45 protein-coding genes and 1 tRNA gene are annotated in these 53,562 nt (G+C 53.7%); 34 read left to right on the top strand and 12 right to left on the bottom strand.

Translation table 11 applies throughout. The features are described from left to right. Positions 1-152: 152 nt before the first annotated feature. Both G497_RS0115260 and G497_RS18635 read right to left on the bottom strand, forming a co-directional pair. Entirely contained in the window at positions 153-1,052 is a 900-nt protein-coding gene (locus tag G497_RS0115260; RefSeq protein WP_027188791.1) for a 50S ribosomal protein L11 methyltransferase, read from the bottom strand. Between the two features lie 276 nt (positions 1,053-1,328). Continuing rightward, positions 1,329-1,658 carry an IscA/HesB family protein gene (locus tag G497_RS18635; RefSeq protein WP_084516358.1) on the bottom strand — a complete coding sequence of 110 codons (330 nt, stop codon included), beginning with the start codon at positions 1,656-1,658 and terminating at the stop codon, positions 1,329-1,331. A 507-nt stretch (positions 1,659-2,165) separates the two neighbouring features. On the opposite strand from G497_RS18635, the gene G497_RS0115240 reads away from it, so the two are divergent. From G497_RS0115240 to G497_RS18630, 6 genes are all read left to right on the top strand, one after another. Beyond that, complete coding sequence (locus G497_RS0115240; protein ID WP_027188789.1) at positions 2,166-2,909, top strand: basic amino acid ABC transporter substrate-binding protein; 744 nt, start codon at positions 2,166-2,168, stop codon at positions 2,907-2,909. Positions 2,910-3,309: 400 nt separating this feature from the next. Then, entirely contained in the window at positions 3,310-4,101 is a 792-nt protein-coding gene (locus G497_RS0115235) for an amino acid ABC transporter permease (RefSeq protein WP_027188788.1), read from the top strand. Next, positions 4,088-4,828: an amino acid ABC transporter ATP-binding protein gene (locus G497_RS0115230; protein ID WP_027188787.1), complete on the top strand. Its 741-nt coding sequence runs from the start codon at positions 4,088-4,090 to the stop codon at positions 4,826-4,828. Before G497_RS0115235 ends, G497_RS0115230 begins: the two co-directional genes overlap by 14 nt. 398 nt (positions 4,829-5,226) lie before the next feature. Continuing rightward, positions 5,227-5,733, top strand: a complete 507-nt coding sequence (locus G497_RS0115225) for a CvpA family protein (protein WP_034638246.1) — start codon at positions 5,227-5,229, stop codon at positions 5,731-5,733. Further along, the gene (gene mazG, locus G497_RS0115220) at positions 5,730-6,524 is read left to right on the top strand and encodes a nucleoside triphosphate pyrophosphohydrolase (RefSeq protein ID WP_027188785.1); all 795 of its coding nucleotides are present in this window, start codon (positions 5,730-5,732) and stop codon (positions 6,522-6,524) included. Before G497_RS0115225 ends, mazG begins: the two co-directional genes overlap by 4 nt. Before the next feature lie 123 nt (positions 6,525-6,647). After that, complete coding sequence (locus tag G497_RS18630; RefSeq protein ID WP_051258203.1) at positions 6,648-7,895, top strand: AI-2E family transporter; 1,248 nt, start codon at positions 6,648-6,650, stop codon at positions 7,893-7,895. Positions 7,896-8,182: 287 nt separating this feature from the next. On the opposite strand, the gene G497_RS0115210 is transcribed toward G497_RS18630, so the two are convergent. The 4 genes from G497_RS0115210 to G497_RS0115190 all read right to left on the bottom strand — a co-directional run bounded on the left by G497_RS0115210 (position 8,183) and on the right by G497_RS0115190 (position 11,998). Then, positions 8,183-8,608 carry a hypothetical protein gene (locus tag G497_RS0115210; protein WP_027188784.1) on the bottom strand — a complete coding sequence of 142 codons (426 nt, stop codon included), beginning with the start codon at positions 8,606-8,608 and terminating at the stop codon, positions 8,183-8,185. A gap of 67 nt (positions 8,609-8,675) precedes the next feature. Beyond that, positions 8,676-10,322, bottom strand: coding sequence for a gamma-glutamyltransferase family protein (locus G497_RS18625; protein WP_051258202.1), 1,647 nt, complete (start codon positions 10,320-10,322; stop codon positions 8,676-8,678). 219 nt (positions 10,323-10,541) lie between these two features. After that, positions 10,542-11,357, bottom strand: coding sequence for a purine nucleoside phosphorylase YfiH/LACC1 family protein (locus G497_RS0115195; RefSeq protein WP_051258201.1), 816 nt, complete (start codon positions 11,355-11,357; stop codon positions 10,542-10,544). Then, positions 11,342-11,998 carry a 5-formyltetrahydrofolate cyclo-ligase gene (locus G497_RS0115190; RefSeq protein ID WP_051258200.1) on the bottom strand — a complete coding sequence of 219 codons (657 nt, stop codon included), beginning with the start codon at positions 11,996-11,998 and terminating at the stop codon, positions 11,342-11,344. The genes G497_RS0115195 and G497_RS0115190 overlap by 16 nt, the downstream gene beginning before the upstream one ends. Positions 11,999-12,225: 227 nt before the next feature. Between G497_RS0115190 and G497_RS0115185 the strand changes: the two genes are divergently transcribed. From G497_RS0115185 to G497_RS0115150, 6 genes are all read left to right on the top strand, one after another. Further along, on the top strand, positions 12,226-13,263 hold the full coding sequence (locus tag G497_RS0115185; protein WP_027188781.1) for a glycosyltransferase family protein: 1,038 nt from the start codon (positions 12,226-12,228) through the stop codon (positions 13,261-13,263). Beyond that, on the top strand, positions 13,260-13,967 hold the full coding sequence (locus tag G497_RS18620) for a metallophosphoesterase (RefSeq protein ID WP_034638243.1): 708 nt from the start codon (positions 13,260-13,262) through the stop codon (positions 13,965-13,967). The genes G497_RS0115185 and G497_RS18620 overlap by 4 nt, the downstream gene beginning before the upstream one ends. A 466-nt stretch (positions 13,968-14,433) precedes the next feature. Beyond that, the gene (gene clpB / locus G497_RS18615) at positions 14,434-17,070 is read left to right on the top strand and encodes an ATP-dependent chaperone ClpB (RefSeq protein WP_034638241.1); all 2,637 of its coding nucleotides are present in this window, start codon (positions 14,434-14,436) and stop codon (positions 17,068-17,070) included. A 436-nt stretch (positions 17,071-17,506) separates the two neighbouring features. Beyond that, positions 17,507-18,466: a hydrogenase small subunit gene (locus tag G497_RS0115160; RefSeq protein WP_027188780.1), complete on the top strand. Its 960-nt coding sequence runs from the start codon at positions 17,507-17,509 to the stop codon at positions 18,464-18,466. 144 nt (positions 18,467-18,610) lie between these two features. Then, positions 18,611-20,308 (top strand): nickel-dependent hydrogenase large subunit, encoded by a 1,698-nt coding sequence (locus tag G497_RS0115155; protein WP_027188779.1) that lies wholly within the window; start codon positions 18,611-18,613, stop codon positions 20,306-20,308. A 166-nt stretch (positions 20,309-20,474) separates the two neighbouring features. Beyond that, a complete protein-coding gene (locus tag G497_RS0115150; protein ID WP_211228774.1) occupies positions 20,475-21,116 on the top strand; it encodes a LysE family translocator in 642 nt (213 codons plus the stop codon). 58 nt (positions 21,117-21,174) lie between these two features. Here G497_RS0115150 and G497_RS18610 read toward each other — a convergent pair whose 3' ends face one another. The 3 genes from G497_RS18610 to G497_RS0115135 all read right to left on the bottom strand — a co-directional run bounded on the left by G497_RS18610 (position 21,175) and on the right by G497_RS0115135 (position 23,476). Next, positions 21,175-21,594, bottom strand: a complete 420-nt coding sequence (locus G497_RS18610) for a hypothetical protein (protein WP_051258199.1) — start codon at positions 21,592-21,594, stop codon at positions 21,175-21,177. A gap of 171 nt (positions 21,595-21,765) precedes the next feature. Continuing rightward, positions 21,766-21,841 (bottom strand) — tRNA-Thr (locus tag G497_RS0115140). Positions 21,842-22,078: 237 nt separating this feature from the next. After that, a complete protein-coding gene (locus G497_RS0115135) occupies positions 22,079-23,476 on the bottom strand; it encodes an MATE family efflux transporter (protein WP_027188777.1) in 1,398 nt (465 codons plus the stop codon). A gap of 285 nt (positions 23,477-23,761) precedes the next feature. On the opposite strand from G497_RS0115135, the gene dnaE reads away from it, so the two are divergent. The 20 genes from dnaE (at position 23,762) to G497_RS0115030 (ending at position 44,499) form a co-directional block, all read left to right on the top strand. Continuing rightward, a complete protein-coding gene (gene dnaE, locus G497_RS0115130) occupies positions 23,762-27,259 on the top strand; it encodes a DNA polymerase III subunit alpha (protein ID WP_034638237.1) in 3,498 nt (1,165 codons plus the stop codon). A 133-nt stretch (positions 27,260-27,392) separates the two neighbouring features. Beyond that, positions 27,393-27,590 (top strand): hypothetical protein, encoded by a 198-nt coding sequence (locus G497_RS0115125; RefSeq protein WP_027188775.1) that lies wholly within the window; start codon positions 27,393-27,395, stop codon positions 27,588-27,590. A 50-nt stretch (positions 27,591-27,640) separates the two neighbouring features. Further along, positions 27,641-28,681, top strand: a complete 1,041-nt coding sequence (locus G497_RS0115120; protein WP_027188774.1) for a rod shape-determining protein — start codon at positions 27,641-27,643, stop codon at positions 28,679-28,681. Between the two features lie 148 nt (positions 28,682-28,829). After that, positions 28,830-29,765, top strand: coding sequence for a rod shape-determining protein MreC (mreC, locus tag G497_RS18605; RefSeq protein WP_051258198.1), 936 nt, complete (start codon positions 28,830-28,832; stop codon positions 29,763-29,765). Positions 29,766-30,047: 282 nt separating this feature from the next. Next, positions 30,048-30,512 (top strand): hypothetical protein, encoded by a 465-nt coding sequence (locus G497_RS0115105; RefSeq protein ID WP_027188772.1) that lies wholly within the window; start codon positions 30,048-30,050, stop codon positions 30,510-30,512. Continuing rightward, the gene (gene mrdA, locus G497_RS18600) at positions 30,502-32,412 is read left to right on the top strand and encodes a penicillin-binding protein 2 (protein WP_084516355.1); all 1,911 of its coding nucleotides are present in this window, start codon (positions 30,502-30,504) and stop codon (positions 32,410-32,412) included. The genes G497_RS0115105 and mrdA overlap by 11 nt, the downstream gene beginning before the upstream one ends. After that, a complete protein-coding gene (gene rodA, locus G497_RS0115095) occupies positions 32,409-33,524 on the top strand; it encodes a rod shape-determining protein RodA (protein ID WP_027188771.1) in 1,116 nt (371 codons plus the stop codon). The genes mrdA and rodA overlap by 4 nt, the downstream gene beginning before the upstream one ends. A gap of 95 nt (positions 33,525-33,619) precedes the next feature. Beyond that, positions 33,620-34,024 (top strand): bactofilin family protein, encoded by a 405-nt coding sequence (locus G497_RS18595; protein ID WP_051258222.1) that lies wholly within the window; start codon positions 33,620-33,622, stop codon positions 34,022-34,024. A gap of 108 nt (positions 34,025-34,132) precedes the next feature. After that, positions 34,133-34,549, top strand: coding sequence for a F0F1 ATP synthase subunit B (locus tag G497_RS0115085; protein ID WP_027188770.1), 417 nt, complete (start codon positions 34,133-34,135; stop codon positions 34,547-34,549). Positions 34,550-34,592: 43 nt separating this feature from the next. Next, a complete protein-coding gene (locus G497_RS0115080; protein WP_027188769.1) occupies positions 34,593-35,156 on the top strand; it encodes a F0F1 ATP synthase subunit B in 564 nt (187 codons plus the stop codon). Then, positions 35,153-35,704 carry an ATP synthase F1 subunit delta gene (gene atpH, locus G497_RS0115075; RefSeq protein ID WP_027188768.1) on the top strand — a complete coding sequence of 184 codons (552 nt, stop codon included), beginning with the start codon at positions 35,153-35,155 and terminating at the stop codon, positions 35,702-35,704. The genes G497_RS0115080 and atpH overlap by 4 nt, the downstream gene beginning before the upstream one ends. A 4-nt stretch (positions 35,705-35,708) precedes the next feature. After that, a complete protein-coding gene (gene atpA / locus G497_RS0115070) occupies positions 35,709-37,217 on the top strand; it encodes a F0F1 ATP synthase subunit alpha (protein ID WP_027188767.1) in 1,509 nt (502 codons plus the stop codon). Positions 37,218-37,230: 13 nt separating this feature from the next. Next, the gene (locus G497_RS0115065) at positions 37,231-38,106 is read left to right on the top strand and encodes a F0F1 ATP synthase subunit gamma (RefSeq protein WP_027188766.1); all 876 of its coding nucleotides are present in this window, start codon (positions 37,231-37,233) and stop codon (positions 38,104-38,106) included. A gap of 18 nt (positions 38,107-38,124) precedes the next feature. After that, positions 38,125-39,540, top strand: a complete 1,416-nt coding sequence (gene atpD / locus G497_RS0115060; RefSeq protein WP_027188765.1) for a F0F1 ATP synthase subunit beta — start codon at positions 38,125-38,127, stop codon at positions 39,538-39,540. Between the two features lie 8 nt (positions 39,541-39,548). Next, a complete protein-coding gene (locus G497_RS0115055; protein ID WP_027188764.1) occupies positions 39,549-39,950 on the top strand; it encodes a F0F1 ATP synthase subunit epsilon in 402 nt (133 codons plus the stop codon). Between the two features lie 167 nt (positions 39,951-40,117). Then, a complete protein-coding gene (pth, locus tag G497_RS0115050) occupies positions 40,118-40,717 on the top strand; it encodes an aminoacyl-tRNA hydrolase (protein ID WP_027188763.1) in 600 nt (199 codons plus the stop codon). A 291-nt stretch (positions 40,718-41,008) separates the two neighbouring features. Continuing rightward, positions 41,009-41,515, top strand: coding sequence for a CarD family transcriptional regulator (locus G497_RS0115045; protein WP_027188762.1), 507 nt, complete (start codon positions 41,009-41,011; stop codon positions 41,513-41,515). Between the two features lie 406 nt (positions 41,516-41,921). Beyond that, on the top strand, positions 41,922-43,223 hold the full coding sequence (rho, locus tag G497_RS0115040; protein ID WP_027188761.1) for a transcription termination factor Rho: 1,302 nt from the start codon (positions 41,922-41,924) through the stop codon (positions 43,221-43,223). A gap of 193 nt (positions 43,224-43,416) precedes the next feature. After that, positions 43,417-43,794 (top strand): hypothetical protein, encoded by a 378-nt coding sequence (locus G497_RS0115035; protein ID WP_034638233.1) that lies wholly within the window; start codon positions 43,417-43,419, stop codon positions 43,792-43,794. An 81-nt stretch (positions 43,795-43,875) separates the two neighbouring features. Beyond that, positions 43,876-44,499 (top strand): hypothetical protein, encoded by a 624-nt coding sequence (locus G497_RS0115030; RefSeq protein WP_027188759.1) that lies wholly within the window; start codon positions 43,876-43,878, stop codon positions 44,497-44,499. Positions 44,500-44,613: 114 nt separating this feature from the next. Here the strand turns inward: G497_RS0115030 and rbr are convergent, their stop codons facing one another. Both rbr and gluQRS read right to left on the bottom strand, forming a co-directional pair. Beyond that, positions 44,614-45,186 (bottom strand): rubrerythrin, encoded by a 573-nt coding sequence (gene rbr, locus G497_RS0115025; protein WP_027188758.1) that lies wholly within the window; start codon positions 45,184-45,186, stop codon positions 44,614-44,616. Between the two features lie 107 nt (positions 45,187-45,293). After that, positions 45,294-46,265, bottom strand: a complete 972-nt coding sequence (gene gluQRS, locus G497_RS18590; RefSeq protein ID WP_034638230.1) for a tRNA glutamyl-Q(34) synthetase GluQRS — start codon at positions 46,263-46,265, stop codon at positions 45,294-45,296. Between the two features lie 143 nt (positions 46,266-46,408). Between gluQRS and G497_RS0115015 the strand changes: the two genes are divergently transcribed. Both G497_RS0115015 and icd read left to right on the top strand, forming a co-directional pair. Beyond that, positions 46,409-48,235, top strand: coding sequence for a triose-phosphate isomerase (locus tag G497_RS0115015; protein ID WP_027188757.1), 1,827 nt, complete (start codon positions 46,409-46,411; stop codon positions 48,233-48,235). A gap of 15 nt (positions 48,236-48,250) precedes the next feature. Then, positions 48,251-49,393, top strand: a complete 1,143-nt coding sequence (icd, locus tag G497_RS0115010; RefSeq protein WP_027188756.1) for an NADP-dependent isocitrate dehydrogenase — start codon at positions 48,251-48,253, stop codon at positions 49,391-49,393. A 307-nt stretch (positions 49,394-49,700) separates the two neighbouring features. Here icd and G497_RS0115005 read toward each other — a convergent pair. Then, positions 49,701-53,562: beta strand repeat-containing protein (locus G497_RS0115005; RefSeq protein ID WP_027188755.1), on the bottom strand; the 3,862-nt coding region annotated here is incomplete at its 5' end.

The raw sequence follows: 53,562 nt of genomic DNA, 5'->3' as shown, positions 1-53,562 counted from the left end.
CCCGCACCCTCCGCCCTCGCTCCACGGCTCGCTACGCTCGCGACTGCCGTCGGCTTTAGTGAAGACTCTTGCATAAAGCTCGGTAAACCTTAATGTTAGCTCCCTTGAAAAAAAGCAAGCAACACCGCCAAGCGGAATAAATCAGCGTTTCCCTAGCTCATGAAAATAAGGGCAGCCCACTCCCCACCAACCAGACGCCGCGCAGGGGGTAGCCCAAGGCTGGTATAAGCAGCTTCCACAGCATCGGCCTGGGTCACCAGCAGGCCGGAAAGCACAAGGCAGCCGAACTGCCGTTCATGGGGCAACGGGGGAAGCAGGCCAAATGTTTCCTGGCGGGCGAGGCGGTTCACAATATTGGGTGCCATAAACTTTAAGGGTTCTGCAAGAATATTGGCCGTTATCAGGTGGTATGCACCGGAAGCCAGTTCAACACCCCCCTGGCGCAGTTGGAACTGCTGCTCAGTCAGGCCGTTAATTTCGCGGTTTTCCAGGGCGTTGATAATGGAAGGGCCGTCAATGTCTACCCCTTCCCCCACAAGGCCAAGCTTGGCAGCCCCAAGGCCCAGAATGCCAGAACCAGTGCCAAGGTCAAAAAAGCTCATACCTGGGGCAATGTGCCCTTCGGCAAACAGCAGGGAAATGGCGTCCAAACACAGGGCTGTGGTGGGGTGGTGGCCTGTGCCAAAAGCCATTTTTGGCTCAATGACAATGGGAATGCGGGTTGTTTCGGCCCGTTCTTTTTCCATCCATGGGGCCAGAACAAGAAAATGCTCTCCCCCCTGCACCGGGGTAAAAAATTCTTTCCATACTTCCACCCAGTTCAGTTCTTCCACTGTGTCTAACTGCACGAAAGCATCTGGCATTTGATGGCGCACGGTTTCTGCCAGTTCCGCACAAAACCCCTGATGGCCTGAATGCACAATGCAGCGGGCCCGGCCTTGTTCCCCCTGGCCTTCTTCCCAGCCATAGGGCACATACATGGCAAGAATGCCTTCCAGCACGTCCAGCGCTTCCGGGGCCACATCAATTCGTAACCGTGCCAATTCTGCCATCACTCTTTCTCCCAGAAAGTCATATAAAAAAAGCCCCGTGCAGGGACTATTCCATTTAAACGGTGCACAACAACACCCGTTACCAACAATGAGCAAAACAGGTGCAGGCACGCCAAAAAGCACACCTGCACCACTATAAACAGCAACATGTGCGCCAGCGTTATTCTTCCTTCATGCCATTACCCCATGGGATATTGGCCAGAACACACGCTGTTGCGCCACAAGGCACGGGGTGCCTCTTCAGATATTCTCAGCCTGAGCTTTTGTAAAAAAGCTCTAATGGGAACCGCAACCGCTGCACCCACCGCCACCAACAGAGCAACTGCTACCGCCGCCGCCAAGGGCGACTTGGGGTTCAACAGAAAAGCCCATGTAGGTAAAGTCGATGGTAACAGCTTCCACTTTTGCAAGCAGATCTTGTTCAATGCAAAACTTGTACGGTCCTTGGGTGAACACGGAATCAGCGTCGTTGGACTCATCCAGAGCCAACATCAGGCGTGGGCCGCTTCAGCCACCAGCAGAAAGATACACGCGAATGGCGCCTACCTCTTTGCCTTCAAAGTAGGCATCCAGCTCTTGCTGGGCCTTTTCAGTCAAGGTTATCATGTAAAGCCTCCAAAGTTGTTAACAGCTCAAGCAACTTCACGTTGAAATTGCTCTGGGGGTACCAAAGCACCCGCCCGTAGCACAGGGCATACAGTTGTTGCATGCGTTTACAGCACGCCACCAAACGTACCCTGAACCTTGAGAAGGTAATATCTCAAAGGTAATCTGGTTTAGGGGTAAACGCCCAAAGGGGGTTTGTCAATACATGAAGGGCGTCTTTCTCTTTTTCCCCCTCACCTTCTGGCTCTCTCTTTATTCCTGACAAATTTTTCATCAAAAGAAACATCATATAGAGGTAATTTTACCGGCAAACAACACGCTCTGTAGCGTTATTTTGCAAGCCAAACAGCCCCGGTGCCCCCCGGCTGATGAGCCGTACAACAGAGTTTTCCTCCATATGCTGCATTGACAAAGCCTGCGGCAATAGCGAAGATAGTTTTTTTCACACCTCTGCCGAACGCTATAACGTACCCGCCGGCACGGCGTAAACAAGCCAAGGAGTACTACATGACCAGAACACTGTTACTCGGCCTTACCCTTTTCATGGCACTCACTTCCAGCGCACTGGCTGCACCCCAAAAATTTGTGGTTGCCCACGACGCAACCTGGCCCCCCATGGAGTATATGGATGAAAATCGCAAAATTGTGGGGTATTCTGTTGATTATATTGATGCCGTAGCAAAAGAAGCCGGCTTTGAAGTTGAACATAAAAGCGTTGCCTGGGAAGGTATTTTTGCTGGCCTTGCCACAAAAAAATACGACATTATCTCTTCTTCCGTCACCATTACCGATGAACGCAAGAAAATTCTGGACTTCAGCAACCCGTACTATGAAGTGCGCCAGGCTCTTGTGGTGCCCAACACGATTGAAGCCAAAGGCCTTGAAGACATGAAAGGCAAGGAAGTGGGTTCCCAAATTGGCACCACAGGCTTTATGGCTGTAAAAGCAGCCCCTGGTGTGAAGTCCAAAAGCTACGATGAAATTGGCATGGCCATGGCTGCCATGGCAGCAGGCCGCATTCAGGGCGTTGTGGCAGACGATTCCACCGCAAAAAACTTTATTCTTGCCAACCCCGAATATGCCAAAAGCATGAAGCTTGCTGCCATTCTGCCCGCTGCAGAACCTGAATACTATGGCTTTGCTGTGGAAAAAGGCAACAAGCAACTGGTGGAACTGTTAAACAAAGGCATTGCTGCTGTGCAGGCAAAAGGCATTGAAGCTGAACTGCGTAAAAAGTGGATTGGCAAATAGCCAGCCCCCACCACGGGCGGTGCAGTTTACAATAGGCCAATTGAGGTTTATAGCCTTGGGGAAACGCTGATTTATTCCGTTTGGCGGCGTTACTTCACTTTTTTTGAAGCGGGGCAGGACCAAAGAGTCCAGCACCCGCCTCAAAAAAAGTTTGTGCCTTGCCAAACGAAATAACTGAGCGTTTCCCAAATGCCATTTAATCAGTGCTTTCTAACGCAGACAGTTGCCAAAAAGCACAACCCCGGTTGCTGAGGATTTTTGCCTTCTGCCAAGGCAGGCGAGTTCCGGGCGGGGCGCAGTGTATATAGACATACATAAGCGTCGCGCGGAGCGAGCCTAACGCAGGCAGAAGGCAAAAAGACCAGCAATCCAACTTTTAACGCAGCGCAAGAGCCACTACATGTCGCAGCCAGAACACCCACCGCGCATCGAAATTTCCGACGGAGCGTCCATTCCCGACCCATGGGACAAGCGCCTTATCAACGCCTGGTCCATAAGCCTGGTGGGTGCCGTTTCCTTGCTCACCTACCTGTGTGTCCGCTACCCGGACGTGTATGGCAAAATTCTTTCCCTGCTGCCGGAAGGTATTATTGTTACTTTCAAGGTAACAATCTACTCCTTTGCCGCCACAGTACCCATTGGCGTTCTTGTGGGCATCGGGCGGCTTTCCCGCAACAGGTTTATTAACCTTATTGCTTCCACTTATGTGGAAACAATTCGCGGCATTCCTTTGCTGGTGCAGCTTTTTTACATTTTCTTTTCCTTGAACCAACTGCTGCACGTTCCAGACTTTCTGGCGGCCATTATTGCCTTAAGCTTTTGCTACGGTGCCTACATGGGTGAAGTGTTCCGGGCAGGCATTAACGCCATTAACAAAGGGCAAACGGAAGCGGCCCGCTCCCTTGGGTTTACCCGCTTCCAAACCATGCGCTACATTATTCTGCCCCAGGCCTGGCGTACCATTTTGCCCCCCATTGGTAACGAATGCATTGCCATGCTCAAAGACACGTCCCTGCTTTCCGTTGTGGCCATTACAGACGTGTTTCGTATAGCCCGGGAATACGCTTCCGTATCCTACCAATATTTTGAAACGTACACAGTCATTGCCCTTGTGTATCTTATTATCACTCTCATCCTTTCCAAGTGCGTCAGCGTCATGGAAGCAAGGTTGTCCCACTATGACAAACGCTAATCCCATCATCAGCATCCGCAATGTCCACAAATTCTACGGGCAGGTGCCTGCCCTGAAAAATATCTCCATGGACATTAACCAGGGTGAAAAAGTAGTTATCATCGGGCCTTCCGGCTCTGGCAAAAGCACCTTGCTGCGCTCCATTAACCGCCTGGAAAAGGTTGACCTTGGCAGCATTATTGTAGACGGGCAAGACGTGCTCGCCCCCAAGGCAAACATTAACGCCATCCGCCAGGAACTAGGCATGGTGTTTCAAAGCTTCAACCTGTTCCCGCACATGACCGTTCTGGAAAACATTATTCTGGCCCCCACAAAACTGAAAAATGTGCCCAAGGCCGAAGCTGTGGAACATGCCATGCAACTGCTGGCCAAAGTTGACATTACGGATAAGGCCATGGTGTACCCGGTACAACTTTCCGGGGGGCAGCAGCAGCGTGTGGCCATTGCCCGCGCCCTGGCCATGAACCCCAAAATAATGCTGTTTGATGAACCCACTTCAGCCCTGGACCCGGAAACCACCGGGGAAGTGCTGGATGTTATGGTGACCCTTGCCAAAGAAGGCATGACCATGGTGGTGGTAACCCATGAAATGGGCTTTGCCCGTGAAGTGGCAGACCGCATTGCCTTTATGGACCACGGGGAACTGCTGGAAGAAGGCACCCCCAGCCACTTCTTCAACAACCCGGAACACCCTCGCTTGCAGCGCTTTTTGGAACAAATTCTGTAGGGAAATGCTGATTTATTCCGTTTGGCGACTTTTCTCCACTCGGGCTTAGTGGAGATGCACGGGCAGCAAAGCTACCCATGCCCGCAGCCCTCGCTCCACGGCTCGCTACGCTTGCGACTGCCGTCGGCTTTAGGGAATGCTCGCAACGCGCATAGGCTATTTTGAAACAGCAACGCGCATAGGCTATTTTGAAACAGCCTCGCGCGGCAGAGTTGACTCCTGCTTCAAAAAAAAGCTTGCGCACAGAGCCTGTGTCCCCAACCTTGCCAAACGAAATAACTGAGCGTTTCCCAAATACCAATTACCCAGTGCTTCCTTGGCATTTGTTGTATAACCCTTTCACTTCCCCCCCAAAAGCGCCGCGGCCTATTGGCTGTGCAGTGGGTACGGAGCATTACATGCCTGCGCAGTATAACTTGCTTGATATTGGATTTGCCGCGGCCATTGCCCTGTTCATTCTTCGTGGTGGGCTGCGCGGCATGGTAAACGAGCTTGCCGGGCTTATCGGCATTTTGCTTGGTTTTTGGGCTGCCCGCGACCACTACACCGTGGTGTTGCCTCATGTGAAAAAAGCCCTTGCCGTTTCTGAACTTGCTCAAAAAAGCATATCCTACGCCATTGTGTTTGCCCTGATACTGCTTGCGGTTTCCATTATGGCCCGCCTTGTGCGCACGTTCATGAGCATTACCTTTATTGGCTGGGCAGACCACCTGCTGGGGTGCGTTATTGGCGCGGCAAAAGGAATACTGCTGTGTTCCTTTGCCCTGGCCCTGCTCTTGTGGCTTGTGCCCACCTCCCCGTTTTTGACTGATTCGTTTTTTGCCGTGCACCTTGAAACTATCATCAAGCTGGCCAAAAACTTCCTTCCCAAATACCTCAACACCTCCGTGCAAGGAATGTTATGAGCCAAGAAACTGCTCTTGCTACCTTTCAAGAAGTTGTTCGCACCCTGCTTGGGCCGCAAGGCTGCCCGTGGGATAAAGAACAAACCCCTGCCACCCTGTGCCAGTATCTTATTGAAGAAAGCCACGAACTGGTGGCAGCCATTCGCCATGGTGGCCCGGCAGACGTGTGCGACGAACTGGGCGACGTGCTGTTCCTGCTTGTTTTTATTGCAGAACTGAGCTCTTCCAAGAACGAATTTACCCTGGATGACGCCATTCGCGGGGCTGCGGCAAAAATGATACGCCGCCACCCCCATGTGTTTGAAGGCACCACCTTTGCCACGCGCGACGAACAGCTCAAAGCCTGGGAAACCATCAAGCGGGCTGAAAAAAAGACTGAAGACGGCACCCCCACAGGGATTTTTGCCAGCCTGCCCGAAACACTGCCCAGTCTTATCAAGGCGTACAGAATCCATTCCAAAGCAGCCCGGGCCGGTTTTACGTGGGATAGCGATACCGACGTGGAACAGCAGGTGGAAGCAGAATGGCTGGAGCTTATTGAAGCGTTCCAGGGCGACGACAAAGACGCCCAGGAACATGAACTTGGCGACATTATGCTTACCCTGGTGGAACTTGGCAGACGCAAGGGCCTGAAGGCTGAAGAAGCCATGGACAAAGCAAACCAGCGCTTTTTAACCCGCTTCCAGAAAATGGAAACCCTGGCCGGGGCCAATAACCAGGAATTTACCGCCCTCAGCATGGAAGAAAAGAATGCCCTGTGGGACAAGATAAAAACCGAAGAAGCATCATAAGCCATTTCCTGCCTGCAACGACAGAACAGCACCACCAAATACGCTTATAGCAACCCTATGGGCCGTGACTTTTGCGCGGCCCATACTCCAATATGCAAGCGGCATGGAAAAAAGGAACACAGCATGAACCAAAACCCACCACAACCCCCACCAGCCCAGCCTTTACAAGGTGCCCCCCTGCTTGAAGCACTGCCCCCAAAGCAGGCCCCCCTGGCCCCCGCAGGTGGAGCACCAGCAAATACCCCGCCCCTGCCTAAACATGCACCTCCCCAGGCTGTATTTTTGTGGTTCTTTCTTGCTGTGCTGCTTTTTTCCCTTTACCTGCTGTTCACTATTTTTCAGCCGTTCCTGCACAGCATTATTCTTTCCTGCGTCTTTACCGGGCTCACCTACCCCCTGTACCTGCGCTTACTTAATATCACCAAAAAGCCCATGGTGGCTTCCCTTATTGTGCTCTTATGCCTTACCTTTCTGGTGGCTTTGCCCATAACCCTCATGATTATTGGGCTTATCCCCCAGGCAGCTTCCAGCTTTTCCGCCATTAACAACTGGTTGGCAGACAAGCACCTGGCAACCTTGTTGGACGCTTATGTGCAGCCATTGCTGCTGTGGGTGCATAACCTGTTCCCTGAACTGGACGTGCAATCACTGGATATTCAAGACAGTGTGGTGAGCGCTTCCCGCCAGACCGGGCAATTCATGCTCAATGCAGGCACGTACATTTTAAGCAACATTGCCCGCTTTCTCATTCATTTTATACTTATTCTGCTCATGATGTTTTTCCTGCTCATGGACGGTGCCGGACTGCTGAGCAAGCTGCAATACTATGCCCCGCTCAAACCCCAGCAAACAGAAGGCATTATGGACGGCATGCGCCGCATGGCAAAGGCTGTGCTGGCCGGGGGCCTTGCCATTGCCGTGTTGCAAGGTTTGGCGGGTGGCATTGCCTTTGCCATTGTGGGCTTGCCCGCCATGTTCTGGGGCTTTGTCATGGTCATTACCGCTTTTATTCCCGTGTTTGGCACAAGCCTTATCTGGATTCCAGCAGCCATTGGCCTGTATGCCACCGGGCAAACAGGCTCTGCCATTTTCATTACGGTGTGGGGCGTGGCTGTTATTGGCAGCATAGACAACTTCCTGCGGCCCGTGCTTATGCGGGGGGGGGCCAATGTGCCCCTGCTGTTTACCTTTTTGTCCATTCTTGGGGGCATCAACGTGTTCGGCATTGTGGGGCTGCTGTATGGCCCCATGATTCTTGGCCTTGCCGCCACCATGCTGGAAATATATGGGGAAGAATACCATAGTATTCTGCAAACACGCGAACACACACCAAGGGGCAAAAAGCAGCAAGCCCCACCCCCGGTGAAATAACGCCTCTAGGGAAACGCTGCTCTATTCCGTTTGGCGGCGAGCAAAGCTTACTTACGTCTCTTTCATGGCAAGAATTTTTTGTATAAATACTGACAGAGCAATTGTCCCATTTCATTCGCTCATTGCTCTCACTTCCCCAGCACCAGAGACAACGCAAAAGCGGACTTTCTTTGCAAGAGCATGCTCCCAAAGAAAATCCGCTTTTGTATTTCTACAACAATCACTGGCAGGAATGCAGAATTCTCTGCACCAACACCTACATACGCATCAACAACAGGCTTGTGAAATTATGGCCGCTTCAACTTGATAATACCACTGTTTTCCAGGGCCATGTCCATACCGGTTGGGGTCAGGGTCAGGCGGTGGCTTTCCCCGCCGCTGGCCACATCCACAGTCGTATCTGTTTCATTTAAGGCTTCAAAAGGCTGCACCGCAAGGGGCACATTATACCCTTCACTTGCCAGTGTTTTGGCAGCAACATCAAAGCTGAACTTGATGGCAGAAAGTTCCTGCACCAGCATGGCCTTGAACTCTTCCCCATTGTTGGCTTTAATCCCTTCTGCCATGTCAGGATTTGCCTGAATGGTTTCTTCCACAGCCACCACCCAGGGGCCTTGCAACTTTGCCAGGGCACCCGCCCCAAAACACACCGCAGGGAATACAAGCAGCATACACAGCGTTGTCCCCAGCAAAATTCGCATCATGTTTTTCATAGCACCATCCTTATGGTAAAACCGTATAGGTAGCCAACAGTACACCGCTTCCTCCATGCAGGAAAGCCTATTTTTCACCCCTCTTGCGCAAGGGAACAGGGGTGCAACCAGCCACGCACCCATCTCCCCGCGGGTCTGCCCCGCCCTGCAAGGTGCCATCAGGTTCACGTACAATAAGCCCGGCATGCCCCATCAGGGGGTTACAGGCCGGGGTCAGTTCCACCTCATGCCCCATTCCCCGCAGGCGCACAAGCACTTGCGGGGCAAAGTCGGCCTCCACCTTCAAAGAATCGCTCACGTCCCCCCAGGCACGCCCCAGCAGCCAGCGCGGGCGGGAAACAGCCGTTTGCGGGTTCAAGCCCCCCAGCAGCCAGCGTAACAGCACAGCGGCCTGAGTTTGCGGTTGCCCCTCCCCCCCCATGGTGCCATACACCGCCAGCCTGCCATCTGCCAGCCGGGCCATGGCAGGGTTCAGGGTGTGGAAGGGCTTTTTCCCCGGCCCAAGGGCATTGGGGTGTCCCCTGTACAAACCAAAGCCCAAGGCCCGGTTATGCCAGGTTACCCCGGTGCGTGGCAACACCACACCACTACCAAATTCATGGTAAATACTTTGAATGCAACTGGCGGCGTTGCCCCAGCGGTCTATGGCCCCAAGCCACACCGTGTCGCCCCCGGCAGGGCTTTGGCACGGCCAGGGCGCGGCCTGCGCCATGGAAATGCCTTTGGCAAGGCCTGCCATAAATTCTGGCTGCACCCAGTGCTGTACATTTTCCGCCATGTAGGCTGGGTCGCCCACACACCGGTTACGCAGAATAAACGCCGTCTTGGTGCTTTCCACAATGGCATGCACAAAGGCCGCTTCATCCTGCACATCCAGCCCTGCATGGTCCAGCAGCCACAACACCTGCCCAAGAATGAGCAGGGAAGACGTCCCCTGGGTAGGAGGCGGGCAGTTAAAAAAGGAGCCCAGCCGGTGGTTCATGCGCACAGCAGCCCCCACCGTAGCGGTGTGGCTTTGCAGGTCGTGCAGGGTCAGGGCATTTTCCGCTGCCCCAAGGTCTGCGGCAAGGTCTTCAGCCACTGCTCCGGTATAAAAGCTGGAAAGCCCTTCCAGGGCAAGGCGGTGCAGGGTGTTGCCCAGGGCTGGCAAGTGCATGCGCTGCCCAGGGGCCGGGGGGTGCCCCCCTGGCAAAAACACCTCGGCAAAGCCCGGCTGCAAGCAAAGCTGATCCTGCTTTGCCACTGTCATGGCAGCCTGGGATGCGGTTACGGTTATGCCTTGCTCCGCAAAGTCTGCCGCAGGGCCAAGCAAGCGGGCAAGGGGCTGCACCGCATGGCCTTTGTGCTGCCAGCTATGGGCAACAGCAAGGGCTGCTTCCCAGCCGGAAACCGCCCCAGCCACCGTCAGGGCCGCGTGCGGGCCACGCATAGGCAGGCTACCAAGGCCGTTGCGTGCGCAATAATCTGCCTCCACCGCATGGCCTGAACGCCCGCAGGCATCAATAAACACCGGGTCACTTGCCCCGCCTTCCAGCACAAGCCAAAAGCCGTCGCCCCCAAGGCCAGTCATATGGGGGTACAAAGCACACAGGGCAGCCGCGGCAGCCACAGTGGCTTCCACCGCGTTGCCGCCTTCCTGCAACACAGCCTGCCCCACCTGCGAAGCCTGCCAGTGCGGCGTTACCACCATGCCGGATGTTGTTTCCTGATTCATCCCCCCCCCTTAATTCCTTACTAGAAATTATTGCACTTTACTTGGGGAGGCTCTGCCTCCCCATCCCCCTCCGCCAAGGGCATAATGCCCTTGGAACCCGCATCAGCGTTCACTTTCCCGCTTTGCGGGAACGTGAACGAAAATGGGGGGTCAAGGGGAATCATTCCCCTTGCAGGGGGTTGGGGGACAGCGTCCCCCAATAAAAGTCAATAAAATTAATCATACAATGGTCTCTACTAAAGATATAAGTGCAACCTGCCTGCCCGCATCGCCGCGGCGGTGAGAATAGAAACTGGGGTGCAGGGCATAGGTGCACATATCCAGGGCGTAAATATTCTCTTCCAGCAACCCGGCCTGCACCAGTTGTGCCTTGCTCAGCGCCCACAAGTTCATGGTTTTGGTGTCACTGGCAAACCAGGGGGCAAACCTTTGGGGCCATTCTTTGGCAAAATGAACAAACTCCGCATGCCCCGGCCCAAGGCTTGGCCCGCGCACCGCCAGCAAGTCTTGCGGCTGGCAGCCATAACAAGTGCATAACCGGGCCACAGCACTTTCCATAAACCCTGCCGCATTGCCCCGCCACCCCACATGCAGGGCAGCCACAAAACGCCCGTGCCGCTCTGCCAGCAGCACAGGCTGGCAGTCTGCCGTTTTTATACACAGGGCCACCCCCCGTTCTGCCGTGGCGTGGCCATCTGCCCTGGGCAGGGGGGCAGCAAAAATTCCGTGCTGGGCTAGGTCCATGCTATGGGCAGGAAGGCACAACTCTGTGCCATGTACCTGATACAATTCTGCCCAGCGTGTTGCCCCGGCACAGGCCATAAGAGTACGCCGCCGGGCCACTGCCGCTTCCTGCAATGCGCCTGCCGCATTGTGCAATACCATGTCGCCAAACACCGCTCCGGTGAACAAACAGCGCACCCCGCCAACATGCGGGAAGCGAAACGGCAACACCCCTGTGGGAAGAGCTTTTTCGGAAGTTCCACAGGCCTGGATTTGTGCTTGCGTATGGGGGGAAATTATTGTGGTATCCATAAAAGCTCCTCTTCAGTGCATACAGCATGCATGGGCACATCCCACGCGTCATGGGGCAACTGCGGTACAAGCTGCTGGTGGAAGGCAAAACCAACGCACTGCACGCCCTGCCCCACTGCCCAGGGCAAAAACCTGTCGTAATACCCGCCGCCCATACCAAGGCGTACCCCAAGCCTGTCAAAGGCCACCCCAGGTACCACAAGGCATGTGGGCCGTAGCAGGCATGTGTTGCTATACGGGGAAAACATTGCAGGGCAATGCTCCGGCTTTGGTTCCAGCACACCAAAAGCCCCGCGTTGCAAGTCTTCCCAGCCTGCACACAAGGCAAACTCCATGTGCCCTTCTTCTTGCGGCACACAGCGGGGCAACAACACCTTGCGCCCTGCGCCCCAGGCTTCTTCCAAAAGGGCCACTGTTTCCGCTTCCCCGCGCACAGCAACGTACACGCCCACAACCTCTGCCCTGCGCCACAGGGCAGATTCCAGCAACAGGCCAGCGGCCCGCAGGGAAAGCGCGGCGCATTGTTCCGGTGCCAACATGCGGCGGCGGCGCAACATTTCCTGGCGCAGGGCAGCCTTGTGGGCAGCGTGCCGGGTTGCGTCTGGCGCAGCTATTGATACTTCTTTATTCTGCCAAGCCATAGGCACAAACTCTCCTGCCTTTATGCTTAAAAAAAACGCCAAAAGACTATTTTGGAATAGTCATCAAATATATATAGGCGAATACAAAATTCAGGATGCTCTCGCCAACAGGTCGTTATTATGGAACAAACCAATTGATGAAATTTTGTATAGCCTGTGTGTGCCGCCCCAGGCAACAATTGCATTTCCTCATATTTATGCTATGATATGTTATTCAAGGAGCATGCATGCGTACCGTTCTTTTTATTCCTTCTCTTACATGGCTAAGTGGCGGGCTGGCAACCCTGTATCGCCTGGCAGCCACACTTGCCGGGTTGGGGCACTCTGTTGCCACTACCGCCATGCGGCCCAATATACCCGGCCTGGAAGAACTGACAGCGCAAGGCATACCCTTTATGGATTTTGCCTCCTTGCAGCTTTCCCCAAACGATATTTGGCTTGTGCCGGAAAGCCACCCAAATGCCATTGCCAAAGGCGTGGAAGGGGGCGCACGCACTGTGGTGTACGTGCAAAACTGGTACTATATGTTAACAGGTCTGCCCCAAGGAGTACAGTGGGGCAACCTGCCTGTTTCCTTCCTTTCCGTTTCCCGCCCGGTAAGCTGGTTTATGCAAAAAACATTGGGCGTTAGGCCCATTGCAGAACTACCCCCCGTAATTGCCCCCTGCTTTTTTGCTGCCCCGGCGGCCCGGCCAGGGCACATTCGCATAGCCACCATGCCCCGCAAAAACCCAGCCATGGCCCGCCAAATGCGCGACGTGGCAGAAGCCTGCCTTGCCCGGCATGGGCGCATTCCTCTGGAATGGGTTACCCTGCATAACATGCCACAAGAAGCCGTAGCAACCACCCTTGCCAGTTGCCACATCTACCTTTCCACAGGATTTCCCGAAGGGTTTGGCCTGCCCCCGGCGGAAGCCATGGCCTGTGGCTGTGTGCCTGTAGGCTGCACGGGCTTTGGCGGCTGGGAATTTATGCGGCCTGTGCAGCCCGGCACCTTCACGGTTCCCTTTTTGGAAGACGTGTGCCCGGCGGTGCCCCCCTACCCCCTGCCCCTGGAACCTGCCAACGGCTTCTTTACGGCAGATGGCGACACCCTTGCCGGGGGCATGGCCCTTGCGGCGGCGGTACTTCTTGCCATGCGCCAACCCGCAGCCCACCAGGCCCTTGCCCAGGCGGGGCAGCACACCGCGTTGCGCTACACAGAACAGACACAAAAGCAGACGGTTGCCCACATTTGGGACATGCTCAAGGAGACTTCCATATGACTACCCCTTACTGGATTGGGGTCACCGATATTCACGACAAACCGGGTGCCTTCCTCTCGCTTCCTGCGCTGGTGGGGGCAACGGGCGTACTGGTGAGTGGCGACATTACCATGTTGGGCGGCAAAATGCAGGCAGAACAAGTGCTTGCCCCACTCACGGCAGGGGGCAAGCAACTTGCGGCCCTGCCGGGCAACATGGATAAAATAGTGGTGGGCCAATGGCTGGAAGAAAAAGGCTGGAGCCTGCATGGCTGCGCCCGCGAGCTGTTCCCCGGTGTTGTGGCCCTGGGGCTGGGGTATTCCCCGCCAACGCCTTTTGCCACACCGGGTGAACTGCCGGAAGACACCCTGACCACCATTTTGGAACGCGCCATGAAGCATGCCTGCACCCTGCTGGAGCAAAGCGGCGCAACTGGCCCTGTGGGGCCGCATCTGGTGCTTGTTTCCCATGCGCCACCTTTTGGAACAGCGTGCGACAGGCTGAACAACGGCACCCCTGTGGGCAGCCATGCGGTGCGGGCTTTTATTGAACGCCACCAGCCGGCCCTGTGCCTGTGCGGGCATATTCATGAAGCACGCGGGCAGGACTACCTGGGCACCACCCATGTGCTGAACCCTGGCCCCCTGGACGGGGGAGGCTATGTGCTGATACAGCAGAATGCAAGCACGGGCTTGCCCCAGGGCAGTTTGCACCGTTTTTCCTAGGGGAACAGCATAAATCAGCGTTTCCTTAGCACAGCAACAATGCATACCCCGCTGCAACGGGAAAGCATTGTCCCTTCTGGGCCAGGCGGTAACACCTGGCCCTTTTTTATACAGAAACAGCTAACACCCCTTGCAAGCATAAAAAACATGCCTACCTTTATTCATGACCACTGAATAAATGGCATTTTGGGAAACGCTCAGTTTTTCGTTTGGCAAGGCACGAGTTTTTTTGAGGCGGGCGCTGGACTCTTCGGTCCTGCCCCGCCTCAAAAAAAACGAGTAACGCTGCCAGACGGAATAAATCAGCGTTTCCCTAGTGAATACGTTACATGACTGCCATGCGCCCCCCTGCCACCCACCGGAGCGCAACGGCACCGCCTGCACAGCGCAAACGCACTTCCCATTAACCAATGGGCGTATGCCAATAGCCAGGCGGCATAGAAAAATATGAAGGGGAAATACCATTATGGACTTGCGTAAATTTACAGAAAAATCACAACAGGCTGTGGTAGACGCCCAAAGCCTTGCCGCTGATATGGGCCATCAAAGTGTTGACGTGGAACACCTGACCCTGGCCCTGCTCCGTCAGGAAGGGGGCCTTGCCCCGCGCCTGCTGGAAAAAATGGGGGTCTCCCCCAAGGCATATGATGAAGCCATTACCACAGAACTGAAAAAGCGCCCTTCCGTAAGCGGGCCGGGGGTAGATTCCAGTCAAATGGGCATTACCCAGCGCCTGAACCGCTTGCTGATGAATGCCCATGAAAGCGCCGTGCGCATGCGCGACGAATATGTGAGCGTGGAGCATATTCTGTGTGAAGTGGCAAACGAACCCGCCAGCACCGAAGTGGGCCGGGTAAACAAGGCCATGAACATTACCAAAAACCGCATGCTGGAAGCCATGAACGCAGTGCGCGGTTCCCAGCGCGTTACCAGCCAGAACCCGGAAGACACCTATGAAGCCCTGTCCAAATTTGGGCGCGACTTGGTGGAAGAAGCCCGCAAAGGCAAACTGGACCCCGTTATTGGGCGCGATGCGGAAATTCGCCGCACCGTGCGTATTCTTTCCCGCCGCACCAAGAACAACCCCGTGCTCATTGGGGAAGCGGGCGTTGGCAAAACTGCCATTGTGGAAGGGCTGGCCCACCGCATTCTCAAAGGTGACGTGCCTGAAGGGTTAAAAGACAAAATGCTCTATTCCCTGGACCTTGGCGCCCTTATTGCCGGGGCCAAATACCGCGGGGAATTTGAGGAACGCTTAAAGGCTGTGCTCAAAGAAGTTGAATCTTCCGAAGGGCGCATTATTCTGTTTATTGACGAACTGCACACCATTGTAGGGGCGGGCAAAACAGACGGGGCCATGGACGCGGGCAACCTGCTTAAACCCATGCTGGCAAGGGGTGAACTGCACTGCATTGGGGCCACCACCCTGGATGAATACCGCAAGTATATTGAAAAAGACCCGGCCCTGGAGCGCCGCTTCCAGCCATTACTGGTGGAAGAACCCAGCAAGGAAGATGCCATTTCCATTTTGCGCGGCTTAAAATCCCGGTTCGAGGTGCACCACGGCGTGCGCATTGCCGATGCCGCCATTGTGGAAGCCGTAGTACTTTCCACCCGGTATATCAGCGACAGGCAACTGCCCGATAAGGCCATTGACCTTATTGACGAAGCTGCCGCCATGATTCGTACGGAAATTGACACCCAGCCTGCCGACCTGGACGAAGCCAGCCGCAAAATCATGCAGTTGGAAATTGAACGGGAAGCCCTGCGCCGTGAAACCGATACCGCATCCAAGGAGCGCCTGGCCCGCCTGGAAAAAGAACTGGCAGACCTCAAGGAAAAAGAACATGCCCTGCGCGCCCAGTGGCAGCGGGAAAAGGGTGGCATTAACCGCCTGCGTACCCTGAAAGAGGAAATTGAAAATACGCACCGGCAAATGGAAGAAGCGGAACGCACCTACGACCTGAACAAGGCCGCAGAGCTGAAATATGGCACCCTGCAACGCCTGGAAAAAGAACTGGCAGAAGCAGAAGCCCAGGCCCAACAGGCCCAGGATGGGCCAGAGAGCGCCCGCTTGCTGAAAGAAGAAGTACAGCCGGAAGACGTGGCGGAAGTTGTGGCCCGCTGGACAGGCATTCCTGTCACCCGCATGCTGGAATCGGAACGGGAAAAACTGCTCCGCCTGCCGGAAGAATTACACCGCCGGGTTATTGGGCAAGATGAAGCGGTTGAAGCCGTTGCCGAAGCGGTGCTGCGTTCCCGCGCTGGCCTTTCAGATGAAGGCAGGCCCATTGGCTCCTTCATTTTCCTGGGCCCCACAGGCGTAGGGAAAACAGAGTTGTGCAAAACGCTGGCCGCCGCCCTGTTCGATTCGCAAGACAACATGGTGCGCCTGGACATGAGCGAGTATATGGAAAAGCATGCGGTGGCGCGCCTTATTGGGGCGCCTCCCGGCTATGTGGGCTATGATGAAGGCGGGCAACTGACTGAAGCTGTGCGCCGCAAGCCCTATTGCGTGGTGCTGTTTGATGAAATCGAAAAGGCCCACCCGGATGTGTTCAACACCCTGCTGCAAATTCTGGACGATGGCAGGCTGACAGACAACCAGGGCCGCACGGTGGATTTTCGTAACACCATCATCATTATGACGTCCAACATTGGCTCGGCCCACATGCTGGAAGGCATTACCCCGGAAGGGGAATTCAGCGAAGGCGTGCATGAAGCCGTGTTTGCCGACCTGCGCCGCCATTTCCGCCCGGAATTTTTGAACCGGGTTGATGAAACGGTACTGTTTAAACCGCTTATGCAAAAACAGATTGAGGGCATTGTAACCCTGCTTATGCAGCGCCTGGAAAAGCGCCTGGCAGAACGCAACATTACCCTGCAATTGGAAGATTCCGGCAAGGCCTTTATTGCCAATGCCGCATACGACCCCGTGTATGGTGCCCGCCCCCTGCGCCGCTACTTGCAACAGCATGTGGAAACACCCCTGGCCCGCAAACTTATTGCAGGCGAAGTGCTGGAAGGCACCACCATTGTGGTGAAGGAAGAGGAAGGCAAGCTTGTTTTGCAGTGCATTCCCAAAGCAAAAGAAGCAGAATAACGTAAAGTTCCCTTAACACACCAAAGGCCCTGCCCCGTGCAGGGCCTTTGCTTTTTTGCATAGATAAACACACTAATTTCCCACCTTTTGTATTGATATTTTGAATTAGGCAATAGTCTCCTTATTATAATATAAAAAGTAACTGTGTGAATTTCATCTGCATACGAGCATAAATTTACTTGCCCAGCCCTTTTTGGGAAAATTTGTTTTAACCAACCATGAAAATTTACTATATTTTTGTGGCTTGATTTGCTATATTTCATGCACAATATTTCAACGTGCAAGCAAAATGGTTGCCTGTGCGGTTGTGCCACTTATGCCCTGAAGGCGTGTACTGCCACGCTTCAGGAAATACTGCGGGAAATATCATGGGGTATTTCCTGGCTGCCTGGCGCAAACACGCGCGTTACGCACACAGAGACAAGGAGGCTAGAAGATGCGATTTGCCGTAGGTCTCGCAAAGGACAATGTGGAAGAACGCCTGGAAGCGCACGGGTTAAGCCGCCGCGACTTCCTGAAATACTGCGGTGTGGTTGCCGCAGCCATGGGGCTTGGCCCTTCCTTTGCCCCTGAAATCGCCCGTGCCCTCACAACGGGCAGGCGCACTACTGTTGTGTATTTGCATAATGCTGAATGTACTGGCTGTACGGAAGCTTTGCTGCGTACCTCCGACCCGTTCCTTGATGTTCTTCTGTTTGATGCCATTTCTCTGGAATACCAGGAAACCATCATGGCTGCCGCAGGCCACGCCGCTGAAGAAGTACTGCACAAGGCCATTGCAGACCCCAACGGGTTTGTATGCATTGTGGAAGGGGCCATTCCCACCGCCCAAAAAGGCATTTTTGGTAAAGTGGGCAACCGCACCATGCTGGAAATTAACAACGAAGTGCTGAACCACGCCAACTGTAAGGCTGTTATTTCCTACGGAACATGCGCCGCTTTTGGTGGCGTGCAGGCTGCAAAGCCAAACCCCACGGAAGCGAAAGGCATTTTACAGGTATTCCCCAAGCTTGCCCCCAAAACCATCAACATTCCTGGCTGCCCCCCCAACCCCATCAACCTTGTGGGCACCATTGTTTACTACCTGCAAAACAACGGCGCAATTCCCAAGCTGGACGACAAGAACCGACCAGAACTGTTTTATGGACAATCGGTACATGAACTGTGCGAACGGTTGCCCCACTTTGAGGCGGGTGAATTCGCGGAATCCTTTAATTCCGAAGAAGCCCGCAAAGGCTGGTGCCTGTATAACCTTGGTTGCAAAGGCCCCATGACCTACAACAACTGCCCCAAAGTGAAGTTTAACGGCACAAGCTGGCCTGTGGCTGCCGGGCACCCCTGCATTGGTTGCAGTGAACCCGACTTCTGGGACCAAATGTCCCCGTTCTACGGCTAAGGTGTTGCACCCCTGAAATGCTCTGTAAAGAGCATGCAGCAACCCCTGCCATGAAGCAGGGCAAGCAGTAACTACTGCCGCCTGCTTCAAGCGTTCACTGTGCCACGTTCCGTTTGCACATTATACTACCAGGAGGAAAGCCCTATGGCAGCGTCCAATACGCCGGCGATGAGCAATTTCACCGGCCCCATAGTAATAGATCCCCTCACCCGGCTTGAAGGCCACTTGCGCATTGAAGTTGAGGTGGAAAACGGCAAGGTAAAAAATGCCTATAGCTGCGGCACCCTGTTCCGTGGTCTTGAAAATATTCTTGTGGGCCGCGACCCGCGCGACGCCCAGCACATTACCCAGCGTGCCTGCGGCGTGTGTACCTACACCCACGCCCTGGCTTCGACCCGTGCAGTAGATAATGCCGTGAAAGTGCAACTGCCCCCCCTGGCTGTGAGCATTCGCAACCTGGTGCTGGCCGCCCACTTCATGCACGACCACATGGTGCACTTTTACCACCTGCACGCCCTTGATTTTGTAAACGTGGCCAATGCCCTGAATGCCAAGCCTGCTGCGGCAGCCAAGCTTTTGGCCATGCGCCCCAACAACACCACTTCCGAAGCCGAAATTACCAAAAAAATGGAAGCGGTGCAGGCCCGCCTGAAAAAGTTTATAGGAAGCGGGCAAATTGGCCCCTTCACCAACGCCATGTTCCTGGGCGAACCGCACCCTGCCTACCGCCTCACCCCAGAGCTTGACCTTATTGGTACTGCCCACTACCTGGACGCACTGCACATGCAGGTAAAAGCTTCCCGCGCTGTGGCAGCCTTTGGCGGCAAGCACCCGCACCCGCAATTCACCATTGTAGGGGGCGTAACCAGCTATGAATCCCTTACCCCAGCTCGTATCAAGGAATTCACCGACCTGGTAACGGAAACAATAGCGTTTATTAACAACGTCTACATTCCCGACCTGCTGACCTTTGCAGGAGAATATAAAGATGTAGCTACCTACGGTGGCACCACTAACTTTCTTGCCGCCGGTGAATTCTGCAAAGACCCCAACGACATGACCACAGGCTTTTACAAGCCCGGTGTTATTCGTAACCGCGACCTGAAAAAAGTGGAACCCTACGACCAGAAGAAAGTGGCAGAACACGTGCGCCATAGCTGGTATAAAGGGGCAGAGGCATTGCACCCCTCCGTGGGTGTTACAGACCCAGCCTTTACCGACCTGCACGGCGACGACCGCTACTCCTGGTCCAAGGCCCCCCGCTACGATACCCTTTCCATGGAAACAGGCCCCCTGGCCACCGTGCTGGTAAACTATGCACAGGGGCACAAGGAAATCGTGAGCAACGTCAATGCCGTACTCAAAACACTGGGCGTTGGGCCAGAGGCGTTGTTCTCTACCCTTGGGCGCACAGCAGCACGCGGTATTGAAACCATGACCATTGCCAACCAGCTGCTTGGCTGGATTGATGAATACAAAGGGGCCATTGCTAAAGAAGGCAGCAAGGCTGTTATTAACGTACCCTGGGAAATGCCCAATGAAGCTGAAGGCGTTGGCTACGTGAATGCCCCCCGTGGTATGCTGAGCCACTGGATTCGTATTGAAAACAAAAAGATTGCCAACTTCCAGCTTGTGGTGCCCACCACCTGGAACATTGCCCCCCGGTGTGCCAATGGCTACCTTGGGCCAGTGGAAGAAGCGCTTATTGGCACACCCGTTGCCGACCCCAAGCGCCCCGTGGAAATCTTGCGTACAGTACACTCCTTTGACCCATGCCTTGCCTGTGCCATTCACGTTATCGACCCGGTAACCAACGAACGCCGCGAGTTCAAGGTACTGTAGCAAGCACTCTCTCTGTTTATGTAACAACAAAAGCCGCCCCATGGGGCGGCTTTTGTTGTATACGGTCACATTCATTCAATACACCACCTGGCTTTTCAGGATACTCCTTGAGGATTACGCAGGGTTGCTCCTGTGCTCTTTGCAAACACTCCCTCAAGGTGCCGTTATGACCCAATGGTTGCACACGTTCATGGCCCCGGCCTTTCCAGCCCTGGCCCTGGCTCATTTTTTGGCCCTTCTCAGCCCTGGGCCAGACTTTTTCCTTATCGTGGGGCACGCAGTGCGCAACCGCTTGCCCGGTGCCCTGTTAATTTGCCTGGGCATAGCTCTTGGCAATGCCCTCTATATTGTCCTGGCTATTGCTGGGTGGTCTGCCATAAAAGAACACCCAGCCATATACCTGGGCTTTGAACTGGCAGGCGTTGTTTACCTGCTGTGGGTTGGGGGGCGGCTTTTACGCGCGGCCAAAGCCCCTTTTAATTTGCAAACAGAATCAGCCAGGGCGTTGCCCCCCCTGCCCCAACTGGGCCTTGGGCTGGCTTCTGCCTTACTGAACCCCAAAAATGCGGTATTTTATCTCAGCCTCATGGCAGTGATTATGGGCCCGGAAACTACCATTACCCAACACGTGTTTGCCGGGGTGTGGATGGCAACTGTTGTGTTTGTGTGGGATGCAGGCGTTGCCGCATGCATTGCCCTGCCCCGCGTGCAACGGCTTGTGTGCCGGTTCATTCCCGCCATTGAAGGGCTGGCAGGCCTAATGCTGCTCGCCATTGCCTTGGCCCTGCTGTGGCGCAGGGTGGGGTAGCGAAAGGGTACGGAGGAATGTTGTTTGGCAGCGGGAACCCGCTTCATTCACTCGCATGTTAATGCGTTGAGCCAGCACATGGTGGTGCCGCATGACTTGTACATACCCACACCAGCCACGGGGCAACCCCCATTGCCAGCACGATGAATGCCCATAAATTGCCTGTTGTTATATCATATTGCTTCAAAAGCGTCAGCATGCTTTGCCCCATAAACCAGCCAAACACGCATTCAAAGGTAATGGTTAACCCCACCCACAACAAACCTATTCCCACGGCATGCCACCTGCTGCGCAAAGTAAGCCTGGGGAGGAACACGAAAGTCACGGCAAAAATATACACAATAAAAAACACCCCGCTTACAGGCAAAGCATATACGCCCAAGCGGGGCAACAAAACTAATTCCCGAAACATACCATTACCAATGGCAAAGGGAATGAATGACAACCAGAAGAGAATAGCAGACACGATTTGTTTCATAGCAGCGCTGTTGTTTCCTTTATTAAAAAATGATTGTCCTTGAAGGTTTCTATTACAAGAACCACACTGTGCAATGGTCTCAAGTTAATCGAAAAATAAGGCCTTACACAGAAGGTTACCCCAAAAAATAGGCACTTACAGGTTATTCCTGTAAGTGCCTTCAAATTTTCATGGAGCCAACTGGGAGAATTGAACTCCCGACCTACTGATTACGAATCAGTTGCTCTACCATCTGAGCTAAGTTGGCCCACACGTTTACAACGTGTTCCATGCGTTTACTGGAATCTGCAAAAGTTGGCAAGTGCAAAAATGCGTTGAGTGAGGCAAGTGCATGAGTAATAGCGCACACAAAACGCCCTTGACTCAGCCTGCCCCCAACGGAGAGGTAAACAAAACAAGAAACCACAAGTTCAGGCGGCGGAACGCCGCAAAACCCGCAATGTTCCTACTTCTTCTCAATCATCTGCACAACACTCAGCCCCCCCTACTCCACTGTTTCCACAACCTTTATGCTGTGCCAGCCCCGCCGCTTAAAGCGCAGGTAAGCCCCGCCTGAAAAGAACATGACGTAGGCAGTAAAGCACACCCAATAGCCGTGCAGGGTTATCACCTCAAAATATTTCATGGTATACACGGGCACCAGCAGAACTCCCACCATACCTCCAATAATCAGCATCATCAGGCCAAAGGTGTCGCCAGCGCCTTTCAGCGCCCCGGAAAAAATAATGCCGCTGGCATCCACAAGGCTGTACAGGGCAATGTAATACAACAGCACCGTGCCCACATCAGTGAGGGCAGCAACTTCTTCCGGCTGCATATCCCCCGGAATGAACAGGCCAATAAGCCAACCGGGAAACAGTACAAACAGCACACACCAGGGAATCATGTAGGCAAAGCCAAGGTGCAGGGTGTTGTAGGTATAGCGTTCCGCCTGCAACGGCTTGCCACTTCCCATGCTTTGCCCCACCAGGGCGGAAATAGCCATGTTCAACCCCAGCATGGGGGTAAACACCAAGCTGTTAATGGAAAAAGCAATATTACTTGCGGCCAGGGGGGTGCGCCCAAGGTTGCCAATTTCAAACACAAACCAGGTAACAGCCATAAGCTCAATAAACAGGTTCACCCCGCTGGGCAGGCCGTAACGGAGCAGCCGCCGGAACATAGGCCATTCCAGCCGCCAGGAAGAAAGCACGGCGTATTCCTGCTCATGCTCTTTGGTAAACACAAAAACCGCAAGAATGGCGGTACATAAAAACCAGCCAAAGGAAGTGGCCAGCCCTGCCCCCACCACACCCATGGCAGGCAAACCAAGCCCGCCAAAAATAAGCAGGTAGTCCAGGGGCACGTTCACCACCGCAGCCACCACGTTGGCCAGCATCACAATGCGGTTTTGCCCGCGCCCGGAAAAAAAGGCCCCCACGGCGCTATTCAGCAAGGCAAACCCGGAACCCACTGTGAGAACGCGAAAATAATCCACTTCCAGGACCTGAATGGCCGGGTCGTGCCCGCCAAGGGCAAACAGGGGTTCTGCCACCCACCACATGGCCGCTGAAATAAGGGCCCCGGCAACGGCGCTCCAAATGCCTTGCCATAAGGCACACCCTACCCGGTGTGGGGCGGAAGAGCCCACGTACTGGGCAATAAGCACCGTGGCATAGCCACAAATGCCCATAAGGAACAGCATAAGGGTAAGGGATACCAAGGCAGCAGGCAGGGCCGCGGCAATGGCATCAACAGAGTAATGGGCCAGGAACAGCCTGTCGGTAAATTGCATTACGGTGGAAGAACCCATGCTGGCAACCAGCGGCAACCCTACCCGTAATATTTCGGCATAGCCCTGTGGGCCGTAGTACCGTTTCTTGAATGAAGCAAGGAAAGACATACAAAAACCTTGGTAATTGGTTCCAGAACCTGACTGTGAGCCAGGCGGTGAACCAGGCAAAGCAGGAAAATGATATTGCATCATACTCCAGGGGCCAGCCAAGGTCAAACCCGGCAGAAAAATAAAATCAGTTCAGGGGGGTAGGCTACAATCGTCGGCTACCGTGCTCTTGTGCGTTGTGCCCTGCTTCCCTTTCTGCTATGCTTTGGCTCCACGTTTTTACCGTACCCTGCCGCCTGTTCCGTTGCTCTCCCTGCATACCTCTTACCCCCCAGAAGAATCCCCATGGCCTCTGATTTTGTTCACCTCCATTGTCATACCGAATACAGCCTGCTTGACGGGGCCATCCGCATTAGTGATTTGTGCACCAAAGCCAAAGATTTTGGTATGCCTGCCGTTGCCATTACCGACCACGGCAACCTTTACGGTGCCCTTACCTTTTATCTTGCCGCCAAAAAGGTAGGCATTAAGCCCATTATTGGGTGTGAAGTGTACGTGTGCCCGGACCACAGGGAAAAAACCGCGGAACGGGGCAAGGAACGTTACCACCTTGTGCTGCTGGCCCAAAACCTTGCGGGCTACCACAACCTGTGCAAGCTTGTTTCCCACGGGGCGCTGCACGGTTTTTACACCCGCCCACGGGTAGACAAAGAACTGCTGCGCCAGCATTCCGAAGGGATTATTGCCCTTTCCGCCTGCCTTGCCGGGGAAGTGCCCCGCAAAGCCCTGCGTGAAGGGTTTGAGGCTGGCCTGGCCGTGGCCAAAGAATATGCTGAAATTTTCCCGGACCGCTTTTTTCTGGAAATACAGGAAAACGGCCTGCACGAACAAACCCTTGCCAACGGGCACCTGCTGGAAATTGCCAAGCAGGCAAACCTGCCCCTGGTGGCCACCAACGACTGCCACTACCTGAACAAAACCGACGTGGAAGCCCACGACGTGCTGCTGTGCATTCAAACCCAGGCCAAAGTAACAGACGAAAAGCGTATGCGCTTTGAAACCAAAGAGCTGTACTACAAAAGCCCGGAAGAAATGCAGGCAGACTTTGCCCATGTGCCGGAAGCCCTGGAAAATGCCGGGCGCATTGCAGACATGTGCGAAGACTACAACTTCGACTTTAAAACCTACCACTTCCCTATTTATGAACTGCCAGAAGGCATGACCCTGGAAACAGAGTTCCGCTCCCTTGCCGAAAAAGGGCTGGAACGCCGCCTGGAAACGTTGCCTTACAAGGTAGACAGCGAACTGTACCGCAAGCGGTTGCAATATGAACTGGACGTTATTTGCGAAATGCAGTTCCCCGGCTACTTCCTTATTGTGCAGGACTTCATCAACTGGGCCAAGAACAACGGCGTACCTGTGGGGCCGGGGCGTGGTTCTGCCGCGGGTTCCCTTGTGGCCTACGCCTTACGCATTACCAACCTCGACCCCATTCCTTACAACCTGCTGTTTGAACGCTTCCTGAACAATGAGCGCGTCAGCATGCCCGACATTGACGTGGACTTTTGCGAAGACAACCGCCAGCGCGTTATTGAATATGTGGGGCAAAAATACGGGGCCGATTCTGTAGCCCAAATCACCACCTTTGGTAAGATGATGGCCAAAGGCGTGGTGCGTGACGTGGGCCGCACCCTGGGCATGAGTTTTCAGGAAACAGACCGCATTGCCAAGCTTATTCCGGCAGACGTGAAAATGACCATCCGCAAGGCCATGGACATGGAACCGGACCTCATGGCCCTGTATACCGCCGACCCCCTCATTCGCAAGCTGCTGGATACGTCCATGCGCCTGGAAGGGCTTTCACGCCACGCTTCCATTCACGCCGCAGGGCTGGTTATTTCCGACAAGCCCATGATGGAGTACCTGCCGCTGTACCGGGGCAAACGGGAAAACGATATTGTTACCCAGTTTGATATGAAAATGGTGGAAAAGGTCGGGCTGGTAAAGTTCGACTTTTTGGGCCTGCGTAACATGACAGTTATTAGCGATGCCTTAAACAACATTGCCTTGCAAGGCAAAACCCCGCCAGACCTGGACCGCCTGCCCCTGGACGATGTAGACACCTACAAGCTGTACTCCAGCGGGGAAACAGACGGCATTTTCCAGGTGGAAAGTTCCGGTATGCGCCAGTATTTACGCATGCTGCGCCCCACCGTGTTTGAAGACATCATCGCCATGCTGGCCCTGTACCGCCCGGGGCCGCTGAAATCGGGCATGGTGCTGGAATTCATCAAGCGCAAGCACGGGCAAATTGAGGTAAGCTACCCCCTGCCCAGCCTGGAAAACTGCCTGAAGGATACCTACGGCGTTATTGTGTACCAGGAACAGGTTATGCAAATTGCCCAGATTGTAGCAGGCTATACCCTGGGCGGGGCCGACCTGTTGCGCCGGGCCATGGGGAAAAAAGACCCCGAAGCCATGGCCAAGGAGCGTTCCAAGTTTGTAGAAGGCGCGGTGGAGCGCAACGTAGACCTGGATAAGGCCAATGAAATTTTTGACCTTATGGAAAAATTTGCGGAGTACGGGTTCAACAAATCCCACTCCGCAGCCTATGCCCTTATTTCCTACCAAACGGCCTTTCTCAAAACCCACTTCAAAACCGAATTCATGGCCGCCCTGCTTTCTTCTGAAATGGGCGACCACGACAAGCTGCTGAAGTACATTGCTGCCTGCAAAGATATGGACATTCCTGTAGAAGCTCCTACGGTGCAAAAAAGCCACTGGAAGTTCACCGTGCAGAATGGCGCCATTATTTACGGCCTGGGCGGCGTGAAAAACGTAGGATTTGAAGGTGTGCGCGACATTATGAACGCCGTGGAAGAAGGGGGCCCCTTTACTTCCCTGCTGGATTTGTGCTGCCGGGTGAACCTGCGCAAGGTGACCAAGCGGGTGCTGGAAAGCCTTATCAAGGCGGGGGCATGCGACTGCTTTGGCGTGAGCCGCGCAGGGCTGTTAGCTGCCTTGGAAACAGTGGTCTTAAAAGCGCAGAAAAAAGCCAAGGACAAAGACTCCAACCAGATTTCCCTGTTCAGCATGGTGCCGGAACAGGAAATGCCCTGCAACCCCGGCATTGGGTTTGACTGCCCGGAGCAGACCATGCCGGAATGGGGAAGCGAGCTTATTTCCCGGTTTGAAAAAGAAGCCCTTGGATTCTTTTTCCGCAACCACCCCCTGCTGCCCTTCCGCCGGGAAATGCGCCGCATTGGCCTTAGCCCGCTGGAAGACTGCCGGGAAATGAACCCGGAGCAGGAATTCAAAAGCGCCATACTCATTACCGGAAAGCGCTATTTTATGGACAAACGCAACCGCAAGTGGGCGCTGTTGCAGGTGGAAGACCTCACGGCCTCGGGCACGCTGTTCTGCTTTAGCGACGCCTATGAAAAATACGCTGAACTCATTGAATCTGACTTTCCCTTGTATATTGAAGGAAAACTCAGCCGGGCGCGTGAAGACGAGCAAATGGACACCCCGGAAGGAGAAGACCCACCGCCCAGGGAAATAAAGCTGACGTGCGACAAGCTGACACCGCTGAGCGAAGCCTGCGCTGCCAACGCTTCCCCCCTGTGTGTTTCCCTTGCGGCACAAGAAGCCAGCCCGGAAGAGCTGGAAGAGCAGATTGCTGAACTACAAGAAGTGCTGCAACAGTTCAAGGGCAACGTGCCTGTGCAGCTTATGCTGCAACTGCCGCAAGCATGGTGCCTGATGGAGCTTTCCCCGCGCTACACCGTTACCCCTGGCCCAGACCTGGACCAGGCCCTTGCCAAGGTGTGTGGCAGGGCATAGGGGTGCCCTGCCAGGGGGTGGCACACTTGCAGTATAAGAAAAATACAAGTTTTTTTACCCCTCGTCTTTTTATGGAAATGTTTTGAAAAATGAGATAAGGTCACCTGCTTGGTAGGGCACAGGAGCAGATCTAATGAGCACAGGCTTTCCATGCATGCTGTACCCCAAAACAAATGCACCAGCCCTTTCGCTGGCACACAGTGCCATGAGCCAAGTTCCTTTTGGGGCAGGGCACAAAGCGAAAGTAGAACAAAAAATTACATACGGACACACGTCCAACGCTGCCCAGGAACGCAAAACACGCCGTGTTTTGCCACGGGTACACAGTTAGCCGTCTGCACAGGCGCGCGGGCGTAACTTCAGGATGAGGCGCAAGACACCATGTCGAAAATAATGGATTCGTTATTAGGAATGTTCTCCAGCGATCTGGCCATTGACCTTGGCACCGCCAACACATGCGTTTATGTTAAGGGACAGGGCATTGTGTTGCGCGAACCTTCCGTGGTCGCTGTTAAAAAAGATTCACGTGGCAACACCCAGGTGCTTGCCGTTGGGCATGACGCCAAGCGCATGCTGGGGCGTACGCCCGGCAACATTCAGGCCATTCGCCCCATGAAAGATGGGGTTATTGCCGACTTTGAAGTAACTGAGGCCATGCTGCGCCACTTTATTTCCAAGGTACACAATTCGCGGCGGCTTGTGCGCCCGCGCATCATGATTTGCGTGCCCACCGGCATTACCCAGGTGGAAAAGCGCGCAGTCAAAGAATCTGCCCAAAGCGCAGGTGCGCGTGAAGTGTACCTGATTGAAGAACCCATGGCCGCGGCCATTGGGGCCAACCTGCCCATTCAGGAACCTACTTCCAACATGGTGGTAGACATTGGCGGCGGCACCACAGAAGTGGCTGTTATCTCCCTTTCGGGTATTGTATACTCCAAGTCTGTGCGCGTTGGTGGCGACAAAATGGATGAAGCCATTATGACGCACGTAAAACGCAAGTATAACATGCTCATTGGTGAATCTTCCGCTGAAGAAATCAAAATGACCATTGCTTCGGCCTACCCCATGCAGCCAGAGCAGGAAATGGAAGTAAAAGGGCGCGACCTGGTAACAGGCATTCCCCAAAATATTATCATTACCTCTGAAGAAGTGCGCAAAGCCATTTCCGAGCAGGTAGACGCCATTGTGCTGGCGGTGCGCGTAGCGCTGGAACAAACTCCGCCTGAACTGGCGGCTGATATTGTGGACCGCGGCATTGTACTGACAGGCGGCGGTGCCCTGCTCAAAGGGCTGGACCAGCTCCTGCGCGAGGAAACTTCACTTCCCATTACCGTGGTGGAAGACCCGCTTTCCACAGTGGTTGTTGGTACTGGCAGAGCGCTGGACAACATCCATATTTTGAAGGAGGTGTGCGTAGATTAACACGCCCACTGCCAACCGCTTTACTGCGGTTCTCATCTTTACATTTTTCTGCTACCTCGGCCTTTTCGCCTGGAACGCACGCACAGGATACCTGGATACCCTGGCGGAGCGTTCCGGGCTTGAAATCGTTTCCCTGGCCCTTTCCCCTGTGGTTTTTACCAAAGATCTGGTGAAAGGCTGGTGGACACGCTACCTGGCCCTTGTGGATATTGCCGAAGAAAATAATCGCCTGCGAGATGAATTGAAAAAAGCAGAGCGGCTCATTACCCTTACCCTGGAAGAACGCACAGAACTGGCCCGGCTGCAAAAATTGTTGCAAATGGACGCCCTGCATGAAGTGAACGGTTCCGGGGCGCGGGTAATTGCCATGCGCTTTGGCCCCCAGGCCGTGCTCAACACCATCACTATTAACAAAGGCCTGGCCGATGGAGCCATTGCAGGCACCCCTGTTATTGCCCCTGGCGGCGTGGTAGGGCGCATACACCGTGCCGCACCCCATGCTGCTACGGTACTGCTGCTTAATGACCCCGGCTTCCGCCTTGGGGTACTTAGCCAGGAAACACGCACCCCAGGCATTGTGCGCGGCGTGGCTGGCAACCCGGACCTTTTGGAAGTGACCTATGTGGCCCAGAATGCTAAAATAGTAGAAGGTGAACTGCTCATAACCGCTGGCCTTGACGGTGGCTTCCCCAAAGGCATTCCTGTGGGGGTGGTTACCGCCGTACAGCCGGGGCATGAAACGCTATTTTTGCAGGTGCATGCAAAGCCCGTTGTTTCCTTTGACCACCTAGAAGAGGTGGTGGTGCTGCACCCAGGTGATGGCCTGCCGCCCCTTGTGGCACCTGCCAACCCCACAAATGCATTGGGCGCTACCAATGCCACTGCCACAGCTCCAATGGCAGGCACTTTCAATGCCACAAGCACAAAGCCAGGCACAGCCAATGCTGTGGTTGCCAATGGCACGGGGCAAGACTCCCGCATGGAAAGGCCAAGGCGTGAAAACCAAAACGCCACCACGGGTTCTGCAAGAACACCGCGTCGCACCCAGTCCCCCCCTGCCCCCCAGGGCAGAGTTACCCCATAAGGCACCCTGGCAACACCCTTCCCGAGAGCCTGAACCGGACTTTTCCCTGCGACTTCCTGGCCACAAGCATTGTTTTTCCATAAAAAAACCATTGCAAAATAGTCGTTACGCGACTTGCCACAAGCAAGACGCTCCCAAAGGCACGAATAAGAACAATCCATTTTTTCTGTACAATGAGTGTTTTTTGTGACTTAGCCATGTTCTCCACTGCCCAGGGAGAGAGGGAACATGACGGAAAAAGCACGCAAAGCGCAGTTTTGCAATGGTCATTAAAGGGCTGGCATGAATATTTGGCTTTTCATCTGGTGGTGCCTGTATGTGCTGTGCGCCATGGTGTTACAGCAACAAGTGCCTGGGCTGGACGCTCTGGCGCCTGGCTTTTTACTGGCCTTGCAGCAGGGCAAGCCGTGGCAAACGGCCTGGCTGTTCCTTGTGTTTTGCATCATTCAGGAAGGGGCAGGAAGCCTTATGTTTGGCACTGCCATGCTGTGGTATGGCGGCACCATATTGCTGTTTCACCTTAGTGCCAAGCTGTTCGTAGCAGATAACCTACTGTTTGTTATGATGCTTTCCGCAAGCATGGGGCTGTACCATATTTTTCTCACCTGGCTTATGTGTAGCGTGCAAGACATTGCCATAAGCTACATGGAACTTGTCGAACAAGGCATCCAACATTCCGTGACTATCCCTCTCATCTGGGGCCTGGCCTACCTGCTGCGCCCCGCCGCCATGCGCCATGTCAATTGAAGTAAAAACCGAAGTTTCCCCCACTCCGCGAAGCGGCCTGTATATTCTGTATGGGCTAGTGGTATTCCTGTTCCTGCTTTTTGTGCTGCGTTTTTGGTACCTGCAACTGCTCAAGGGTGAAGAATTTTCCCGCCAGGCATTTGCCAACCGTACCCGCACCCAGCAGATATACGCCACCAGAGGTATCATTCTGGATTTGCACGGCAAATTGCTGGCGGAAAACCGCGCCGCCTACTGCATTGCCATAACGCGCGAAGACTGCCCAGACATTCCCGCCACCCTGGCCCAGGTAAGCCAATGGACAAACGTTCCCCTGGAAGCCTTGCAGGCCAAGTTCCAGCAAGATAAAAAAGACGTGCAGCCCTTTGAACCGCAACTGCTCACCACCGATATTCCCTTTGAGCAGGTTATTGCCATTGAAAAGGAACTGTACCACTGGCCGGGGCTTTCCATTGTTACCCGCCAGCGTCGCTTTTACCCGGACGGTCCCCTGTTTGCCCACATTCTTGGCTATGTGGCTGAGGCAAACTCTTCGGAAATTAACGCCGACAAGCACATTGCCCTGGGCGACCGCATAGGCAAGCTGGGGCTGGAGCTGACCCTGGAAGACCGCCTGCGCGGCACCAAAGGCAAAAATATCATCGAGGTGGACGCCCTGGGCAGGCAACTTGGCAAAATCCAGGAAGAGCCTCCCATAGCGGGGGAAAACATTACCCTTTCCCTGGATGCGGAACTGCAAAAAGCCGCCACGGAAGCGCTGGGCAATGAAGCCGGAGCCGTTATCATTATGGAGCCAGCAACTGGCAAACTTCGTGCCCTGGTAAGCCAGCCTGCCTTTGACAACAACCTGTTTACAGCCAAGCTTTCGGCCAAAGACTGGGCAACCCTGCGCGAAGACCCCCGCCACCCCATGCAGAACCGCTCCATTCAAAGCGTCTACCCCCCCGGCTCTGTATGGAAGCTCATGATGGCAGGCCTTTTTCTGGAGCAAAAAATCAACCCCAGCACCACAGTATTCTGCTCTGGCAGCGTCTCCCTGGGCAACCGCGTGTTCCGCTGCTGGAAGCAGGGGGGGCACGGCACGGTGGACATGCTGCGCTCCCTGGTGGAATCGTGCGACGTGTATTATTACGAAATGGGCCTGAAGATAGGCATTGATAATATTGAACGTTTTGCCAAGGCCTGTGGCTTTGGCAGCCCCACAGGGGTTGATTTGCCCCATGAACGCTCCGGCCTTGTGCCCGGCAAAGCCTGGAAACTGGCCAGCCGCCTGAAAGAAGCTTGGCAACGCGGGGAAACCCTCAACGTTTCCATTGGCCAGGGGTTTACCCTGGTTACTCCCATTCAAATGGCTTCCTTCATGAGCGCTTTGCTCAATGAAGGAAAACTGGTCAAACCCAGCCTGCTGGAAGATGAGGCAATGGACGTGCGCGGGGTTATCCCCATTCCCCAGGCACACCGCGACCTGATTTTGGAAGGCATGCGCATTACGGCGGAAACTGGCACTGCACGGGTTATTCGGCGTACGGATGCTGTAATGGGCGGCAAAACAGGAACCGCACAGGTTGTGCGCATTGGCGACCGGCGGCTGAAGAAAGAAGAGATGGCCTACTACCACCGCGACCATGCCTGGCTTGCTTCTTACGGAAAGAAAGATGGAAAAACCTATGTGGTGGTGGTCATGGTGGAACACGGCGGTGGGGGCAGCTCCACGGCTGGCCCGGTGGCTGCCACAGTGTACCGTGCCTTGTTTGGTCCGCCCCCAGGCTACGTGGCCCCATCCAAAAAAGAAGAGACTCCCGAAGGGGCACAACAACCTGCCCCACCTGCCCAGCGTGATGCCAGCCTGAAAAAACAAAGGCCATTGCCTGGCAACCAGGATGCAGGTGAACACTTATGAGCGCTATGGACAGACGCCTTATTGCCCATGCAAACTGGGGGCTTGTAGGGTGTACCCTATTGCTGTTCACCGTGGGCATTGTGAACCTTTATTCCGCCAGTAGCGTGCGCACCGAAGACGGCTACCAAATTCTTCCTTTTTTTGAAAAGCAGATTATTTGGGCTTTTGCCGGGCTTACCTGCATGCTGGTGTGCGCGAGTTTTGACTACCGTCATATTAAAACGCTTGCTTTGCCCTTTTTCCTTATTTCCGTTGTGTTGCTTGCCCTGGTTCCCCCGTTTGGCGTTGTGGTAAACAATGCCAAGCGCTGGCTTTCCTTTGGTTTTTTCAACCTGCAACCCAGTGAAATTGCCAAAATCAGCGTTTTGCTGATGGCTGCGGTAATGCTTTCTAAGCATTCCAAACCACTGGGGTGGGGCTCTTTTATTAGCATTTTACTTATTTGCAGCGTTCCTTGCATGCTCATTCTTAGCCAGCCCGACCTTGGCACAACGCTGAACCTGCTCCTGCTGGTGGGGGGTATGATTTTGTTTACAGGCATCCGCATGTCTGTGTTCATTCCCTGCCTCATAGGGTTTCCAATTCTTGCTTACATCGGGTGGTTTACCCTGCTGGACTACCAGAAGGAACGGGTATATTCTTTCATTAATCCGGCCAAAGCTTCGGCAAAGGCCATTTACCACATCAGCCAGTCTAAAATCACCATTGGCTCTGGTCGCATGTGGGGCAACTCTTTCCTTGAAGGCACCCAAAGCAAGCTGCGCTTTCTGCCGGAAAAACACACAGACTTTGCCATTGCCGTGTTTGGGGAAGAATGGGGCTTTGTAGGCACAATTACCTTAATGACCCTGTTTTGCCTTTTTCTGCTTTCCATTATAGTAACAACAAGAGATGCCAAAGACCGCCTTGGCAGCACCTTATGTGCAGGGGTTTTCTTTTACTTTTTCTGGCAAATTCTTATTAATATTGGCATGGTTGTGGGCCTTATGCCCGTGGTGGGCATTCCACTGCCTTTTATCAGCTATGGCGGCACAGCCATGATCGTGAACGGCATTTTGCTGGGCTTAGTACTCAATGTTTCCATGCGCCGCTTCATGTTTAAATCACAATAACGTTATACACAGCCCTTTATTGTTTGCCATACCAGAATTCTGCACACCGAATGATTTTGGGCTTTACTGTGAACGAAGAAACAAAGGATACACATATGGGAAAAGATGGATTTACCGCCCTGTTGGGCGCAGGCACAGAATATAACGGAAAGCTGAGCTTCATGGGCACCGTGCGTATTGATGGCGTGTTTATAGGAGAAATTATCTCGGAAGGCCGCTTGATTGTGGGCAAGGGAGCCACCATTCATGGCAAAGTACAGGTGGGGGAACTCATGGTGAACGGTTCCATACATGCCCAGGTTGTCGCCACAAAAATTATCATTCTGCATAAAGAAGCAGAGGTATTTGGCTCGGTTACCACACCACGCCTGGAAATGGAGGAAGGTGCCATTTTGCAAGGCACACTGGACATGCACAAAGACAGTACAACCAGCGTAACTGCCACGCTCCCTCTTGAGCAAGAATCACAAGACTTTACCGCCAAAAGCATTGAGCAGTAATACTCGGAGAAGAAAAAACGCTTTACATAAGTCCTCTTATCCGTTAACCTTTCTTAGTCGCGTTTTTTTTCACAACCTTCTGACAAGCGAGACTCTGTAATGGAAGATATGATTAAGATCGACAGTACAATAGTTATTCAGTTCATTAACTTTGTTGTCACCATTGTCTTTCTTAACTACTTGCTTATTAAGCCGGTGCGTGAACAAATTGGAACTCGAAATAAACTTATTACAGGCTACGCCAACGAAATTGCTACTTTCACCGAAAGTGCCAACCAAAAAATTGCCTCCTATGAAGCTGCCCTTACCCAAGCGCGCAGCAATGCTATTCAAGCCCGTGAAGCCGTGAAGGCAGAAGCCATTACCGAAGAACACAAAATTATTGCCCAAGCCCAGGCTGAAGCACAGGCCTTTGTTGCACAATCGCGCCAGCGTGTTGCAAAAGAATCGCAGCAGGCAACACAGGTTCTGCTTTCCCGTGTGGATGATTTTGCGGCCAAGGCAATGAACAAAATTTTTGGCTAACAGTCTTTTAAGCTACGCCGTGAGTGCGTTGAGGAGGTTTTGCGTGCGCTCGCTCAAACTTACCTTGTTTTCCATCGCCATTCTGCTCATGTCCACCCAGGTTGCTTTTGCTTCCGCTGAACAGCACGCCCTGCCCTGGGGCAACTTCCTTTACCGCATCATTACCGCTGCTGGTTTTGTAGGTATTCTTACCTATTTTTTTGGTGCCAAAATCAAAGCCTTTTTCAAAGCCAGAACAGACAGCATTGCGGCTGAAATAAGCTCCCTTGAAAACCGCAAGGTTGTAGCACAGCAAAACCTGGCTGATGTGGAAAAGCGCATAGCCAACCTTGAAGCTGAGCGCCAGACCATTCTGCGCGACTACCGCGCACAGGGCGAAGCCATTAAAGCAGAAATTGTTGCCCAGGCTGAAAAAACAGCCCGGCAAATGGCTGAACAGGCCCAAAAAACTGCCAACTATGAAATTGATACTGCTATTACAGCCATGCGCGCTGAAATGGCAGAAAAAATTGTGGAGGCCACGGAAAAGCTCCTGCAAGAGAAGCTTTCCGCAGAAGAGCATAGCAAGCTCATCGATAAATATCTAACAAAGGTGGTGCTCAATTGACCAGCAACATTGTAGCGCGCAGGTACGCCAGAGCGCTTTTTACACTGGGCAAAAGAACAAGCCTGCAAGAGCTTGAAAATAATGCCGCAGCGCTGGAGTCCATCAGGACTGCTGTTGCCGCATCACCTGACCTTGCCCAGGTATTTCGCAGCCCTATTTTTTCGGTGGGGGATAAAACCGCCATCATCAAAGCGCTTGCGAAAAAGCTCAAGTTTGGGGGCACCATTCTCAACTTTTGCCTGCTGCTAGCAGAAAAAAAGCGACTTTCCAGCATTGAAGGCATTGCAGAAGAATACAATGGCCTGCTTGACGCTGAAAAAGGCGTTATGCGTGGCCAGCTTCTTACAGCAGTAACCCTTGATGAGGAACACAAGAAAGCTCTTGTGGCAAAGCTGGAAAAACAGGCAAAACGGACATTACTTCTCAATTTCGGCGTTTCCCCGGAAATTCTTGGGGGCGTTGTGCTTAAGGTAGGCGACCAAGTTATGGACGCAAGCCTGCGTGCACAACTTTCCATCCTCAAAGACACCATCAAGAGGGGTGAGTAGGGCCATGCAGATTAAAGTGGAAGAAATCAGTAAAATCATCGAAGGGCAAATCCAAAACTTCGATCAGCGCGTGGAAATGAGCGAAACAGGCATCGTATTGTCTGTGGGCGATGGTATTGCCCGCGTGTACGGTGTGAGTAACGCCATGGCCATGGAGCTGCTGGAGTTCCCAGGTGGTCTCATGGGGATGGTGCTAAACCTCGAAGCAGACAACGTAGGGGTAGCGCTACTGGGTGAAGACACCTCCATTAAAGAAGGCGACATCGTCAAACGTACGGGGAAAATCTTTTCCGTGCCAGTGGGCGACGCCGTTATGGGCCGTGTACTCAACCCGCTTGGGGAACCTATTGACGGGCTTGGACCTGTGGCTGCCACAGAATTTCGCCCGGTGGAACTAAAAGCACCTGGTATTATTGCACGTAAATCAGTGCATCAACCCATGCCCACCGGTATTAAGGCCATCGACGCCATGACCCCCATTGGTCGTGGGCAGCGCGAACTTATTATTGGTGACCGCCAAACCGGAAAAACTGCCGTTTGTATTGATGCCATTCTGGCACAAAAAGAAACCGGCATTCACTGCTTCTACGTTGCCATTGGGCAAAAGAAGTCCACTGTGGCCCTGGTGGCAGACACCTTGCGCAAATACGGCGCCTTGGAATACACCACCATCATTTGCTCCACCGCTTCTGAACCCGCACCATTGCAGTTCATTTCCGCTTACTCTGGCACAGCTATGGCAGAGTTTTACCGGGATAATGGCAAACACGCCCTTATCATTTACGATGACCTTTCCAAGCAGGCTGTTGCCTACCGGCAAATGTCCCTGTTGCTGCGCCGCCCCCCAGGCCGCGAAGCATTCCCCGGCGACGTTTTCTACTTGCACTCACGCCTTCTGGAGCGTTCTGCCAAAATGTCAGACGCCCAGGGTGCAGGTTCCCTTACAGCCCTGCCCATTATTGAAACACAGGCTGGCGACGTTTCCGCTTACATCCCCACCAACGTAATTTCCATTACCGATGGGCAGGTGTACCTGGAGCCGAACCTCTTTAACTCGGGCATTCGTCCTGCCGTAAACGTGGGGCTTTCCGTTTCCCGCGTGGGTGGTGCAGCCCAAATTAAAGCTATGAAGCAAGTGGCAGGCACTCTGCGCCTTGACCTTGCCCAGTACCGTGAACTGGCAGCATTTGCCCAGTTCGGTTCTGACCTTGACAAAGGCACACAGCAAAAGCTGAACCGTGGTGCCCGCCTTGTGGAACTGTTAAAGCAGCCACAATACGAACCCATGCCAGCCCACGAACAGGTTATTTCCATTTATGCAGCCACCAAAGGCTTTATGGATGATATTCCTGTGAGTGATGTGAGAGCCTTTGAAAAAGGGTTGCTTGATGACCTGCGTAGCAGCAAGGCTGCTCTTGTTGAAGAGATCAAAACAAAACAAGCGCTGGACAAAGAGATTGAAGCAAAGCTCGGGGCAGCGATAGATGAATTCAAAAAGGGCTTCAAGGCATAATTCGGAGGCATAAATGGCTTCTCTAAAGGATGTCAAAAGTAAGATCGGCGGGGTTAAAAAAACCAAGCAGATCACCAAGGCCATGAACATGGTCGCCTCTGCTAAATTACGTGGAGCCCAAACGCGAATTGAGCGGTTTCGTCCCTACGCGGAAAAGTTTTACGGCATGCTCACAGACCTTGCCGGAAAAACCGACGAAACAGCCCACCCGCTGCTTGCGGCCCGTGATGACGTGAAAAAGACAGGAATTATCATTGCAACCTCAGACCGAGGCCTGTGTGGTAGCTTTAACGTCAACATCATCAACGCGGCCCTCAAGCTTGCTGCCACGAAAAAAGCAGAAGGCAAACAAGTGGCATTTTACTGTGTGGGCAAAAAAGCCCGCGATGCCGTTTCAAAAACAGGGTACGAACTACCCATGCAGCTTACAGGCCAAATGAACCAGTTCGACTTTACCCTGGCTAACAAGGTGGGGCTACAGGTAATTGACCATTTCCTTTCCGCGGATTTGGATGAAGTATTCCTGATTTATGGCCAGTTTGTCAGCCTTGCCCGGCAAACACCCACCACGTTGCAACTGTTGCCCATTGCCCCAGCAGAAAGCATTGAAGAAAAAACCGGGGTAACCAAAGAGTATATCTACGAACCCGAGGTGAACGGGTTGTTGGCGGAACTTCTGCCCCGCTTTATTAAGGTGCAGATTTACAGGGGACTACTGGACACCTCTGCCAGCGAGCATGCCGCAAGAATGGCTGCCATGGATAATGCAACACGTAGTTGTGACGACATGACAGCTGCTCTCACGCTTTTGTTTAACAAAACAAGGCAGGCTGCCATTACCAGAGACCTTATGGATATCGTGGGCGGCGCTGAGGCGCTCAACGGCTAACAAGGGAGCGTAACAGATATGAGTGCTAATATCGGCAAAATCGTGCAGGTTATTGGCGCGGTTGTGGACGTTGAGTTTTCCGCTGGAAAACTGCCCAACATCTTCACTGCGCTTGAAATCAAAAACCAAAACAACCCCAACGCACCAGACCTTATTTGCGAAGTGGCACAACACTTGGGCGACAATATTGTTCGTACCATTGCCATGGACGCAACAGAAGGCCTTGTACGTGGCATGCCCGTTACCGACACAGGCAAGCCCATTATGGCCCCTGTGGGCAAAGCGCCTCTCGGCCGCATCATTAACGTTGTGGGCCGTCCTGTGGACGAAATGGGCCCAGTTGAAGCAACGCAGTACATGCCCATTCACCGTTCTGCTCCAGCATTCGTTGAACAGAACACCAAGGTGGAACTGCTGGAAACCGGCATTAAAGTGGTTGACTTGCTTATTCCCTTCCCCAAGGGTGGCAAAATCGGTCTCTTTGGTGGTGCAGGCGTTGGCAAAACCGTTATTCTCATGGAAATGATCAACAACATTGCCAAGCAACACGGCGGTCTTTCCGTGTTTGCAGGTGTTGGTGAGCGTACCCGTGAAGGGAACGATTTGTACCACGAATTCAAGGATGCTGGCATTCTTGAAAAAGCTGCCCTGGTGTATGGCCAGATGAATGAACCTCCAGGAGCACGCGCACGCGTGGCCCTGACTGCCCTTACCGTTGCGGAATACTTCCGTGATGAAGAAGGTCAGGACGTGCTGTTGTTCATTGACAACATCTTCCGCTTTACTCAGGCTGGTTCTGAAGTATCTGCTCTGCTCGGGCGCATGCCTTCTGCCGTGGGTTACCAACCTACCCTTGGCACCGACCTTGGCGGCCTGGAAGAACGCATTACCTCCACCAACAAAGGGTCCATCACTTCCGTGCAGGCCGTTTACGTACCTGCTGACGACTTGACAGACCCTGCCCCTGCCACCACCTTCTCGCACCTTGACGGAACACTCGTGCTTTCACGTCAAATTGCAGAATTGGGCATTTATCCGGCTGTGGATCCGCTGGACTCCACCTCACGTATTCTTGACCCCCAGGTTGTAGGAGCTGAACACTACGCAGTGGCTCGCTCTGTACAGCAAATTCTGCAAAAGTATAAAGATTTGCAGGACATCATTGCTATTCTTGGTATGGATGAACTTTCCGACGAAGATAAGCTTGTGGTGGCACGCGCACGCCGCATTCAGCGTTTCCTCTCTCAGCCATTCCACGTGGCGGAAGTGTTTACAGGCACTCCAGGGGAATACGTTAAGATTGATGATACCATTAAAGCCTTCAAAGCCATTCTTGAAGGAACGTACGACCACCTTGGTGAAGCAGACTTCTACATGGTAGGCGGCATTGAGATGGCTGAAGAAAAGTATAAGAAGCGCACGGCGGAACAATAGGAGGGGTCATGGCATCACTCCAGCTTGAAATAGTCACCCCAGACCACCTTGTGCTGAGCAAGGAAGTGGACTATGTGGGTGCGCCAGGCGTGGAAGGTGAATTTGGCATTATGGCCAGTCACATTCCCTTCCTTAGCGCTCTGGCCATTGGCGGTTTGCATTACAAAGCTGAAGGCAAAACCCGTTTTGTCTTCATTTCCGGTGGCTTTGCCGAGGTTTCCGATAACAAGGTAACCATCTTGGCAGAATCAGCAGAAGAAGCAGAATGCATTGACACCGCCCGCGCCGATGAAGCCAGAAAGCGTGCGGAAGCACGCCTTACGGCAAAAAACGAGAACACTAACAACCTGCGTGCGGAAGCAGCCCTGACCCGCGCAGTTACCCGGTTGAACCTGGCAAACAGGGGGTAACGCGCAGCCACGTCTGCACCTTCCAGGTGTATGCACTTTGCCGCCACAGCGCTTTTGCACTGTGGCGGCAACTGTTTTTTCCCTTCGCGTACTCACTTCCGCCTTTACCGCTTGCAGCTAATACGCTATATTGCTGCCTTGCTGCAAACCTTTACCCCTACAATTATATGGAAATTTCCGGACTCATCGTTGGGCTTGGCAACCCAGGCAAAGAATACGAGCTAACGCGCCACAACTTTGGTTTTATGGTTGTGGATGCTTTTTTGGCAGGTCTTGCCAACAGCGCAGACACCATTGCTGCCAAAAAAGCCCCGTATGAGCTCTGGCGAACCAAAGTGGCTAGCGGTGTATGGCTTTTTGCCAAGCCACTAACCTATATGAATAAAAGTGGTGAAGCCGTTGCCCACATACTGCATTATTATAAAGTGCAGCCCGAAACCGTTGTGGCCCTTCACGACGAGGTTGACATTCCCTTTGGCCGCATGAAAATGAAATGCGGCGGCGGCAATGCAGGCCATAACGGGCTCAAATCGCTCCAGCAGCACCTGGGCACCCCCAACTTTCACCGCATTCGCCTGGGTGTTGGCAAGCCGCTGGGCTTTGATACCTCTTCCTACGTGCTGGGGCGCTTTAGTGCAGAAGAACGTGCCCACCTGCCCACACTTATGACAGAGGCGTGTGATGTGCTGTATTTGCACATGCAAGGGAAAGAACGCGAAGCCCAAACCCGCTGTAATTCCTTTGCCCTGCCTGCTGTGACTCCATAGACTATTGCACACTTAACTCATTTCATTCAGTATCGCTCTCGCCATGGGCGCTCCGCTTCCGGGTTTCGCGCTGGCAAGTTCAAATCCTGCGGGCTCCTGCCACGGAAATGTTTATTCCCGCCCTTGCCCCTAGACGAAACCTGGTTCGTAGCGTATGTTCTAAAAAAGAGCGTACTCATCTTTTCCCTCCCCCATGTATAGCCAACGCCCTTCCTTCTCTTTTTGGCCATTTTGCCAAACCGGGCATTCCCGCGCACAGTGAAGCACGGGATTTATGACCAGGAGCCTTTCGTGTTTACCCCTGAACAGCTTATAGTATACCCAACCCAAGGGGTGGGTAAAGTGCTTCGAATTGAACACAAAAATGTTGGCGGGCAAGAAGTTGCCTTCTACATTATTGAAATAATTACTAACAACGTAACCGCCATGGTGCCTGTGGCTAATGCAACTGCCGTAGGCCTGCGTACTTTATGCTCTCCCACTGAAGCAGCCGCCGTGTTGACCTCATTTGAAAACCGCACCGGCTTCACCGGCTACACCGGGCAAAACTGGAACCGCCGCTACCGTGAATATACCGAACGGCTGAAAAGTGCTGCTCTGGTGGATGTATGCTATGTAGTTAAAGACCTGTTGCTCATTAGTGGGGAAAAAGATCTTTCCTTCGGAGAACGCCGCCTGCTGGAACAAGCCATGGGGCTTGTGGTTTCAGAGCTCAGCATGGTGCTTGAGCGCTCTGTTGAGACAATAAAAGCCGATATCGAAGCGTATTTTGCAGATATTCTGGAAAAAAAAGAATAAGTCCTTGCCAACAGGAAGAAGTTACGTTAGGTAGCGAGAAATCGTTTCTGCATTATTGCTGCCACAATGATAGCAGGTATACGCATCCATCTTATTCAATTCGTCTGTTTTACTCCATAGTGCAGCTCGGCATAACACATTGGTGTTACGTTTTGCCATGGGTATAAGTTTCCCCTTGGGGAAAGGACCATTCTATTCACACTTCTGACACTGTTTTGAACCGTATGCCTTACCTAATGACACAACCCTTTTCCGGATAAAGCAACTGCAAGTTCACGCATGTTTGCCCATGCTTATTATATAACTATGCAACAATCATGTGTGTCTTTACCCGTTTTCCCCATTTGTGGAATGCGGCCCCGTCTGGCTTCTCCTTTCGCCGAACAAACTAACCCTTATATCCATTATGCGTAAAAAGAAAAGCGCCACACCCGCCATGGAAACAGATGAACAAGGCATGAATCTTTCTGAACTGAAAACAAAGAGCATGATAGACCTCATGGCCCTAGCCGAGGCCTATAATGTAGAAAATGCCAGCAGCATGCGTAAGCAGGAGCTTATTTTTGCCCTGCTGCAAAATTGCGCCTCACAAAACGGGGCTATTTTTGGCGATGGCGTGTTGGAAATCTTACCTGACGGTTTTGGCTTTTTGCGCTCCCCTTTGTGCAGCTATATGCCTGGGCCTGACGATATCTATGTTTCCCCCTCCCAAATTCGGCGTTTCAGCCTGCGCAAAGGCGACATTGTTTCCGGACAAATTCGCCCCCCCAAAGAAGGCGAACGCTACTTTGCCCTGCTCAAGGTCAACGAAATCAGCTTTGAACCACCTGCCAACGCCAAAAACCTTGTCCTTTTCGATAACCTCACGCCCATTTACCCTGAGCGTCGCATTCCCATTGAAAATGGCAATTCTTCCAATGCTGGCAGGGTTATTGACCTTATGGCCCCCATTGGCTGCGGGCAGCGCGGTATTATTGTTGCCCCCCCCCGCACAGGCAAAACCATTCTGCTGCAAAACATGGCGAATGCCATTAATGCCAACCGCCCAGACATTTACCTTATTGTACTGCTTATTGACGAACGCCCCGAAGAAGTAACCGACATGGAACGCACCGTAAAAAATGCCGAGGTTATTTCTTCCACCTTTGACGAACCACCTCAGCGCCACGTACAAGTGTGTGAAATGGTTCTGGAAAAAGCAAAACGCCTGGTGGAACGCAAACGCGACGTAGTTATACTGCTGGACTCCATTACCCGCCTTGGTCGTGCGTACAACGCCGTAACGCCCTCTTCCGGCCGGGTGCTTACAGGTGGCCTAGACGCCAACGCCCTGCAACGCCCCAAGCGCTTTTTTGGTGCCGCCAGAAATATTGAGGAAGGTGGCAGCCTGACCATTATTGCCACAGCCCTTATTGACACAGGTTCACGCATGGACGAAGTGATTTTTGAAGAATTCAAGGGCACCGGGAACATGGAAATTTACCTGGACCGCCACCTTTCCGAAAAACGTGTCTTCCCTGCCATGGACATTAACAAGAGCGGTACACGCAAAGAAGAGTTACTCCTTTCCGAAGATATTCTGAAACGGGTGTGGATTTTACGTAAAATTCTTTCTCCCATGAACCCCATAGACAGTATGGAGTTTTTGCTGGAAAAAATGAAATCCACAAAAAACAACAACGACTTCTTGAACTCCATGAATAAATAGTCCACAATACCGGGGTACGGGGCAACGCCTTGTACCCCGGTTTATTTTATGTGTGGACTGGTGTGGAGTATTCACGGCAGCCGCAACTTTTCGTTGAGAATTGTAATTTTCCGCGTATACTGCACTCTTGTGTAGGCATTTACTGCGGCAACATGCCACACGCCTGTGCAACCCGTTTATGTCTGGAGGAACCATGTCCACCCCCGCCCTGAGTGCGCTTATTCAACTGCTGCGAAACACGGCCGCCAGCATACGCTCCATTGAAGCAAAGGCAGAAGTTGCCTTGCAGGCGCATAGCAGCACCACCTTCCGCGACCTGATGGAAGAAAAAGCCACAATGCTGGCAGAACTGGCAGACAACGCTTGCCCCCTTGGGCAGGCCCTTGCCCCGGAAGAATCGGTTATTGCCATGAATGCCATCAAGCAGTTTTCTACTTCAGCAGAAGCAGCCCTGGGCCTTGGCTCACACTTTTATATGTTTGCCCTGCTCTACCCAGACACCCACGTTAAAGGCACCCCCAACAACCTGGACCTTCTCATTGAACGGCTCTGTGCATTGCAGTCGGAATAACCACGCACGGCAGAGTGCCGCTTTCTTCTGCTGGCATTTTCCACATCATTTTTTGCAACCGCTTACCCTGCACCATCTTATATGAAACAACGCTCCATTCTGCTTACCCTTCTCTTGTGCCTGGCAATTGCCAGCGGCTGCGCCGAAAAGAAAAAGCCAACCCCGGTGGTGCCAAGCTTTCCTGAAAAGCCCCATGCCACCATGCAAAAAAGCAAAGGCCCACAAGCTTCTTCCGTACCAGGGGGCACCGGCTATGCCATTGCTGGCGGCTGGGGCTACGGGCAGTCAACTGCCATTGTTCTTGCAGTACCCCGCGGGAAGCCAAAACAGCAGTACCACAACACTATTCCTCTTGAAAGCAAGCTGGTACGCCTGCGCAATGAAGTGGAGTTTTCCCAAACTCCGGCCAAAGGAGAACGCCTGCTGGTGGTTGACCACGGCAGGGTTGCCCGCACGGTGTGTACCCGTAATGGGAAAATGTACGCTGTATGGCGCGCGCACATGCACGTTATTGCAGAACGCACCGCCCCGGCCCTATATGCAGAGCTTTCCAAGAAAAACCTGCACGAAAGAGCCACCTCTGCTTCCCGCGCCATTTCCCGCCAGGTGCACCGTGAATATTGGTTTGACGTAACAGACACGTTTAACGCCAAGCACACCAAAAAGAAGCCAGAAGACTGTGACTTTTCCGGGGCAAAGCTATAGCGGGACTATTGAGACAACACTGTTTTGCCGTACAACACAGAGTACGGCCTCAAAAAGAAGCAGGCGGGTGCAACCCGCCTGCTTCTTTTTGAGATCTGTTCCGCTACTCTTTGCTTACTTGGAGCAGGTAACAGTGAAATAGGCTTTGGCATGGGCGCATGCAGGGCACTTTTCCGGGGCGCTCTTGCCATCCACCACATAGCCGCAGTTAATGCAGTACCATGTAACCGGTGCTTCGCGTACAAATACCCGGCCTTCTTTAATGTTCTTGGCAAAATCAAGAAAACGCTTTTCATGCATGGCTTCTGCCACAGCAATGGAACGCATGGTAGCAGCCACTTCCCCAAAGCCTTCTTTTTCAGCCACAGCGGCAAAAGAGGGGTACATTTCAGTATGTTCGTGATTCTCACCAGCGGCAGCAGCCACAAGGTTATTTTCTGTGCAGCTAATAATACCCGCTGGGTAGGCGGCTACAATTTCAACATCGCCCCCTTCCAAAAATTTGAACAAGCGCTTGGCATGTTCCTTTTCCTGAGCAGCGGTAATGGTAAAAATTTCAGCCGCTTTCACAAAGCCTTCATTCTTGGCCGCACTGCTAAAAAAGTCGTAGCGGTTACGAGCCTGAGATTCCCCGGCAAAAGCGGTGAGGATATTTTTTTCGGTTTGGGTACCTTTCAAAGACTTCATATGAAACTCCTTTCGGTATAATAGAATTGTGAATTATTGCCAATTGCTGGTTCTACACTACACAACCCATAGAAAAAAGCAAGGCGTGGCGAGGAAAAAACCAGCGGCTATTTTCCTGAAAGTAAACTGCCACAATCATATGGCAGGCGCACCACTTGGCGTTGCAAGGCCGCCATGTGGGCCGTGCCCACCAGTTCCTGCGGTGCCATGGGGGTTGGGCGCTCCACCAGTCCACCCCAAAAAGCCAGCCACCCCACTACAGCACGGGGGCAAGCCCCGGCCTCCCGCAAGGCACACAGGGCAAGGGAATCATGCCTTTTAGCAAGGCGCTCTCCTGCCTCATTCACCAACAGGGGCACATGCAAGTAAGCCGGGGGGTGCCCCCCCAATAAATGGGCCAGCAACATCTGCCGGGGAGTGCTGGAAAGCAGGTCGCTGCCCCGCACCACCTGGGTAATATTCATGGCAAGGTCGTCCACCACCACCGCAAGCTGGTAGGCATATACCCCGTCGGAACGGCGCACGGCGAAGTCGCCTCCCTCTTCATGCAAGGAAAACTCCTGCGGCCCAAGAATGCCGTCTTCAAACGCCATGGTGGCATACTGGGGGGGAATGGCAACGCGCACAGCAGCCCGCCTGCCTGCCGCTTCATGGGCAAGGCACGCAGCCGGGGAAAGCCCCCGGCATAGCCCGGGGTATGGCGGCCCCAGTTCCCCGGCATGGGGTGCCCCGGCAAGGCTGCGCAATTCTTTGCGCGTGCAGTAACATGGGTAGGTGTGCCCTTGGGCTGCCAAGGCTTCCAGGGCTGCCGCATAACGGGCAAGGCGCTGGCTTTGCGTGTAGGGGGCATAGGGGCCACCGTTATCCGGGCCTTCATCCCAGTCCAGCCCAAGCCAGGCAAGGTCGTGCAAAATGCCTTGCACAAATTCCGGGCGGGACCGTGCAGGGTCAATATCTTCCATACGCAACACAAGGGTGCCCCCTGCCTGCCGGGCAAAAAGCCAGGCCAGCAAAAAGGCCCAGGCGTTGCCAAGGTGCAGGTTTCCGGTGGGGCTTGGGGCAAGGCGGGCGCGTATCATAACAAGAAGAGTATAGCCGTATATTGCCGGGAAATAAAGGGGGAGAGAAGCCCTAACTTCTTGACACTCACCACCGAGCCTTCTATCATCTTTCCTGTTCACAGCAACGCAGAAACCCTTTAACACCCCGCTTTGGAGCCGTCATGCCCATTCTGCCTCATACCAGAGCATTGAAAAAGTTTTCGCTGGAAACACCGGACACGCCTGAACTGTACCGCGACCTGTTCCCCTACTCCAGCATTTGCCGAAGCAACTTTGACAACGTGATTCTGGCCCCAAGCCCGGCAGAAGAACTTCATATTACCGACACCACCTTCCGTGACGGTCAACAGGCCCGCCCCCCCTATTCAGTAAAGCAAATTGCCAGAATTTTTGACCTGATGCACAAACTTGGGGGCAAAACCGGGCTGATTCATGCCACGGAATTTTTCATGTATTCGGAAAAAGACCGCAAGGCCATTGAGGTATGCCGCTCCCGTGGGTACCGCTTCCCGCGCATTACCGGGTGGATTCGGGCCCACATAGACGACCTGCAACTTGCCCGTTCCATGGAATTTGATGAAGTGGGCATGCTCACCAGCGTTTCCGACTACCACATCTTCCTGAAGCTGGGCAAAACACGCGAACAGGCAGCGGATGAATATTTCCGCCTTGCCGCCCAAGCCCTGGAATGGGGTATTGTGCCGCGCTGCCACTTTGAAGATATCACACGGGCCGACATTTACGGCTTTTGCATTCCCCTTGCCCAGCGCCTTATGGAACTGGCCAAGCAAAGCGCCATGCCCGTTAAAATTCGCCTGTGCGACACCATGGGCTACGGCATGCCCTACCCTGGTGCCGCGCTGCCACGCTCGGTGCAGCGCATTGTTAATGCCTTCACTGCCGACGCAGGTGTACCCGGTGCATGGCTTGAATGGCACGGGCACAACGACTTCCACAAAGCCCTGGTAAACGGGGTCACGGCCTGGCTTTCCGGCTGCGGCGCAGTAAACGGCACCCTGCTTGGCTTTGGGGAACGCACGGGGAACACCCCCCTGGAAGCCCTTGTGGTGGAATACATTTCCCTTACCGGGGACGACAGCGCGGCAGACACCACGGTTATCAACCAGATCGGGGAATATTTTGAAACCGAACTGGACTACCGCATTCCCGACAACTACCCCTTTGTGGGCAAAGACTTTAACGCCACCAGCGCTGGCGTGCATGTGGATGGCCTTTCCAAGAACGAGGAAATCTACAACATTTTCGACACCACCGCCTTGCTCGGCCGCCCTGTGCCCATTATTATTACAGACAAATCCGGCCGTTCCGGCGTTGCTTACTGGGTGAACAACACCCTGCGCCTGGAAGGGGACAAGGCTGTTTCCAAAAAGCACCCTGCTGTGGGCAAAATTTATGACGAAATTATGGAAGCCTACGCCAAGGGGCGCAACACGTCTTTCTCCAACAAGGAAATGACAACCCTTGTGCGCCGCGCCATGCCCGAACTGTTCACCACCGAATTTGAACGCATGAAGGCATTTGCCGGGCAGCTTTCCGCCAGCGTGCTGCGCCGTCTGGCCCAGGACACAGGCTTGATGCAGGCCAAAAACGGGCACTGTACCAGCCTGGATCAGTTTGTGGGCGAATACCCCTTCATCCAGTACCTGTACGCGGTGGATGTTAGCGGCAAGCTGGTGTGCTTCTCCTTTGCAGACCCGGCCTATGCCACCCATTACACAGGCATTCAGCCCGCTCACGACTACTCCGACCGCGAATGGTACAAGGTGCCCATGCGCACTGGCGACCTGCACATTATGGATGTGTACCAATCGTTCCATACCAAGCAGCTTATTATTACGGTTTCCTGCGCCATTACTGACCAAAATGACGCCATTGTGGGGGTTGTAGGGGCAGACATACAACTTCAGGAACTGCTGCGCCGTGCCGATGCCCTGCAATACGAAAACCAGATTGAAGAAGAGGAATAACCCATGCCCACCCCCATGGAAAAAACCGTATACTGGATTGAAGGCGACGGCATTGGCCCTGAAGTGTGGCAGGCTGCCCGCCCGGTAATTGAAACCGCCATTGCCAAAACCTATGGCACGGAGCGCCGCTTGGTTTGGCAGGAACTCCTGGCTGGCAACAAGGCCTATGAAGCCGAGGGCACCCCCCTGCCAGAAGCCACCCTGCGCACCCTGCAAGGGGCTGAACTGGCCATGAAAGGCCCGCTGGGCACCCCGGTGGGGGGCGGCATTCGCAGCCTCAACGTGGCCCTGCGCCAAACCCTGGACCTGTATGCCTGCATTCGCCCCATTCGCCACTTCACAGGTGTACCCAGCCCGGTAAAGCACCCGGAGCGCGTAAACATGACCATTTTCCGGGAAAATACGGAAGACGTGTATGCTGGCATTGAGTACGACGCCAAAACCCCGGAAGCCAAAAAGCTGGTGGCCTTTCTGCGTGAAGAATTTGGCGCTAAAATAAGCGACGATGCCGCAGTGGGCGTGAAGCCCATGACAGAGTTTGGCAGCAAGCGCCTTGTGCGCCGCGCCCTGCGCTTTGCCCTGGCCCAGGGCTTGCCCGGCCTTACCCTGGTGCACAAAGGCAACATCATGAAGTTTACGGAAGGCGGCTTTCGCCGCTGGGGCTATGAACTGGCTGCCGCAGAATTTGCCGAAACCACCTGCACCGAAGAAGCCCCCCAGGCAGGCAAGCTTGTGGTAAACGACCGCATTGCCGATGCCATGTTCCAGGAAGCCCTGCTGAACCCGGAACGCTACCACGTGCTTGCCACCCCTAACCTGAATGGCGACTACCTTTCCGACGCCATTGCTGCCCAGGTGGGCGGCCTTGGCCTTGCCCCCGGCGTGAACATGTCGGACTCCCTGGCGTTTTACGAAGCCACCCACGGCACGGCACCGGCCATTGCCGGCAAAGACATGGCAAACCCCGGCAGCCTTATTTTGTGCGGGGCCATGCTGCTGGAACACCTGGGCTGGAATGAGGCCGCCACGCGCATTACCCGCGCCGTGGAAGGGGCCATTGCCGCAGGCACTGTCACCCAAGACCTGGCCCGCCAAATGGCCGGGGCAATAACCGTGGGCTGCAAAGAGTTCGGCGAGCTGGTAACTGCTGCCCTGTAAGCGAAATAACGCATAATTGGGGAGGCTCAGGCCTCCCCATACCACTCCCCTACGCCGTCATTCCCCCTACGCGCCCACGCACGCACCCACTCCCCTACGCCACCACCACTCCCCTACGCGCCTCCCACTCCGTCTTCCCTGCGTAGGCAGGGAACCAGTATTCATGCCTTTTGCCTTTTCTCCAACGCCATCACCCTTCCCCCACACACACAAAACCGCCCCCGGCAGCTGGCACCAGGGGCGGCAATTAAAAAGGCAGGGCAAGCGGCACAGGCATACGTTCCCCTGTGCCGCCTTGTTTTTCGCCTTAAGAAGTAATCAGAATAACTTGCTGTTCAACAAACAGGTCATGGCCTTTATTATCCTGCCAGTGTTCGTATATTCTGCCATCTTCCGTTACCGTGCCACTTTGGTTCCAGGTAACGCCTGTAGCTTTCAGGTTCAAGGTATCGTTGGAATCGCCACGTACGTACAAATTGGCGTCACTTGCCCCGCCGGAAGCACTGGCCGTTGCCCAGGAAGACTTGGCAAGGTTGTCCAGCATAGCCTGGGTAAGGGTAAGAGAGTTTTTGGTACTGCCTTCCATGTCTAAGAGGATATTCTCGAAGTTAGTGACAGTGGCATTGGTATACAATCGCCCCAAGGAGTCCATTTCTCCGGCAGCTAATTTATCCAAGTGTAAATGCAACAGATCTTCACCCGTGCCACCATCAAGGAAGACATAACTTTTGGTGTTCGTACTCCCAAGCTGAGCATAAGAACCACATGATCCAGAAAATGCCGTCCCTGCCGTTAGCTCCAGCGTATCATTCCCGCTTCCCCCATCAATGACTATCTTCCCAAAAGCCATGTAGTATGCCGTAAGTGCGATATTAGACGAACTAATTTGGATAAGGTCATTTCCACTTCCCCCTTGTATCGTGACATCGTTCCCATAGCCCGCCATAACGCCCAAAGCAACATTAGCAGTGTACGGCTGATATGTACTGGTTATGGAAAGGGTATCATCACCGTCGCCAAGATTAATCAAGCTATCACCGTTATATGAGCTAAGAGTATAAGCCCTTATTCCCTCCCCATGCAGCCCCACACTATCATTTCCAGCCCCTGTAAAAATATTTCCTCCGTTGAATGCAACATTCCCGTAAGTGCCGCCAAATCCAGAAAGGTCTATAACATCATCTCCGCTACCGGTAAGTATATTGCCGTTCTTTACCACACCTTCAGCATGGGTAGTACCCCTAATAGTTACCAAATTATCTCCATCCCCCATGTCAAGAACGACCCCAGCCAATGGTGCGGTTGAACTGAAAGTATCATCACCTTCGCCAAGTGCCACTTTGGCATTTGCCAAAGTGGAGTTGCTGGTAAAAATATCATTCCCCTTGCTTGCTTCCTGGGCCACCAAACTTGAACCACCAGAGTCAATATCCACATACGTCTGGTGCGTTTCGCCATCCACATTGTCCGGGGAAATCCACTTGCCTTGCGGGTCGCGCACCACCACAACTTCCACGGTTTTCTGGTGAGTTATGCCAAGGCTGTCTTCATATTCATAGGTTATATAATCCTTCACCGGGGCAGTGCCTGTGCCCATAAGGGTGGCGGCGTTGGCTGCCAGCACATAGGTAATGGTGCCATCTGCATTAAACGTTGCCTTGCCGTATAGGGTGTTCACCGTACCCGTACTCACCATGCGGGCATAGTCGGCATCGTTGTGCTTCACATCGCCCTTGATGACCTTGCTGTTGATGTTGGCGGCGGTGCTGCCTGTGTACATAACAAAGCGGTCGTCAGCCTGTACTATAACCGGGGCATTTGGCCCGGTTTCCAGGTAAATAAAGGTTTCCTGCCCATTCACCATGCCCTTGTAGCAAGCAAACGGTTCAGTAAAGCCATTCAGTTGTATGTTTTCGCTCACCTTAGTAAAGCCTGCGGGCAAGGCAAACATGTCGGCTTTGTCGCCTGTAAACACCAACGACTTCATAACACCTTCAAAGTTCTTGGTATCAAAGTCCCGCAGCACGTTGGCAATGTCTATCAGGTCCATGCTCGTGCCGCCTGTGTAGTCCAGGTGCAGGGCTTCAAACTGCGTCGTATTGGTGGAGGTTATACCCCCAAAAGCGAAGGTACCTGTGCCGCCTGAAATTGCGGCAGTGCCGTTGGAATCTACCGAAAGATTGCGGTCCAGGCTCAGCATGTCGCCAATCTGGTGGGCGGTGCCATCGCCTGCCGGGCGGTCAATAAGGTCGCCTGCGGCGTCTGTGCCGCCGTTCAGGGTAGTGCCTGCACCAACTGCTGCCAGTTTCAGCACAGAACTTTCCAGGCGCACAATGTCGGTGCCCGTGCCACCGTCTATACTGGTGTAGGCCATGGCCACGCCAGTATTGATGCGGATGGAATCGTTCCCGGCATCGCCTGTAATACTGTTGACGGTGGTGGAAGCTGCGGCAAGGCTGCCTGTGTATTCAATGGTGTCGTTATCTGCCCCGCCGCTAATGGTAGAGCCTGTCATGGCCCCGGCAGACGTTATGCGTATGCTGTCATTCCCCGCGCCACCCAGCAGCGTGGCAAACTGCACGGCAGCCGTGGTGCCACTGGAGGTGATGTTCAATGCATCATCCCCCGCCCCCAGGTCCACCACCGTATTGGCTTTATTGGCAGCGGCATAGCCCTTGATGTTGCCAATAATAGTGAGCAGGTCGTTGCCGTCGCCAGCATCAATTTTACTTATGGAGGCAGCAGCACTGGAGGTGAGCGTGCCCTTCAAGGTCAGGTCATCATTACCGCTCTTCAGGTTCACGCTGCTGTTGGTCAGGTTGTAATCTATGCGCACGGTGTCGTTACCAGCTATGGGGCCAACGCCGTCTGTGTCGCTGGAAGCGCTTTGGTCTGCGCCCGTAAACGCCACATACGTTTGGTGCGTTTCGCCGTCTATGTCGTCCGGGGAAGTCCACTTGCCTGCGGCATCCCTCACCACAACCACTTCAACGGTTTTCTGGTGGGTTATACCATGGCTGTCTTCATACTCATACGTAATGTAATCCAATACTCGTGTGGTGCCTGTGCCCATAAGGGTGGCGGCGTTGGCGGCCAGCACATAGGTAATGGTGCCATCCGCATTAATGGTGGCTGTGCCGTACAGGGTAGCCACGCTGCCCGCGCTCACCATTCTGGCAAAATCGGCATCGTTATGCTTCACATCCCCCTTAATGACCTTGCCATTGATGTTGGCGGCGGTGCTGCCTGTGTACATAACAAAGCGGTCGTCAGCCTGCACTATGCTTGGGGCATTGGCTCCAGTTTCCAGGTAAATAAAGGTTTCCTGCCCATTCACCATGCCTTTGTAGCAGGCAAACGGCTCAGTAAAGCCATTCAGTTGTATGTTTTCACTCACCTTAGTAAAACCTGCGGGCAAGGCGAACTTGTCGTTACTATCCCCGGTAAACACTAGCGACTTCATAACGCCTTCAAAGTTCTTGGTATCAAAGCCAGCCAGTACTTTATCAATATCTATCAAGTCCATGCCTGTGCCGCCTGTGTAGTCCAGGTGCAGGGCTTCAAACCCGGTGGTATTGGTGGTGGTGATGCCCCCAAGGGCGAAGGTGCCTGTGCCGCTGGAAGCCGTAGCCGTACCGTTGGAATCTACCGAAAGGTTGCGGTCCAGGCTCAACATGTCGCCAATCTGGTGGGTGGTGCCATCTCCTGCCGGGCGGTCTATGAGGTCGCCAGCGGCGTCCGTGCCTCCTTCCAGAAATGCTTGGGAGCTCATGACTGTCAGTTTCAGCACAGAACTTTCCAAGCGCACAATGTCGGTGCCCGTGCCACCGTCAATGTCTGTGTAGGACATGGCCACACCAGTGTTGATGCGAATGGAGTCGTTCCCAGCATCGCCTGTAATGGTGTTGGCAGTGGTGGAAGCTGCGGCAAGGCTGCCTGTGTATTCAATGGTGTCGTTACCGTCCCCGCCGCTAATGGCAGAGCCAGTCATGGCCCCGCCAGACGTTATGCGCATGCTGTCATTCCCCGCGCCGCCCAGCACCGTGGCAAACTGCACGGCAGCCGTGGTGCCACTGGAGGTGATGTTCAATGCATCATCCCCGGCCCCCAGGTCCACCACCGTGTTGCCCTTGTTGGCAGCGGCATAGCCCTTGATGTTGCCAATAATA

Origin of the sequence: Desulfovibrio cuneatus DSM 11391 (assembly GCF_000430005.1) — a bacterium.
Lineage (GTDB): Bacteria > Desulfobacterota > Desulfovibrionia > Desulfovibrionales > Desulfovibrionaceae > Frigididesulfovibrio > Frigididesulfovibrio cuneatus.
This window is presented reverse-complemented; position numbering and strand designations above follow the sequence as displayed.

What these genes read in the sequence shown, in the direction of transcription:
- G497_RS18610 (WP_051258199.1), bottom strand. Translation starts at nt 21,594, where the DNA reads ATGAAACAAATCGTGTCTGCTATTCTCTTCTGGTTGTCATTCATTCCC.
- G497_RS0115155 (WP_027188779.1), top strand. Translation starts at nt 18,611, where the DNA reads ATGGCAGCGTCCAATACGCCGGCGATGAGCAATTTCACCGGCCCCATA.
- G497_RS0115230 (WP_027188787.1), top strand. Translation starts at nt 4,088, where the DNA reads ATGACAAACGCTAATCCCATCATCAGCATCCGCAATGTCCACAAATTC.
- G497_RS0115035 (WP_034638233.1), top strand. Translation starts at nt 43,417, where the DNA reads ATGTCCACCCCCGCCCTGAGTGCGCTTATTCAACTGCTGCGAAACACG.
- G497_RS0115260 (WP_027188791.1), bottom strand. Translation starts at nt 1,052, where the DNA reads ATGGCAGAATTGGCACGGTTACGAATTGATGTGGCCCCGGAAGCGCTG.
- G497_RS0115195 (WP_051258201.1), bottom strand. Translation starts at nt 11,357, where the DNA reads ATGGATACCACAATAATTTCCCCCCATACGCAAGCACAAATCCAGGCC.
- G497_RS0115120 (WP_027188774.1), top strand. Translation starts at nt 27,641, where the DNA reads ATGTCGAAAATAATGGATTCGTTATTAGGAATGTTCTCCAGCGATCTG.
- mrdA (WP_084516355.1), top strand. Translation starts at nt 30,502, where the DNA reads ATGTCAATTGAAGTAAAAACCGAAGTTTCCCCCACTCCGCGAAGCGGC.
- G497_RS0115210 (WP_027188784.1), bottom strand. Translation starts at nt 8,608, where the DNA reads ATGAAAAACATGATGCGAATTTTGCTGGGGACAACGCTGTGTATGCTG.
- G497_RS18630 (WP_051258203.1), top strand. Translation starts at nt 6,648, where the DNA reads ATGAACCAAAACCCACCACAACCCCCACCAGCCCAGCCTTTACAAGGT.
- G497_RS18595 (WP_051258222.1), top strand. Translation starts at nt 33,620, where the DNA reads ATGGGAAAAGATGGATTTACCGCCCTGTTGGGCGCAGGCACAGAATAT.
- G497_RS0115105 (WP_027188772.1), top strand. Translation starts at nt 30,048, where the DNA reads ATGAATATTTGGCTTTTCATCTGGTGGTGCCTGTATGTGCTGTGCGCC.
- G497_RS0115085 (WP_027188770.1), top strand. Translation starts at nt 34,133, where the DNA reads ATGATTAAGATCGACAGTACAATAGTTATTCAGTTCATTAACTTTGTT.
- G497_RS0115190 (WP_051258200.1), bottom strand. Translation starts at nt 11,998, where the DNA reads ATGGCTTGGCAGAATAAAGAAGTATCAATAGCTGCGCCAGACGCAACC.
- icd (WP_027188756.1), top strand. Translation starts at nt 48,251, where the DNA reads ATGGAAAAAACCGTATACTGGATTGAAGGCGACGGCATTGGCCCTGAA.
- G497_RS0115160 (WP_027188780.1), top strand. Translation starts at nt 17,507, where the DNA reads ATGCGATTTGCCGTAGGTCTCGCAAAGGACAATGTGGAAGAACGCCTG.
- G497_RS0115125 (WP_027188775.1), top strand. Translation starts at nt 27,393, where the DNA reads ATGAGCACAGGCTTTCCATGCATGCTGTACCCCAAAACAAATGCACCA.
- G497_RS0115065 (WP_027188766.1), top strand. Translation starts at nt 37,231, where the DNA reads ATGGCTTCTCTAAAGGATGTCAAAAGTAAGATCGGCGGGGTTAAAAAA.
- G497_RS0115235 (WP_027188788.1), top strand. Translation starts at nt 3,310, where the DNA reads ATGTCGCAGCCAGAACACCCACCGCGCATCGAAATTTCCGACGGAGCG.
- G497_RS0115030 (WP_027188759.1), top strand. Translation starts at nt 43,876, where the DNA reads ATGAAACAACGCTCCATTCTGCTTACCCTTCTCTTGTGCCTGGCAATT.
- G497_RS0115225 (WP_034638246.1), top strand. Translation starts at nt 5,227, where the DNA reads ATGCCTGCGCAGTATAACTTGCTTGATATTGGATTTGCCGCGGCCATT.
- clpB (WP_034638241.1), top strand. Translation starts at nt 14,434, where the DNA reads ATGGACTTGCGTAAATTTACAGAAAAATCACAACAGGCTGTGGTAGAC.
- G497_RS0115240 (WP_027188789.1), top strand. Translation starts at nt 2,166, where the DNA reads ATGACCAGAACACTGTTACTCGGCCTTACCCTTTTCATGGCACTCACT.
- dnaE (WP_034638237.1), top strand. Translation starts at nt 23,762, where the DNA reads ATGGCCTCTGATTTTGTTCACCTCCATTGTCATACCGAATACAGCCTG.
- G497_RS0115150 (WP_211228774.1), top strand. Translation starts at nt 20,475, where the DNA reads ATGACCCAATGGTTGCACACGTTCATGGCCCCGGCCTTTCCAGCCCTG.
- G497_RS0115185 (WP_027188781.1), top strand. Translation starts at nt 12,226, where the DNA reads ATGCGTACCGTTCTTTTTATTCCTTCTCTTACATGGCTAAGTGGCGGG.
- mazG (WP_027188785.1), top strand. Translation starts at nt 5,730, where the DNA reads ATGAGCCAAGAAACTGCTCTTGCTACCTTTCAAGAAGTTGTTCGCACC.
- G497_RS0115015 (WP_027188757.1), top strand. Translation starts at nt 46,409, where the DNA reads ATGCCCATTCTGCCTCATACCAGAGCATTGAAAAAGTTTTCGCTGGAA.
- atpA (WP_027188767.1), top strand. Translation starts at nt 35,709, where the DNA reads ATGCAGATTAAAGTGGAAGAAATCAGTAAAATCATCGAAGGGCAAATC.
- G497_RS0115135 (WP_027188777.1), bottom strand. Translation starts at nt 23,476, where the DNA reads ATGTCTTTCCTTGCTTCATTCAAGAAACGGTACTACGGCCCACAGGGC.
- rodA (WP_027188771.1), top strand. Translation starts at nt 32,409, where the DNA reads ATGAGCGCTATGGACAGACGCCTTATTGCCCATGCAAACTGGGGGCTT.
- rbr (WP_027188758.1), bottom strand. Translation starts at nt 45,186, where the DNA reads ATGAAGTCTTTGAAAGGTACCCAAACCGAAAAAAATATCCTCACCGCT.
- G497_RS18620 (WP_034638243.1), top strand. Translation starts at nt 13,260, where the DNA reads ATGACTACCCCTTACTGGATTGGGGTCACCGATATTCACGACAAACCG.
- atpD (WP_027188765.1), top strand. Translation starts at nt 38,125, where the DNA reads ATGAGTGCTAATATCGGCAAAATCGTGCAGGTTATTGGCGCGGTTGTG.
- gluQRS (WP_034638230.1), bottom strand. Translation starts at nt 46,265, where the DNA reads ATGATACGCGCCCGCCTTGCCCCAAGCCCCACCGGAAACCTGCACCTT.
- G497_RS0115055 (WP_027188764.1), top strand. Translation starts at nt 39,549, where the DNA reads ATGGCATCACTCCAGCTTGAAATAGTCACCCCAGACCACCTTGTGCTG.
- rho (WP_027188761.1), top strand. Translation starts at nt 41,922, where the DNA reads ATGCGTAAAAAGAAAAGCGCCACACCCGCCATGGAAACAGATGAACAA.
- G497_RS18625 (WP_051258202.1), bottom strand. Translation starts at nt 10,322, where the DNA reads ATGAATCAGGAAACAACATCCGGCATGGTGGTAACGCCGCACTGGCAG.
- pth (WP_027188763.1), top strand. Translation starts at nt 40,118, where the DNA reads ATGGAAATTTCCGGACTCATCGTTGGGCTTGGCAACCCAGGCAAAGAA.